59 protein-coding genes, 1 tRNA gene and 1 pseudogene (1 of these 61 cut by a window edge) are annotated in these 56,626 nt (G+C 45.4%); 32 read left to right on the forward strand and 29 right to left on the reverse strand.

Annotated features, from left to right (window positions below):
• The first annotated feature begins 367 nt into the window (after window positions 1-367).
• Genes NFR61_RS05150 through NFR61_RS05165 form a run of 4 tightly spaced genes read left to right on the forward strand, consistent with a single transcriptional unit; the run spans window position 368 to window position 3,033 of the window.
• Window positions 368-595 carry a 4Fe-4S dicluster domain-containing protein gene (locus NFR61_RS05150; protein ID WP_251621308.1) on the forward strand — a complete coding sequence of 76 codons (228 nt, stop codon included), beginning with the start codon at window positions 368-370 and terminating at the stop codon, window positions 593-595.
• A 16-nt stretch (window positions 596-611) separates the two neighbouring features.
• Window positions 612-1,700, forward strand: a complete 1,089-nt coding sequence (locus tag NFR61_RS05155) for a 3-methyl-2-oxobutanoate dehydrogenase subunit VorB (RefSeq protein WP_251621311.1) — start codon at window positions 612-614, stop codon at window positions 1,698-1,700.
• Between the two features lie 4 nt (window positions 1,701-1,704).
• Window positions 1,705-2,469: a thiamine pyrophosphate-dependent enzyme gene (locus tag NFR61_RS05160; protein ID WP_420910105.1), complete on the forward strand. Its 765-nt coding sequence runs from the start codon at window positions 1,705-1,707 to the stop codon at window positions 2,467-2,469.
• Window positions 2,470-2,481: 12 nt separating this feature from the next.
• Window positions 2,482-3,033 (forward strand): 2-oxoacid:acceptor oxidoreductase family protein, encoded by a 552-nt coding sequence (locus NFR61_RS05165; protein ID WP_251621313.1) that lies wholly within the window; start codon window positions 2,482-2,484, stop codon window positions 3,031-3,033.
• Window positions 3,034-3,091: 58 nt separating this feature from the next.
• Here the strand turns inward: NFR61_RS05165 and NFR61_RS05170 are convergent, their stop codons facing one another.
• Window positions 3,092-3,556 carry a DUF4268 domain-containing protein gene (locus tag NFR61_RS05170; protein ID WP_251621314.1) on the reverse strand — a complete coding sequence of 155 codons (465 nt, stop codon included), beginning with the start codon at window positions 3,554-3,556 and terminating at the stop codon, window positions 3,092-3,094.
• A gap of 75 nt (window positions 3,557-3,631) precedes the next feature.
• On the opposite strand from NFR61_RS05170, the gene NFR61_RS05175 reads away from it, so the two are divergent.
• The 4 genes from NFR61_RS05175 to NFR61_RS05190 all read left to right on the forward strand — a co-directional run bounded on the left by NFR61_RS05175 (window position 3,632) and on the right by NFR61_RS05190 (window position 7,119).
• The gene (locus tag NFR61_RS05175) at window positions 3,632-4,234 is read left to right on the forward strand and encodes a ribonuclease HII (RefSeq protein WP_251621315.1); all 603 of its coding nucleotides are present in this window, start codon (window positions 3,632-3,634) and stop codon (window positions 4,232-4,234) included.
• Window position 4,235: 1 nt separating this feature from the next.
• Window positions 4,236-5,747 carry a GH3 auxin-responsive promoter family protein gene (locus NFR61_RS05180; protein ID WP_251621319.1) on the forward strand — a complete coding sequence of 504 codons (1,512 nt, stop codon included), beginning with the start codon at window positions 4,236-4,238 and terminating at the stop codon, window positions 5,745-5,747.
• On the forward strand, window positions 5,744-6,625 hold the full coding sequence (locus NFR61_RS05185; RefSeq protein WP_251621329.1) for a class I SAM-dependent methyltransferase: 882 nt from the start codon (window positions 5,744-5,746) through the stop codon (window positions 6,623-6,625). The genes NFR61_RS05180 and NFR61_RS05185 overlap by 4 nt, the downstream gene beginning before the upstream one ends.
• A gap of 68 nt (window positions 6,626-6,693) precedes the next feature.
• Complete coding sequence (locus NFR61_RS05190; protein WP_251621332.1) at window positions 6,694-7,119, forward strand: DUF4890 domain-containing protein; 426 nt, start codon at window positions 6,694-6,696, stop codon at window positions 7,117-7,119.
• A 57-nt stretch (window positions 7,120-7,176) separates the two neighbouring features.
• Here the strand turns inward: NFR61_RS05190 and NFR61_RS05195 are convergent, their stop codons facing one another.
• Complete coding sequence (locus NFR61_RS05195) at window positions 7,177-9,363, reverse strand: glutamine synthetase III family protein (RefSeq protein ID WP_251621334.1); 2,187 nt, start codon at window positions 9,361-9,363, stop codon at window positions 7,177-7,179.
• A gap of 214 nt (window positions 9,364-9,577) precedes the next feature.
• Between NFR61_RS05195 and NFR61_RS05200 the strand changes: the two genes are divergently transcribed.
• Both NFR61_RS05200 and NFR61_RS05205 read left to right on the forward strand, forming a co-directional pair.
• Window positions 9,578-10,438, forward strand: a complete 861-nt coding sequence (locus tag NFR61_RS05200; protein WP_251621336.1) for a pyridoxamine kinase — start codon at window positions 9,578-9,580, stop codon at window positions 10,436-10,438.
• 12 nt (window positions 10,439-10,450) lie between these two features.
• Window positions 10,451-11,275 carry an HAD-IIB family hydrolase gene (locus tag NFR61_RS05205; protein WP_251621338.1) on the forward strand — a complete coding sequence of 275 codons (825 nt, stop codon included), beginning with the start codon at window positions 10,451-10,453 and terminating at the stop codon, window positions 11,273-11,275.
• On the opposite strand, the gene pyrF is transcribed toward NFR61_RS05205, so the two are convergent.
• Genes pyrF through NFR61_RS05225 form a run of 4 tightly spaced genes read right to left on the reverse strand, consistent with a single transcriptional unit; the run spans window position 11,270 to window position 14,076 of the window.
• Window positions 11,270-12,097: an orotidine-5'-phosphate decarboxylase gene (pyrF, locus tag NFR61_RS05210; protein ID WP_251621340.1), complete on the reverse strand. Its 828-nt coding sequence runs from the start codon at window positions 12,095-12,097 to the stop codon at window positions 11,270-11,272. The genes NFR61_RS05205 and pyrF overlap by 6 nt on opposite strands.
• A gap of 11 nt (window positions 12,098-12,108) precedes the next feature.
• On the reverse strand, window positions 12,109-13,215 hold the full coding sequence (prfA, locus tag NFR61_RS05215; protein ID WP_251621343.1) for a peptide chain release factor 1: 1,107 nt from the start codon (window positions 13,213-13,215) through the stop codon (window positions 12,109-12,111).
• Between the two features lie 59 nt (window positions 13,216-13,274).
• On the reverse strand, window positions 13,275-13,688 hold the full coding sequence (locus tag NFR61_RS05220) for an OsmC family protein (RefSeq protein WP_251621346.1): 414 nt from the start codon (window positions 13,686-13,688) through the stop codon (window positions 13,275-13,277).
• A 34-nt stretch (window positions 13,689-13,722) separates the two neighbouring features.
• The gene (locus tag NFR61_RS05225; protein WP_251621348.1) at window positions 13,723-14,076 is read right to left on the reverse strand and encodes a YraN family protein; all 354 of its coding nucleotides are present in this window, start codon (window positions 14,074-14,076) and stop codon (window positions 13,723-13,725) included.
• Window positions 14,077-14,213: 137 nt separating this feature from the next.
• On the opposite strand from NFR61_RS05225, the gene NFR61_RS05230 reads away from it, so the two are divergent.
• Window positions 14,214-15,029, forward strand: coding sequence for a glycogen/starch synthase (locus NFR61_RS05230; RefSeq protein WP_251621350.1), 816 nt, complete (start codon window positions 14,214-14,216; stop codon window positions 15,027-15,029).
• Window positions 15,030-15,117: 88 nt separating this feature from the next.
• Here the strand turns inward: NFR61_RS05230 and galE are convergent, their stop codons facing one another.
• Window positions 15,118-16,137: a UDP-glucose 4-epimerase GalE gene (gene galE / locus NFR61_RS05235; protein ID WP_251621353.1), complete on the reverse strand. Its 1,020-nt coding sequence runs from the start codon at window positions 16,135-16,137 to the stop codon at window positions 15,118-15,120.
• Window positions 16,138-16,261: 124 nt separating this feature from the next.
• Here galE and NFR61_RS05240 point away from each other — a divergent pair, with 124 nt between their 5' ends.
• Complete coding sequence (locus tag NFR61_RS05240; protein ID WP_251621355.1) at window positions 16,262-17,011, forward strand: HU domain-containing protein; 750 nt, start codon at window positions 16,262-16,264, stop codon at window positions 17,009-17,011.
• Window positions 17,012-17,017: 6 nt separating this feature from the next.
• On the opposite strand, the gene pssA is transcribed toward NFR61_RS05240, so the two are convergent.
• On the reverse strand, window positions 17,018-17,755 hold the full coding sequence (gene pssA / locus NFR61_RS05245) for a CDP-diacylglycerol--serine O-phosphatidyltransferase (protein WP_251621357.1): 738 nt from the start codon (window positions 17,753-17,755) through the stop codon (window positions 17,018-17,020).
• A 580-nt stretch (window positions 17,756-18,335) separates the two neighbouring features.
• On the opposite strand from pssA, the gene NFR61_RS05250 reads away from it, so the two are divergent.
• From NFR61_RS05250 to NFR61_RS05285, 8 genes are all read left to right on the forward strand, one after another.
• Complete coding sequence (locus NFR61_RS05250; protein ID WP_251621358.1) at window positions 18,336-19,334, forward strand: energy transducer TonB; 999 nt, start codon at window positions 18,336-18,338, stop codon at window positions 19,332-19,334.
• 27 nt (window positions 19,335-19,361) lie between these two features.
• Window positions 19,362-19,670 (forward strand): hypothetical protein, encoded by a 309-nt coding sequence (locus tag NFR61_RS05255; protein ID WP_251621359.1) that lies wholly within the window; start codon window positions 19,362-19,364, stop codon window positions 19,668-19,670.
• A 22-nt stretch (window positions 19,671-19,692) separates the two neighbouring features.
• Window positions 19,693-20,661, forward strand: coding sequence for a hypothetical protein (locus tag NFR61_RS05260; protein ID WP_251621360.1), 969 nt, complete (start codon window positions 19,693-19,695; stop codon window positions 20,659-20,661).
• 27 nt (window positions 20,662-20,688) lie between these two features.
• A complete protein-coding gene (locus tag NFR61_RS05265) occupies window positions 20,689-21,390 on the forward strand; it encodes a hypothetical protein (RefSeq protein WP_251621361.1) in 702 nt (233 codons plus the stop codon).
• A 1-nt stretch (window position 21,391) separates the two neighbouring features.
• The gene (locus NFR61_RS05270; protein ID WP_251621362.1) at window positions 21,392-22,009 is read left to right on the forward strand and encodes a hypothetical protein; all 618 of its coding nucleotides are present in this window, start codon (window positions 21,392-21,394) and stop codon (window positions 22,007-22,009) included.
• Window positions 22,010-22,113: 104 nt separating this feature from the next.
• Window positions 22,114-23,295, forward strand: a complete 1,182-nt coding sequence (locus tag NFR61_RS05275) for an ATP-binding protein (protein ID WP_251621363.1) — start codon at window positions 22,114-22,116, stop codon at window positions 23,293-23,295.
• Window positions 23,296-23,549: 254 nt separating this feature from the next.
• Entirely contained in the window at window positions 23,550-24,191 is a 642-nt protein-coding gene (locus tag NFR61_RS05280) for a DUF6266 family protein (RefSeq protein WP_251621365.1), read from the forward strand.
• 2 nt (window positions 24,192-24,193) lie between these two features.
• Window positions 24,194-24,829, forward strand: coding sequence for a DUF6266 family protein (locus tag NFR61_RS05285; protein ID WP_251621366.1), 636 nt, complete (start codon window positions 24,194-24,196; stop codon window positions 24,827-24,829).
• A gap of 56 nt (window positions 24,830-24,885) precedes the next feature.
• Here NFR61_RS05285 and NFR61_RS05290 read toward each other — a convergent pair whose 3' ends face one another.
• Window positions 24,886-25,935 (reverse strand): DUF1573 domain-containing protein, encoded by a 1,050-nt coding sequence (locus NFR61_RS05290; protein WP_251621369.1) that lies wholly within the window; start codon window positions 25,933-25,935, stop codon window positions 24,886-24,888.
• Window positions 25,936-26,039: 104 nt separating this feature from the next.
• Here NFR61_RS05290 and NFR61_RS05295 point away from each other — a divergent pair, with 104 nt between their 5' ends.
• Window positions 26,040-27,044 (forward strand): glycosyltransferase family 9 protein, encoded by a 1,005-nt coding sequence (locus NFR61_RS05295; RefSeq protein ID WP_251621370.1) that lies wholly within the window; start codon window positions 26,040-26,042, stop codon window positions 27,042-27,044.
• Here the strand turns inward: NFR61_RS05295 and NFR61_RS05300 are convergent.
• Genes NFR61_RS05300 through rlmH form a run of 3 tightly spaced genes read right to left on the reverse strand, consistent with a single transcriptional unit; the run spans window position 26,995 to window position 31,650 of the window.
• A complete protein-coding gene (locus NFR61_RS05300; RefSeq protein ID WP_251621373.1) occupies window positions 26,995-27,561 on the reverse strand; it encodes an RNA polymerase sigma factor in 567 nt (188 codons plus the stop codon). The two genes, NFR61_RS05295 and NFR61_RS05300, sit on opposite strands and share 50 nt — an antisense overlap.
• A gap of 11 nt (window positions 27,562-27,572) precedes the next feature.
• Entirely contained in the window at window positions 27,573-31,166 is a 3,594-nt protein-coding gene (locus tag NFR61_RS05305; protein WP_251621374.1) for a sensor histidine kinase, read from the reverse strand.
• A 10-nt stretch (window positions 31,167-31,176) separates the two neighbouring features.
• The gene (gene rlmH / locus NFR61_RS05310) at window positions 31,177-31,650 is read right to left on the reverse strand and encodes a 23S rRNA (pseudouridine(1915)-N(3))-methyltransferase RlmH (protein WP_251621377.1); all 474 of its coding nucleotides are present in this window, start codon (window positions 31,648-31,650) and stop codon (window positions 31,177-31,179) included.
• A gap of 166 nt (window positions 31,651-31,816) precedes the next feature.
• On the opposite strand from rlmH, the gene NFR61_RS05315 reads away from it, so the two are divergent.
• A tRNA-Ile gene (locus NFR61_RS05315) sits at window positions 31,817-31,890 on the forward strand.
• A gap of 457 nt (window positions 31,891-32,347) precedes the next feature.
• Here NFR61_RS05315 and NFR61_RS05320 read toward each other — a convergent pair.
• The 6 genes from NFR61_RS05320 to NFR61_RS05345 all read right to left on the reverse strand — a co-directional run bounded on the left by NFR61_RS05320 (window position 32,348) and on the right by NFR61_RS05345 (window position 37,359).
• Window positions 32,348-32,533 carry a hypothetical protein gene (locus tag NFR61_RS05320; RefSeq protein ID WP_251621380.1) on the reverse strand — a complete coding sequence of 62 codons (186 nt, stop codon included), beginning with the start codon at window positions 32,531-32,533 and terminating at the stop codon, window positions 32,348-32,350.
• Window positions 32,534-32,555: 22 nt separating this feature from the next.
• Entirely contained in the window at window positions 32,556-32,876 is a 321-nt protein-coding gene (locus tag NFR61_RS05325) for a hypothetical protein (RefSeq protein ID WP_251621382.1), read from the reverse strand.
• Between the two features lie 82 nt (window positions 32,877-32,958).
• The gene (locus NFR61_RS05330; protein ID WP_251621384.1) at window positions 32,959-33,657 is read right to left on the reverse strand and encodes a metallophosphoesterase; all 699 of its coding nucleotides are present in this window, start codon (window positions 33,655-33,657) and stop codon (window positions 32,959-32,961) included.
• 180 nt (window positions 33,658-33,837) lie between these two features.
• Entirely contained in the window at window positions 33,838-35,079 is a 1,242-nt protein-coding gene (locus NFR61_RS05335) for a hypothetical protein (RefSeq protein WP_251621387.1), read from the reverse strand.
• Between the two features lie 11 nt (window positions 35,080-35,090).
• The gene (locus NFR61_RS05340) at window positions 35,091-36,743 is read right to left on the reverse strand and encodes a PL29 family lyase N-terminal domain-containing protein (RefSeq protein WP_251621389.1); all 1,653 of its coding nucleotides are present in this window, start codon (window positions 36,741-36,743) and stop codon (window positions 35,091-35,093) included.
• Between the two features lies 1 nt (window position 36,744).
• A complete protein-coding gene (locus tag NFR61_RS05345) occupies window positions 36,745-37,359 on the reverse strand; it encodes a DUF1643 domain-containing protein (protein WP_251621391.1) in 615 nt (204 codons plus the stop codon).
• Between the two features lie 80 nt (window positions 37,360-37,439).
• On the opposite strand from NFR61_RS05345, the gene NFR61_RS05350 reads away from it, so the two are divergent.
• The gene (locus NFR61_RS05350) at window positions 37,440-37,691 is read left to right on the forward strand and encodes a helix-turn-helix domain-containing protein (protein ID WP_251621393.1); all 252 of its coding nucleotides are present in this window, start codon (window positions 37,440-37,442) and stop codon (window positions 37,689-37,691) included.
• A 155-nt stretch (window positions 37,692-37,846) separates the two neighbouring features.
• Here the strand turns inward: NFR61_RS05350 and NFR61_RS05355 are convergent, their stop codons facing one another.
• The 3 genes from NFR61_RS05355 to NFR61_RS05365 form a co-directional block, all read right to left on the reverse strand.
• Window positions 37,847-38,638: a helix-turn-helix transcriptional regulator gene (locus NFR61_RS05355; protein WP_251621396.1), complete on the reverse strand. Its 792-nt coding sequence runs from the start codon at window positions 38,636-38,638 to the stop codon at window positions 37,847-37,849.
• 323 nt (window positions 38,639-38,961) lie between these two features.
• Window positions 38,962-39,210, reverse strand: a complete 249-nt coding sequence (locus tag NFR61_RS11235) for a hypothetical protein (RefSeq protein ID WP_420910106.1) — start codon at window positions 39,208-39,210, stop codon at window positions 38,962-38,964.
• A 270-nt stretch (window positions 39,211-39,480) separates the two neighbouring features.
• Window positions 39,481-40,425, reverse strand: coding sequence for a DUF3987 domain-containing protein (locus NFR61_RS05365; RefSeq protein WP_251621399.1), 945 nt, complete (start codon window positions 40,423-40,425; stop codon window positions 39,481-39,483).
• A gap of 29 nt (window positions 40,426-40,454) precedes the next feature.
• Between NFR61_RS05365 and NFR61_RS05370 the strand changes: the two genes are divergently transcribed.
• Window positions 40,455-40,697: a SymE family type I addiction module toxin gene (locus tag NFR61_RS05370; protein WP_251621400.1), complete on the forward strand. Its 243-nt coding sequence runs from the start codon at window positions 40,455-40,457 to the stop codon at window positions 40,695-40,697.
• Between the two features lie 141 nt (window positions 40,698-40,838).
• Here NFR61_RS05370 and NFR61_RS05375 read toward each other — a convergent pair whose 3' ends face one another.
• Window positions 40,839-41,519: an RloB family protein gene (locus NFR61_RS05375; protein WP_251621401.1), complete on the reverse strand. Its 681-nt coding sequence runs from the start codon at window positions 41,517-41,519 to the stop codon at window positions 40,839-40,841.
• Window positions 41,504-42,880 carry an AAA family ATPase gene (locus tag NFR61_RS05380; RefSeq protein WP_251621402.1) on the reverse strand — a complete coding sequence of 459 codons (1,377 nt, stop codon included), beginning with the start codon at window positions 42,878-42,880 and terminating at the stop codon, window positions 41,504-41,506. The genes NFR61_RS05375 and NFR61_RS05380 overlap by 16 nt, the downstream gene beginning before the upstream one ends.
• A gap of 271 nt (window positions 42,881-43,151) precedes the next feature.
• Here NFR61_RS05380 and NFR61_RS11180 point away from each other — a divergent pair, with 271 nt between their 5' ends.
• Together NFR61_RS11180 and NFR61_RS05385 are read left to right on the forward strand one after the other, a co-directional pair.
• Entirely contained in the window at window positions 43,152-43,214 is a 63-nt protein-coding gene (locus NFR61_RS11180) for a hypothetical protein (RefSeq protein ID WP_338150536.1), read from the forward strand.
• Window positions 43,215-43,239: 25 nt separating this feature from the next.
• Window positions 43,240-43,611: a very short patch repair endonuclease gene (locus NFR61_RS05385; protein WP_338150535.1), complete on the forward strand. Its 372-nt coding sequence runs from the start codon at window positions 43,240-43,242 to the stop codon at window positions 43,609-43,611.
• A gap of 191 nt (window positions 43,612-43,802) precedes the next feature.
• Here the strand turns inward: NFR61_RS05385 and dcm are convergent, their stop codons facing one another.
• The 3 genes and pseudogenes from dcm to NFR61_RS05395 form a co-directional block, all read right to left on the reverse strand.
• Window positions 43,803-44,498 (reverse strand): DNA (cytosine-5-)-methyltransferase, encoded by a 696-nt coding sequence (gene dcm / locus NFR61_RS05390; RefSeq protein WP_277613057.1) that lies wholly within the window; start codon window positions 44,496-44,498, stop codon window positions 43,803-43,805.
• Between the two features lie 140 nt (window positions 44,499-44,638).
• A pseudogene (locus NFR61_RS11240) lies at window positions 44,639-45,087 on the reverse strand (PD-(D/E)XK nuclease domain-containing protein).
• Between the two features lie 45 nt (window positions 45,088-45,132).
• On the reverse strand, window positions 45,133-45,357 hold the full coding sequence (locus tag NFR61_RS05395; RefSeq protein WP_251621410.1) for a hypothetical protein: 225 nt from the start codon (window positions 45,355-45,357) through the stop codon (window positions 45,133-45,135).
• Window positions 45,358-45,688: 331 nt separating this feature from the next.
• On the opposite strand from NFR61_RS05395, the gene NFR61_RS05400 reads away from it, so the two are divergent.
• A complete protein-coding gene (locus NFR61_RS05400; RefSeq protein ID WP_251621412.1) occupies window positions 45,689-47,602 on the forward strand; it encodes an outer membrane protein assembly factor BamB family protein in 1,914 nt (637 codons plus the stop codon).
• A gap of 29 nt (window positions 47,603-47,631) precedes the next feature.
• Window positions 47,632-48,582: a tetratricopeptide repeat protein gene (locus tag NFR61_RS05405; protein ID WP_251621414.1), complete on the forward strand. Its 951-nt coding sequence runs from the start codon at window positions 47,632-47,634 to the stop codon at window positions 48,580-48,582.
• A 6-nt stretch (window positions 48,583-48,588) separates the two neighbouring features.
• On the opposite strand, the gene NFR61_RS05410 is transcribed toward NFR61_RS05405, so the two are convergent.
• Window positions 48,589-48,987, reverse strand: a complete 399-nt coding sequence (locus NFR61_RS05410) for a DUF2721 domain-containing protein (RefSeq protein WP_251621417.1) — start codon at window positions 48,985-48,987, stop codon at window positions 48,589-48,591.
• 135 nt (window positions 48,988-49,122) lie between these two features.
• Window positions 49,123-51,258, reverse strand: a complete 2,136-nt coding sequence (locus tag NFR61_RS05415; RefSeq protein WP_251621419.1) for a glycoside hydrolase family 97 protein — start codon at window positions 51,256-51,258, stop codon at window positions 49,123-49,125.
• A 181-nt stretch (window positions 51,259-51,439) separates the two neighbouring features.
• Here NFR61_RS05415 and NFR61_RS05420 point away from each other — a divergent pair, with 181 nt between their 5' ends.
• On the forward strand, window positions 51,440-52,789 hold the full coding sequence (locus NFR61_RS05420; protein ID WP_251621421.1) for an MATE family efflux transporter: 1,350 nt from the start codon (window positions 51,440-51,442) through the stop codon (window positions 52,787-52,789).
• Between the two features lie 214 nt (window positions 52,790-53,003).
• On the opposite strand, the gene NFR61_RS05425 is transcribed toward NFR61_RS05420, so the two are convergent.
• Entirely contained in the window at window positions 53,004-54,023 is a 1,020-nt protein-coding gene (locus NFR61_RS05425; RefSeq protein WP_251621423.1) for an MBL fold metallo-hydrolase, read from the reverse strand.
• A gap of 168 nt (window positions 54,024-54,191) precedes the next feature.
• On the opposite strand from NFR61_RS05425, the gene NFR61_RS05430 reads away from it, so the two are divergent.
• The 3 genes from NFR61_RS05430 to NFR61_RS05440 form a co-directional block, all read left to right on the forward strand.
• Window positions 54,192-55,835 carry an ABC-F family ATP-binding cassette domain-containing protein gene (locus NFR61_RS05430; RefSeq protein WP_251621426.1) on the forward strand — a complete coding sequence of 548 codons (1,644 nt, stop codon included), beginning with the start codon at window positions 54,192-54,194 and terminating at the stop codon, window positions 55,833-55,835.
• A 131-nt stretch (window positions 55,836-55,966) separates the two neighbouring features.
• Window positions 55,967-56,374, forward strand: coding sequence for an RNA polymerase sigma factor (locus NFR61_RS05435; RefSeq protein WP_420910107.1), 408 nt, complete (start codon window positions 55,967-55,969; stop codon window positions 56,372-56,374).
• A gap of 13 nt (window positions 56,375-56,387) precedes the next feature.
• Window positions 56,388-56,626 carry the beginning of a hypothetical protein gene (locus NFR61_RS05440; RefSeq protein ID WP_251621432.1) on the forward strand. It continues 358 nt past the right edge of the window, so only the first 239 of its 597 coding nucleotides appear in the window; the start codon lies at window positions 56,388-56,390; its stop codon lies off the right edge, out of view.

Raw genomic sequence — 56,626 nt, forward strand, 5'->3', positions numbered from 1 at the left:
TTTACAAAATTTACAATTATAGGTTTTGGATGCTTATTATTACCTGAAACTCCGCCATTTTAAACCTACGTTTTTTTTGGTGGAGTTCCATCTTCCACCTTTTTCACGAAAACATGTTATTCCTCTAATAAACAATCGTTTCCAAAAGCGATTTCACGTCATTTTTTTCACCGTTTTGCCCATAAAAACCTGTTTTGGCAACCATTTTTTTGGTCAAAATTCACCCCTTAACAAAATATCGGGCTGATGTAAAAAAAATGCCATTTCCTTTGTGCCATCCATTTTAAAATATAATTTTATAGCCGCAAAAGATTACAATACAGAATCTACAAACACAACTAATTAAATAATCTATAATTTTTTAGATATGGCTAAATTCAGAGGAGCAATCGTTGTAGACAACGAAAAATGCAAAGGTTGCGGTCTGTGCGTCGCCGCATGCCCGACCAAGGTAATCGACCTCCACCCCGACGTCAATGGAAAAGGTTACCACTATGCTTATATGAAAGAACCGGAAGCCTGCATCGGATGCGCAAGCTGCGCGATGGTGTGCCCGGATTCCGTCATCAGTGTTTACAAAATCAATGTACAATAAAATAAAACGACCGAACATGTCTGAAATAAAATTAATGAAGGGTAATGAAGTCATCGCTGAAGCCGCCATCCGCTGCGGATGTGACGGTTATTTCGGCTATCCCATTACCCCGCAATCGGAAGTTATGGAAACTCTCATGCTGAGAAAGCCGTGGGAGGAAACCGGAATGGTGGTGTTGCAGGCAGAGAGCGAAATCGCCTCTATCAACATGGTATACGGAGGAGCAGCCTGCGGTAAGAAAGTCATGACCTCTTCGTCCAGCCCCGGCGTCAGCCTGATGCAGGAAGGCCTCACTTATATCGCCGGCGCGGAATTGCCGTGCTTGGTTGTCGATGTGGTCAGAGGAGGCCCCGGACTGGGAACCATCCAGCCGGCACAGAGCGACTATTTCCAGGCCACCAAAGGCGGCGGACACGGGGACTATCATCTGATTGTCCTGGCTCCCGCGTCGGTGCAGGAAATGAACGACTTCGTATCGCTGGGCTTTGACCTGGCATTCAAATATCGTAACCCGGCGATGATTTTAGCTGACGGCGTCATCGGACAGATGATGGAAAAAGTGGAATTGTCCCCCTACAAACCCCGCTGGACGGAAGAAGAAATCGAAAAGATAAGCGGCGACTGGGCTTTGACGGGCAAGAAAAAAGCCCGCGGACACCACATCGTCACGTCGTTGGAACTGGACGCCCACCGACAGGAAGTGTTCAACGAAAAACTACAGCGCAAATACCGGGAAATCGAAGAAAAAGAAGTGCGGTTTGAAAAAATACACTGCGACGACGCGGAATATCTTTTCATCGCCTACGGCTCCAGCGCCCGTATATGCCAAAAATCCATCGAGCTGGCAAGACAGGAAGGTATAAAAGTCGGCTTGCTCCGTCCCATTACCCTCTATCCTTTCCCGACCCGTGCCATTGCGGAAATGGCCGAACGGACCAAAGGCATGCTCACCGTCGAGATGAGCGCCGGACAAATGGTGGAAGACGTGCGACTCGCCGTAAACGGAAAGACCCGCGTGGAACACTACGGACGTATGGGCGGTGTCGTTCCTACGCCGGAAGAGATAGTAGACGCGCTGAAAGCTAACTTTAACCTAAAACCCTAATGCAATGATTGACATTAACGATATAGTAAAACCGGAGAATCTGGTCTACGGAAAGACCTCTCTGCTTACCGATAACATCATGCACTATTGTCCGGGATGTACTCACGGAGTCGTTCACAAATTAGTGGCAGAAGTCATCGAAGAATTAGACATACAGGACAAGACCATCGGAGTTTCTCCCGTCGGATGCAGCGTATTTGCCTACAACTACATCGACATCGACTGGGCGGAAGCCGCTCACGGGCGGGCACCGGCCGTTGCCACCGCCATCAGCCGCCTGCACCCTGAAAAATATGTATTCACCTACCAGGGCGACGGCGATTTGGCCTCCATCGGATGCGGGGAAATCATGCACGCCTGCAACAGAGGAGAAAACATCGTCATCATCTTTATCAACAACGCCATCTACGGTATGACGGGAGGACAAATGGCCCCCACCACCCTTTTGGGACAGGTGACCGCCACGACTCCTTACGGACGGGATGCCAAATTAAACGGTTTCCCCCTGAAGATTACGGAACTGCTCGCACAGCTTGACGGCACCTGCTATGTCACCCGCCAGAGCGCCGATACGCCGGGAGCCGTGAGAAAAGCCAAAAGCGCCATCAAGAAAGCATTCCAAAACACCCGCCTCAACAAAGGGACTTCTTTTGTCGAAGTCGTGGGTACCTGCAACTCCGGTTGGAAATTATCCCCCGTGGAAGCCAACAAATGGATGCGCGAAAATATGTTTGAAAAATATCCGTTAGGAGACATGAAAGATATTTAAATTCGTAAAACTATGACTGAAGAAATTATTATAGCAGGCTTCGGAGGACAGGGAGTGCTTTCCATGGGTAAAATCCTCGCTTACTCCGGAATTATGCAGGACCAGGAAGTATCCTGGATGCCCTCTTACGGCCCGGAAATGCGCGGAGGTACCGCCAATGTGACCGTCATCATCAGCGACGAGCGCATCAGCTCTCCCGTTTTGACACGTTTTGACACAGCCATTATCCTGAACCAGCAATCCATGGATAAATTTGAAGCACAGGTAAAACCGGGCGGGACATTGCTTTATGACCCGAACGGCATCACCCACCATCCTACCCGCAAAGACATCAACATCTACCGGGTGGAAGCCGCCCGCCTCGCTGCGGAAAGCGGAAATCCCAAGATATTCAACATGATTATCCTCGGGGCTTTTCTGAAAGTGAAACCGGTTGTCAAACTGGAGAACATCGAAAAAGGACTGAAAAAATCCCTGCCGCCAAGACACCACAACATGATTCCGATGAACATCGAAGCGGTACAAATGGGCATGGGACACATTGAGACCGTCAATCAGCTATAAGCCTTTTTATCCATGTATAAAGAGAGGGTGTCCGTTGCTGCGGACACCCTCTTTACTTTCAACTCCTTTCGGTTTTCAGCCGCTCATTTATCAAATCCCTGTACTCCCAGTACGCCTCCTCCAGCAATATCATCTTTTCCACAAAGAAAGCATATATCCTCTCCCAATCCTCCGGACGCTGAATGCTCACATCAGGCAATTCAAAATAAATGGCACTGACCGTCCGGTCGTCAATGCCCGTATAATCCTCCTCCCACTTCAAATCCGCTCCGCAAGACTCCGACATGAGTTTCCGGTAACTCAAAAAGCACTCATACACTTCGTAACGGCGCAAACTGTTCTTATGGTCTATCTGAAACAGCACCAGCGCCTTTCGCACATCCGCAAAAAACTTCAACTGAACGGACTTTATTTTCACTCCCGTCAAAACCCAGCGCCTGCCAATCCGGTGTTTGGCACAATAGCGCTTAAAACCGCTCCAGAAACTCATCCGTAACTCTTTCGCTTCCTCCTTACTCAACATAACTCACTCAAAATAGAATATTGAAAACTGAAAATATTACCTTTGCAAAGGTACAATTTTAACAATCTATTGCCTATGTTAGATTTAAAATTCAATCCGACATACATCGAAGCGGGATGTGACGAAGCCGGAAGAGGCTGTCTGGCAGGCCCCGTTTTTGCCGCCGCCGTCATTCTTCCGGACGATTTCAGCAATGAATTGCTAAACGACTCCAAACAACTGTCCGCCCGGCAACGGGACAAATTGCGCTACATCATCGAAAGCGAAGCCGCAGCATGGGCCGTAGCTTCCCTCGATAACCACAAGATTGATGAAATAAACATCCTCAACGCTTCCATCGCAAGCATGCACCTTGCGTTAGACCAACTGACCCTCCGCCCCCAATACATCATCGTAGACGGAAACAGATTCAAGCCTTACCGAAACATTCCCCACTCCTGCATTGTAAAAGGAGACGGGAAATATATGTCAATCGCCGCCGCTTCCATCCTTGCCAAAACCCACAGGGATGAATACATGGAGAAGTTGGACAAAGAGTTTCCCATGTACAACTGGAAACAAAACAAAGGCTACCCGACGCAAGAACATCGGGACAAAATCAAGGAATTCGGCATAACCGATTTCCACCGGAGGAGTTTTAATCTAACCGATCCGCAATTGAAACTTAATTTTGATTGATATGGCATTTATAAATTCACTCATTTCGCTGCTCACCTACAAACGGTTGTCCCAGATTGATTATTTCCAGGCCAATCCGCACAAAGTACAGCGGGACGTTCTGCTGGAACTGCTGACCGCGGCAGCAAACACGGAATATGGGAAAAAATACCGCTTCCATACGATTTATACGCCGGAACAATACCGGGAACGCTTGCCTGTCATCCAATACGAAGATATCCGAGAGCAAATTAATGCCACCATGAACGGACAGCAAAACCTGCTCTGGCATGAAGAAATCAAATGGTTTGCCAAATCCTCCGGGACAACCGACGCCAAAAGCAAATTCATTCCGGTTTCGCCGGCATCCCTTGACAACTGCCATTTCCGGGGCGGAAAAGACGTCGTCGCCCTCTTTAACCGTCAGCACCCCGATGCCCAGGTATTCAACGGCAAAACGCTCGCACTCGGCGGAAGCAGCGAAATCAGCGCCACCAATACCCATTGCCAATACGGAGACCTTTCCGCCATCCTAATTTCCAACACACCTTTCTGGGCCAACTTTATGAAAACGCCCGACGCCTCCATTATGCTCATGAGCAATTGGGAGGAGAAAATCGAAAAGATATGCGAAACGACCATCAAAGAGGACGTACGCTGTTTGGCCGGCGTTCCTTCCTGGTTCCTCACGCTAATCAATAAAATCCTGGAGAAGACTGGGAAAAACAATCTACACGAAGTATGGCCCAATCTGGAACTATTCATCCACGGAGGCATCAGTTTCGGGCCTTATAAAGAGCAGTACAAGCGCCTGCTTCCCGACCCGAAAATGAAATACCTCGAGACCTACAACGCTTCGGAAGGCTTTTTCGGCATACAGGACAACCCGGACGATCCCGCCATGCTCCTGATGCTGGATTACGGGATATATTACGAATTTATGCCCATGAGCGAAGTGGGGAAAACCGCCCCCAAGACCTTGCTACTGGAAGAAATAAAAACCGGTGTCAATTATGCCCTTGTCATCACGACCAACGGCGGACTGTGGCGATACATGATTGGCGATACCATCATGTTTACCTCCACATCGCCCTACAAGTTTAAAATCACCGGACGCACCAAACTATTCATCAACGCTTTCGGCGAAGAACTCATCATCGACAACGCGCTCCGGGCTTTGCAGGAAACCTGCCAGAAAACAGGAAGCAGCATGTACGAATTTACCGCCGCCCCCATTTTCATGGAAGAAGGGAAAAAAGGCGCCCACGAATGGTTAATCGAATTTGCAACCCCGCCTGCCAATCCGGAACAATTTGCCGACCTATTGGATGCGGAACTCCAAAAGCTCAATTCCGACTACGAAGCCAAACGCTTATTGTCGCTCGAACGGCTCAAACTACACATCGCCCGCCCCCATCTCTTCAACGACTGGCTGAAAGAAAAAGGCAAACTGGGCGGTCAGCATAAAGTCCCCCGACTGTGGAACGACCGGACCCATATCGAAGAATTATTGAAAATGAACGAACAAGCATGAACATACAACTCCTGACGCCACAAGACTGGAAAGACTACGAATTAATAGACAGCGGTAACTTTGAAAAACTAGAACGCTTCGGCCGGTATATCACAGCCCGCCCGGAGCCTCAGGCCATTTGGAACAAATCCCTGTCCGACGACGAATGGAACAGGCAGGCAACCGCTTACTTCCGCAAGGACAAACGCAATGAAGAACGGGGAGAATGGATAACCCGCCCTTCCATGCCCCAGCAATGGTTCATTAATTACAATTACAAAGAGATGCACCTCCGCATGCGCCTCGGCCTCACGTCATTCAAGCACGTCGGTTTATTTCCTGAACAAGCCGAAAACTGGAACTTCATTTACGACCAAGTCAAAAAAATCGGTACCTCCGCCCGCGTACTAAACCTTTTCGCCTACACCGGCGGCGCCTCGCTGGCAGCCCGGAGCGCCGGAGCGGATGTCACCCATGTGGATTCCGTCAAACCGGTCATCACCTGGGCGCGGGAAAACATGGAGGCTTCCGGCATCGACGGCATCCGCTGGATTGTGGACGATGCGCTGAAATTCGCCCGACGGGAAGTGAAACGGGGTAAAAAATACAACGGTATCATCCTTGACCCTCCCGCCTACGGACGCGGCCCCGAAGGGGAGAAATGGATTCTCGAAGAAAACCTGAACGAACTGCTCGGCCTATGCCGCCAATTACTGGAACCCCGAAACAGCTTTTTGGTACTGAACCTGTATTCCATGGGATTATCCGCCATGCTGGCACGCACCACCGTACACCAATTGGTGGGAGAATGTACGGGAGAGAACTTCGGCGAACTGTTTTTTACCGATTCATATGGCAAATCCCTTCCGTTAGGCGTATATTACCGCTTTTGGCGTTAAAATAAACTTTCATCCCCGTTTGTTGTCATATTGGTATGTGAAACAAAAACATATAAATAAAACAACACATGATGAAAAAGATTTTATTTCTATCCGCCCTCTTTTTGACATTATTGGCAACAGGGGGATGTTCTCAACAAAAAGGCCCCCGCGACCAACACTCTCCCGAACAACAGGCAGAGAACATGATTGAACGTCTGAACAACGAACTTCAATTGACAGAGCAACAACAAAGCGAACTGAAAACTTATTTTACCGACTCGTTCAAAAAAAGAAACGAAAGTTTCAAAAAGGAGAAAGAGAACCGCGAACAGATGCGCGAACAGATGAAGAAGGAACGGGAAGCAATGGATGCCCAATTGAAAAAAGTGCTTACGGAAGAACAGTACAACACGTACAAGGAAAATGAAAAGAAGCGTCGGGAAGAATGGGGCAGGAAACGCAGGCCGGAAGGTCCCGACCAAGCTCCTATGGAAAGAAGACGCCGCCGGTAACGAAATACGTTCTATAAAAAATTCCCAGAATAACCTTCTGGGAATTTTTATAACCTGTCATTTAGAGAAAAGAAGCTCTCTGTACTTCGGCAAAGGCCACATCTCATCACTCACCATCAATTCCAGCTTATCGATATGATAGCGAATCTTCTCCATATACGGTTTCACCGTGTCAGAATAAACCTCCGCCCTCTCCACTTCATTGGCATAAGTATTATTGGCAAACTTCCGGGCTTCCGTCATCTCCACGACCATTGTTTGAATTTCATGGATATGGCGGGATATTTCCTGAATACTTTCCAACTGCACATGCCCTACCTCGGCATACATATCCGGCAATATCTCTTTCAATCCCCTGACATTCTCAATCAGCGTATTCTGATAGGCTATAGCCGTCGGGATTATATGATTCAGTGCCAAATCCCCCAACACCCGGGACTCTATCTGTAACTTCTTTAAATAAGTCTCGTTCCTGATTTCAAAACGGGCCTGCAACTCTCTCTCCGTAAAAATCCCATGCCCCACAAGCAAAGATTTAGCCTTTGGAGACAAATAAGCCTTCAACGCCCCTACACAACCACTCTCCACCGACAATCCCCGGCGGGCAGCCTCCTCTTTCCACTCTTTACTGTAACCGTTTCCTTCAAAACGGATTTTCTTACAGCCGATAATATACTTGCGTAGCGTTTGAAATATAGCCTCGTCTTTCTTCACTCCCTTATCTATCAGGGCATCTGTCTCCTTCTTGAATGCCATCAACTGCTCCGCTACGGCTGTATTCAGCACAATCATCGGTGCCCCGCAGTTTGCCGAAGAACCGACAGCCCGGAACTCAAAGCGGTTGCCGGTAAAAGCAAACGGTGACGTCCGGTTACGGTCCGTATTATCCCGCATAATCTCCGGAATCTTACCCACATTCAACTTCAACTCCGTCTTCTCGTCCGGACTCATCTTCTTGCTGCTGACCTTCGTTTCTATCTCGTCCAAAATAGAATCCAACTGTTGTCCCAAAAATACGGACATAATCACGGGAGGTGCCTCATCCCCGCCCAAACGATGCTCATTCCCTAACGAAACAATACACGCCTTGAGCAAAGCCTCGTGCTCCAATACAGCTTTCGTCGTAGCAACCAGGAAAACAAGAAACTGCATATTGGATTTCGGATTCTTTCCCGGAGACAACAGATTCACCCCCGTATCCGTCAATAGCGACCAGTTATTATGCTTTCCGGAACCATTGATACCTTTAAACGGTTTTTCATGCAAAAGCACCCGGAAATGATGATGCCGTGCCACACGCTTCATCGTAGACATCAGCAACTGGTTATGGTCTACCGCCAGATTCGCCTCCTCAAAAACCGGTGCCAGCTCAAACTGGTTGGGGGCACACTCATTATGGCGGGTTTTCACCGGAATCCCCAAACGGTGGCATTCGTATTCCAACTCATCCATGAAAGCATTCACCCGTTCGGGTATCGCCCCGAAATAATGGTCCTCCAGCTGCTGGTCCTTCGCTGCCGAATGCCCCATCAGCGTCCGTCCGCACAACTTCAAATCCGGACGGGCATCAAACAACGCCTCATCTACCAGAAAATACTCCTGCTCCCACCCCAGCGTCGCAACCACTTTCCGTACGTCCTTGTCAAAATACTGGCACACCTCCACGGCCGCCTTATCCACCAACGACAAAGCCTTCAGCATCGGCGTCTTATAATCCAGCGCTTCTCCCGTATAGGCCACAAAAACAGTAGGTATACACAACGTATTGTTATTTATAAAAGCAGGCGAGCCGGGATCCCAGGCAGTATATCCGCGGGCCTCAAACGTATTCCGGATACCCCCGTTCGGAAAACTCGAAGCATCGGGCTCCTGCTGCACCAGCAACTTCCCGTCAAACGCCTCTATCACGCTCCCGTCTTTCAATATATCGATAAAACTATCGTGTTTCTCCGCCGTAGCACCATTCAACGGATGAAACCAATGGGTATAATGCGTCGCCCCCTTCTCCACGGCCCATGTCTTCATCGCCGCTGCCACCTGGTCCGCCAATGTCCGGTTGATAGCTCCCCCCTCCTGCATGATTTTTTCCAATTCACGGAAAGCCTCCACGGAAAGATAATGCCTCATCTTATCCATAGTAAGCACATCCGCACCATACACCACAGAAATGCGTTGTCTTTTTAACTTCTCCCCCGGCACATGTCCGGACAATTCTTTCAACGCCGAAAATCTGATTTTTGCCATAACTATTAATATTAAAATTATTCACCACACCCCTCTTTCTTGAATACAAATTTATAAATAATATTATTTTTCAAACAAATCACCCCTATAAAATTCACGTTAATGTGAAAAATACTTCATTTTATACAACATACCCCTATCAATAACATTATTTCAATCATCTATATTTCATCTCATTTCTTTATTATACTTTTGTAGCGGAAAAACGAATCGTATGAAAAAAGTCGCGGCAATTCATGACTTATCGGGTTACGGAAGAGCATCACTGACAGTAGCCATTCCTATCTTATCAAACATGGGATATCAGGTATGCCCCTTACCCACGGCCATACTATCGGCACACAGCGAATACAAAAACTTTCGATGCCTGGATTTAACCGACCACATGACCTCAATTATAGAACATTGGAAAGAACTTCATCTCTCTTTCCATGCCCTCTATTCCGGCTATCTGGCCTCCGTAAAACAAATGGACATCGTTTCCCGCTTCTTCGACGACTTTAAGACACCCGATAATTTCATTTTAGTAGATCCGGTCTTGGGTGACCATCACCAGCTCTACCCGGGGATGGACCCCCTCATGGTAGAGGGTATGCGCCGCCTCTGCCGCAAAGCCGGCATCATCACGCCCAACTTGACGGAAGCCGCTTTTCTTTTAGGCAAAAACGACAACCGGCACGTTTCTTTGCGGGAAGCCGCCGACTGGTGCAAGCAACTCAGCCACGAAGGGCCCGAATACGTCATCATCACCTCCGCTCCTTCCGAAAATGAGAAAAACACCAACACCATCGCCTACAGCCGGACGGACAACCGCACATGGCAGGTCATCGGCGACTACATACCCGCGTCTTATCCCGGAACGGGCGACGCTTTTGCCAGTGTCATCACCGGCTGCCTGCTGAACGGTGACAGCCTGCCCGAAGCCGTAGACCGTGCCGTCTACTTCGTCAATATGGGCATCAAAACCACGTTCAACTACAACTGTCCCCCGTTGGACGGCATCTGTCAGGAAAAAGTATTGCATTATCTGAATGAGCCGTTACCGCACTCCCGGTATGAATTACTCCCCTTTTAAGCCCTTGCCCGAATGAAAGCCATTATTACGGATTTGGACGGAACCATTCTGCCGCAGGGCGAAAACATCAGCACCGCCACGATCAATACACTCAAACAATTGGGCAACCATCATGTCTTCCGAATCATCGCAACCGGCAGAACACTGTTTGCCGCCCGAAAATTCCTGCCGGATGATTTCCCTATCGACTACCTCATATTCTCCTCCGGCACGGGCATCATGCGCTGGCAGGACAAGAAAATCCTCGTAAGTCATCACATCAGCCGGAAAGAAACGCAAGACATCGCCGATTACCTGTGGAATTACAACATCAATTTCACCATTCAGCAGGAAATACCGGACAACCATTACTTTTATTATACCGACATCTATCCCAAACACACCGACTTTCAAAGAAGGGTGGAAAAATTTCAGGAATTCGGGACCATTATTCAAAACAGCGCGGAAATAAAAACCGCCGCCTCTCAAATAATCCTTATCCTGCATCCCGAACAAATAAAATTAATCGAAAAAATCAAAAAGGAACTGCCCGGCTACTCCGTCCTCCGTTCCACCTCCCCTTTCGACTACAAAGCCATCTGGCTGGAAATATATCCCCGCGGCATCAACAAAGGCTACACCTGTCGTGAATTACTGCGGATGCTTCACCTCTCCGGAGAAGAATGCGCCGGTATTGGCAACGACTACAACGATACGGACTTTCTTGACATCTGTGCCCAAAGCTACGTTGTCGCCAACGCGCCGGAGCAACTCAAAGCATGCTATAAATCCGTTGCTTCCGACAGAAACAACGGATTTACGGAATGTGTATCCAAAATATGGAAACTGGAATTATAACACGTGATACTCCTTCAGTAAAGCCTCCATCTCCCGTTGGAGCTTGCAGGCTTCTTCCCCTGCCCGAACGGCAAAATTCTCGGTCTTGTCGGCAAAAATAATACCTCTGGAAGAATTTACGATAAGCCCGCAATGAGCATTCATACCGTATTTGGCAACCTCTTCCAGACTTCCGCCCTGCGCACCCACACCCGGCACCAACAGAAAATGGTCCGGAATAATCCGGCGGATACCTCCCAGCATCTCCGCTTTCGTCGCACCGACCACATACATCATATTCTCTTTATTTCCCCACTCCTGGGATTTCGTCAGCACCTTCTCATACAACTTCTCACCCCCATTTTCAAAAAACTGGAAATCAAACGCCCCCTTGTTGGACGTCAATGCCAGCAATATCACCCATTTATTCTTATACTCCAGAAAAGGCGTAACCGAATCCTCTCCCATATAAGGAGCAACGGTAATCGCGTCAAAATCGAACGTCTCCAGAAACGCCTTGGCATACATGCGGGAAGTATTTCCGATATCTCCCCTTTTGGCATCGGCAATAATCAATATTTCCGGATAATGCTCCTTAATATAACGCACCGTCTTTTGCAGGCTAATCCAACCCTCTACACTGCGGCTCTCGTAAAAAGCGATATTCGGCTTGTAAGCCACCGTCACGGCCGCCGTAGCATCCACAATCCGTTTATTAAACTCAAAAACAGGATCCTCCTCTCCCGACAAATGAGGCGGGAGTTTATCTATATCGGAGTCAAGCCCCACACACAAAAACGACTTTTTCTTCTTTATCTGTTCAAAAAGTTCCGTATAATTCATAATAATCTATTTTAAAGACCGCTTGCTTTCAAGCGCTCGGTATTCTCCTCTATCTGCAATTTCTCGATAATCTCATCAATCTCCCCGTCCATCACGGCCGCCAGATTATACAGGGTAAAATTAATGCGGTGGTCCGTCACCCGTCCCTGGGGATAATTATAAGTCCGGATTTTGGCCGACCTGTCGCCGGTAGACACCATCGTCCGTCTCTTGGCAGATATATCGTCGAGATACTTCTGATGCTCCTTATCGTAAATAAAAGAACGCAACCGGGTCAGCGCCCGCTCTTTATTTTTCGGTTGGTCGCGCGTCTCCGTACACTCAATCAATATCTCCTCCGCCACCCCTGTATTCGGATTCTTCCACATATACCGCAAACGCACACCCGATTCCACCTTGTTCACATTCTGTCCTCCCGCCCCGCTCGAACGGAAAGTATCCCATTTAATCTCCCCCTCATTGATTTGTACGTCAAACTCCTCCGCCTCCGGCAACACGGCAACCGTCGCCGCCGAAGTATGCACCCGTCCCTGCGTCTCCGTCTCCGGCACCCGCTGCACCCGATGCACACCCGACTCATACTTTAAAATCCCGTACACCCCGCTTCCGGACACGCTGGCCACAATCTCCTTGTATCCGCCGGCCGTCCCCTCATTCGCATTCGTCACCTCCAGTTTCCATCCCTGCTTTTCACAAAACCTCACATACATCCGAAACAAATCCCCCGCAAAAAGACACGCCTCATCACCGCCCGTACCTCCCCGGATTTCCAGGATGGCATTCTTACTGTCCTCCGGCTCTGCCGGAATCAACAACATCTTTATCTGCTGCTCCATCTCCGGCAACTTCTCTGTCAGTTCATCCAGCTCCATCTGCGCCATTTCCCGCAACTCCTTATCACTCTCCGACGCCAGAATCTCCCGCGACTCCTCCACGGTCCGGCAAGCCGCCGCATAACGGTCCGCCACCGCCGTAATCTCCTCCAACTCCTTATACTCTTTCGTCAAACGCACATAACGCTTCATATCCTGAATCACATCAGGGTCTGTGATCAATTGTCCGATTTCCCGGAAACGGATATAATACGTCTCCAATTTCTCTAACAGCGGATTCTCCATGTACTCGGTTTTCTATAATTTCACGACAAAAATAATATTTTTTACACGAAATAAATCCCCTACTTCTTCCACTCCAGCCGGACATTCTGTATCAGCTGCTCGCTCAGGCTGAAATGAACCGCACAGCTCTTCGTCGTCCTTTCCAAAGCTGTCTTGTGCTTATCGGAAAACTCCCGGTCGGGCATGTGAAACACAATCTCCACCTCCCCAATTCTCCGGTGGGGCTCCTGCGCCATTTTCTTGGTAATTTCAATCTCCGTCCCCGTCAGGTCAATCCCCGCATTATCCGCATAAATCCCCATCGTCGTCATCATACACGCCGCCAAAGACGTTGCACATAAATCCGTCGGGGAAAAAGCCTCCCCCTTCCCGTGATTGTCCACGGGAGCGTCCGTCACAATCTTCGTGCCGCTCTGAAGATGTTCACACTCTACTCTTAATCCTCCTAAATACCTTGCTTTTACTGTTGCCATTTCTTTCAATTATTAATTAATACATCATTTATCTCTAATCAAACACCTGTATCGCCTCCGGGAAATGCTCCACCGCCCCGCTCTCCGCATCCACAAGTACCAAATCAAACCGCAACTCCCTGACCAACCGACGCCGTTCCAGATAGGCCGCACCCGCCGCCAGCAAATTACGCTTCTTTTTCCTGTCCATCAACTCGGCGGGATATTCCGTCCCGTTCCGGCGGGTCTTCACTTCTACAATAATGACACACTTTCCGTCCGTACATATTATATCCACCTCCTTATGCCCTATCCGCCAATTGCGCTCCAATATAACATATCCCCCGGCTTCCAGATACTCCGCAGCCCTTTTCTCTCCGTCACAACCTATATCCGCCTTCGTCATCATGCAAAAGTTTTAACCAAAAATAAATAAAAAAACGGGAACAACAATACCTGCCCTCACAGAAAGATTTCGGCAATTTTACTTTTGAATTTCTAAACTTTATTGTATATCTTTGTATGGTTTTTAGAAAACTACCGTCTATGTCTAAAAAAAGAGTCTTATTTATATCCTCGGAAATAATGCCTTATTTACCCGAAACGGAAATGTCTCACATCGGAAGATATTTACCTCAAGGCATACAGGAAAAAGGAAAAGAAATCCGCACATTCATGCCGCGTTTCGGTTGCATTAACGAAAGACGCAACCAGTTGCACGAAGTCATTCGTTTATCGGGGATGAACCTCATCATCAACGACACGGACCACCCTTTGATTATCAAAGTTGCCTCCATACAAGCCGCCCGCATGCAAGTATACTTCATCGACAATGAAGACTACTTCCACCATAGGCAAATTGTCCGGGACGATCAAGGCGTCTTCTACGAAGACAACGACGAAAGAGCCATTTTCTTTGCAAGAGGAGTCTTAGAGACCGTCAAGAAGCTCAGATGGGATCCGGATTTAATCTATTGCCAGGGATGGTTTACGGCTTTAATTCCCCTTTATCTGAAAAAAGAATACTTCGACGACCCCATGTTCGCCCGCTCGCAGGTAGTATATTCCACCTCTGACGATTATTTTGAAGGAAGCCTGAAGAAAAGTTTTCACAAAAAAATACTGACGGGCAGCGTCGTTGCCAAAGACGTGGCGCAGGTGAAAGAACCGACGTATGACAACATCAACAAATTGGCATTTTCCTACGCAGACGGCATCATCCTGAACACGCCCGACCTCTCTCCGGAATTAAAAGACTACGCGGTCAATACCCAAAAACCGGTGCTCGAATACCCGAACAAAGAAGAATACATCGACGTCTACTCCGATTTCTTCGATAAAATCATGGATGCCCAGAAATAAAAAAAACTGTTTATATAAAAAACGTTCCCGAAAAGTCTTGATGTATCTTTTTCGGGAACGTTTTATTTTACACCTGTCCGGCGGAGTACTATCCTTTACCCAACTTCTCCTGCCATCTCCACGTATTCGCCAACGTCTCCACCAAAGGCACTCCGGCTTTCCAGCCCAGTTCCGTATTCGCCACCGTGGTATCCGCCCACACTTTCTCGATATCTCCCGCACGACGGCCGACAATCTTATAATTCACCTTCTTACCCGTTGCCTTCTCAAAAGCCTGAATCAATTCCAGCACGGAAACACCGTTACCCGTACCGATATTAAAATACTCGTAATTAGCCTTATTCTTGCCGTCCAGCAAACGACGAATCGCCACCACGTGAGCCTTGGCCAAATCGATAACATCTATATAATCCCGCACCGGCGTACCGTCAGGCGTATTGTAATCATTCCCGAACACACTCAACTGTTCACGGATACCGGCAACCGTCTGTGTCAGATAAGGAATCAGATTATTGGGCACCCCGTTCGGCAACTCCCCGATACAAGCGGAAGGATGGGCACCAATCGGATTGAAATAACGCAAGGCGATCAGATTCATATCCTTCTCCACTTTCGCCAAATCGCGCAAAATATCCTCACACATCGCCTTTGTATTGCCGTAAGGCGACTCGGCCTGCTTGCGCGGTGTCTGCTCCGTCACCGGCAAAACATCGGCTTGCCCGTACACCGTACAGGAAGAAGAAAATACCAGATTCTTTACACCGAACTCCCGCATGGAAAGCAGTACATTCATCAAAGAATTCAAATTATTCTTATAATACTCCAGCGGCATGCTCACCGACTCGCCCACCGCCTTCAGCGCTGCAAAATGAATCACCGCCTTGATATCCCGATGGCGGGCAAAAAAATCACGGGTAGCCTTCTCGTCCGTCAAATCGAACTGTTCAAACTCCGGACGCACACCTGTAATCTTTTCAATACCGTCCAATACCTGAATATTGGAATTACACAAATTATCCACGATGACCACTTCAAAACCGCTCTGCTGAAGTTCCACCACCGTATGCGAACCGATATAGCCGGTTCCTCCCGTAACAAATACTTTCATTTTATTCTATTTAAAAAATTATTTCTGACCTTTCGGACATACAAAGTAAGCAATAAAATATCAATTTTTGCAAAAAGATTCCGTTTTGTATTGCAATATCAAATATTTTTTCTACTTTTGTAGTATGCATAGATTTATAGAATATATATCCGATCTTCTTTTCCTGCATGATTGCGTAATCATTCCTGAATTCGGGGGATTTATATGCAATTACCAAAGTGCAGCCATTGATGAAGAAAGCGGCATCATTTGCCCTCCGGCAAAAATGATTGTATTCAACCGGAATCTGAAGCACAACGACGGTTTATTGGTCAACTGGGTGGCATCCAAAGAAAACATCCCTTACCAGAAAGCCGCCAAACAAGTGGAACTCTTTACCGAAGAACTGAAAGTAAAACTCAACCAACGGCAAAGAATCGCATTCGGCGACCTCGGCACATTTTATACCGATCGCAGGTTCAATATCATTTTTGAAAGCGACGACTATAACTTTTTGGCCGACACCTACGGAATGGAGAAAATCGAGGTGCAAAAGCTAACATCGGAAGCACCCAAAAACACTTCTTCACAAATTCACATCCCTTCCGGTTCCGAACTGCCTCCGTATACCTATCTCAACATGGAGTCCCGGAATTGGGTACACCGTCTGTTAAAATACGGAATGGCGGCTGCCATACTTGCCGGTATCATCTTCCTGTCCCATCTTGCTTATATTTATTGGGACACCGACTACACGCAAGGAGGAGTTGCCACAGCCACCGTACAGCCTATCCTTCCGCAAATGCAAACAAATGCGAATGCACAGGCTAAAAACTTCCAGTTGGTCATATCACCTGACTATGACTACGTCAATTATGACCCGTTAGCAGATTAAATCCTCTCAATCAGGCAAATTACACAATGCATTCACGGCACAGAACAGAATGTAAAGGGGTATAATAAAAGGTAATATCATCCACCCGCAACACATGGCGAGCACAACAAGCGTGCCGAAATACATATAGACCGATTTGTTCTCCTGCCAGCCGAATCCGGAAATCTTCAAAGAAAACATCGGAAGTTCCGACACCAGTAAGAGGGACAGAATAACCGTACAAATCGCCAGTTCCCATACATTTCCGAAAAACGCACTGTAAAACTCAGGCGCTTTCAACCGGGTGAAAACCAACGTCACCCAAAACAAAGCATGCGCAGGCACCGGCAGACCGATAAAAGAAACAGACTGCCGCGTATCCAGATTAAATTTGGCCAGTCTGAAAGCAGAAAAAACAGGTATCAACAAAGGAACAAACAACAACACCCGCTCGTAAACCGCCAACAGTTCCCAACTCTCCACCCCTTCCGGCAACAACAGTTCCCGAATCAGCAAATGCGCCAACAGCGCCGGAGCGACACCGAAACTAATCACATCCGCCAGGGAATCCAACTCCTTCCCCATATCCGACTTCACGTGCAAAAGGCGCGCCACCATCCCGTCAAAAAAATCAAACACCATTCCGATCAAAATAAAACAGGCCGCCCAAACCAGCTCTCCATACAAAGCCATAAACACGGACATCGCTCCCGAAGCCGCATTCAATCCCGTTATCAGATTAGGAATATATTTTTTCTTATTCATAGGTCGCAACCCTTTAGATTTAGCGAACGAAAATACAACAAAAAAACGATTCACCCAAATTCCGCCTTCCCCACCGCCAGTCTACGAAGAAACAAGCTACTATCCGGGTAGAGACCGGGTCCTTTCTCTACCCCCTCCCTACCCCCTCTCTACCCTTTCCCTACTCACGGGCAGAAAAAAAGTAGGCCGATACCGGCGACGAATCCCGCGAAACCTCCGGTTACCATACGGACAATAGCCGGAATCCTTACGTTATAAGAGCGTTTGTAAAAGAAACTAAATTTAACTACATTTGACGCGTTCGCGTGACTTTGCTTACACGAACGTACGTATTTGATTAAAAGCGTTTCGGCTTTATCCTTGTATAGAAATCTGGACAATTTCAACGCCAAGGGATAGCGATACAAACGCTCATGCTTGTCCTATATACCTACCAAGTTATATTCGGTCTGGCGTGGGGTGTCGTTTTATTTTGGCGTTAGGAAGTCCAGATCCTCTATACAGATAAAACGGAAAAATTCCCACGCTTTTTGTGTGCTATAAACCTGTCTCTTGGGGAATGGAGACCCAAAAACATTACATGATGAAAATTATTTTTTTACTCGCATTGCTTGCGACGATATGTACTGCATTCGGACAAGGGCAAACTCCACATTCAGAGAGCTTCGATGTGGTGAAATATGTTGAGGATTATATTAAAGAAAACATGAAAAAGCCTACTCCCCAAGGAGAGTTCGAGACGAAGAGTGAATGGGAAGAACGGGTTCGCAAAGAAAAGTATGAGCAAAGAAAAGAGCTTATGCACGAAGCATTATACAAATTGTACGGTTCCCCTTTTGAAAAAAAGGTTAATCTCAGATTAGGACAATATGATATTGAACACGAATGTTTCCCCATGGAAACAAACGGCCTGGGAAGCTACGCATTGCCTTCAAGCAAAGATGATGGTCCCAAATGGAGAGCATTATGGAATTCCGGAAAATTCTCTATCAGAAATACATACAAATACGGGGTGGTAAATGGAAAACCTCGATTGGTATTCCTTCCCGCCATAAAAGATTTTGGATCCAAATACACAAATACAGACCAAGGGATTTATTTTTTTGATAAAGAAACGGGAAAATTCATTGAGTTTGTGTGGAGTTATGGCAGTTGGGGGGAATGGAAGAAATTCAAGAATTTTGTATGGGATTATAACAAATGGATACCGGGTGAAATGTTGAAGAGAGAAGAAGCAAAGAAGAAAGAGGAAGAAAAATATGGAAATGAAATTTTTGACGAAGTCGACCAAATGCCTCAATTCAACGGAAACATAAACCGATGGTTAAAAGACAATTTGAAATATCCGGTAAAGGCACATGAGAACGGTATTATGGGACGTGTGCTTGTGGCCTTTGTCATTGAAAAAGATGGGAGCATCACAGATGTAGAAGTTGTCGAGTCGGTAGACCCGTCACTGGATGAAGAAGCCGTACGTGTCGTGAAAACTATGTCCGGGAAATGGACGCCGGGGAAAATAGACGGGATTCCTGTTCGGGTTGCATGCGCCATTCCTATCAATTTCACCTTAAGTAATTAATTCAATTAACCTATAAATTTAAAAGACATGAAAATTAATGAAGCATTAGATTTAAAAGAAGTAAAGAAAGTAATCGAAGCATTGAAAAACGAAAAGAAAACAGAATTCTCATCACATGATTTCATCAAAAAATATGCATGGCATCATGAAGAAAAATATGTAGAAATGTTATACGAGCACAAAACAAATGAACCCTTCCGAACTGTACATGCTAAAATTGCACTTTTCTTAGCACAACATACAGAAGAGTTAAAAATTAAAAAGATAACACGAAAAGAAAGTATGAACATTTTCGGACATGAAACTGAAGTACAATTCTGGATTCATTCGCTCTAAAAACACTTTAAACTGAAAAAAGATGAAAAAATACATTTTACTCTCCTTGTCGGCGTTCATACTGGCATGCCTGATAGGCGGCGGCATCGTATGGAGACTGGAAACAAAAGGAAAAATCAAATTTAAATGGAATTCCGAAGCCAATAACCAAGCCCTGACCCTTGACCGGTTGATTCGGGAACTGATACCAGATTCAGGGCAAATATACGGGAAATGGGATGTGCTTGCCCAACAGGAAGACCCCGTAGATTGGGAATATGAAAATAGTCAGGGTGCCCAAATTTGGCCACGGATTGGAACGGTTAAATTAGTCGGAAACGACAACAAACCGATTCCCGGTTATTGGGATATTTTACTAAAAGAAAAAGATACATGGTATCCTGAAGGATATAAATTATTTGGCATATCCCACGACTCTATTTTCGATATAGCCCCCCAAGTTTTCCCCATAAAATTGCAAGAGGGTGAACAAGCGGAATTATTACCCTTAAAAAAGGGGAAGCGATTACCATTCGTCAATAAGAAAGCACTCTACGAACTTTATTCGGTACAACTGAAAGGCAAAGCCCCTGCACAGCTTCTGATTGAATGGCCCGGTGAAAACAACGGGCATACCTTCAATATTTACGGAGAAACATCCGCTATTGAGAAACTATGGGATCCTAGTGATGACGTCTTTGAATTCAAAGACTTAAAAAATCAAAACAAACAAATACAAGCACCTTCATGTTCAAGTTTCGATAAGGATGATTTGGAATATACTACAAGAGGAGGTTTTACAATTGAAAAAAACGGTTCCATCACAAATATAGAATGCGAGGCTAAATATTTATACGGCAATAGAACTTATAGTGAGGAGGAAACACAAGAAATAGAACAAGAAATGGAACAAGCAAAGAGAGACGCTTTACGAATCTTAAAAAGTATGCCCAAATGGAAGCCTGGAAAAATCAAGGGAAAATCTGTACGAGTTCGATACAACTTTGACTAATTCTAAATATTTAATAAATCATAACTCATGAAAAAGTATATTTTATTTTTTATCTCGGCTTTTCTGGTTTCAGCTCTAATTATCGGGGGAGTTATTGGGGGATTTGCAAAAACAGAAAAAATCCAAGCAAATACAGAAGAAATATCAAAACAAAAAATCATTGACATTGAAGAACTGGTTCGCCAATTGATTCCTGATAAGGGGCAAGAAGTGGAACGATGGGACATCTATGCAAGTTTGACTGATTATATAAAATGGGACTCTCTTTCCCTAAAATACAATATTTGGAAAGGTGTATGCGCTCTTTCATGGGGTGGTGAAGTCTCCATGATGTTAAGAAAAAAATGGGAACCCCGCGAATGGGCTGTTTATCTTATTGGAGATGGTCCCGAATACAATGGTTTTTTCATAGCAGTCTCTCCAAGCATGCCCCAACGTGTTTATCCTGATTTTGAGTTTCGCGATCCATTTACACTAAAACAAGGTGACTACGTTAATGATGTTAATAATAGTTATAATTATGGAAGCGATAATGATATTTATGAAGATGAGGATGTTATAACGAGTGACACCGATTTAAAATATCAATTCAAAGGTAAAATCCCGACATGGATTTATGTAAATAAAGACGACCCAGCATCTATTTTTTGTTATTTTAATCCTGAAAAGCGAAGAGCTGTTACAAAGGAAGTCATTGAAAATCTAAGCTACTTAGAAAATTATTATTAAGATGTTCAGATTAATATTTCTATTTTTGATTTGCAGTCTCGTTGGCTATGGACAATTAACCGAACGGGAAAGCAAAGTCGTGGAGGAGGTTAAAAACGTTTGTTGTTATATCACTTATACCGAAAACAAGGATATCCTCAAAGGCGATGATTACAAAGAAGCGCATTTATACCCCACGATGTTGGGTGCCGCTATCACAAGAGCATTTCAAAGTATCGCCTACGAATCCGAGGAACTTGCACTAACACTCGGGCTTTTGGAGCAATCGGATTTGGAAAAAATAGCGGTCGGTTTTTTCATAGCATATACCTCGTCAGAAGGGAATAAGGCAAAGGTGACACCTTTCAGGGCTGCAAGATCTTTTGCCGAACTGAACAGCTACGGTCAGACCAAAACAGAGAATGGTGAAGTCTATACGGAACTGGAAGCTCTCGCTGAATATTGGCAGAGGAAATATACTATTGAAATAAAAGGGGATTTTTCTATATACCTTGGTCTTAAACTGCTCGAAATCGGAGCTTATGGTGGTGGAATCAGTATCAGTAAAGAGATTCAGGAGTATCTGAATTCCGACATGCACCGGTTGGCCATACAAAAAGGAATTGCCACCGTGAGGTAATAAACACGGGCTCATTTAAATGAGTCCGTGTTTTTAATTGTTTAAATAAATAAATGACTATTTTTACAATGTGTAAATATACCCGTCACATTGTGTAAAATGTTATGTACCAAAGACACGAATATCTAGTCATTAAAAGCAGGCTTGAAGAGCCTCGCAAGTTTATTCAGGTCGTTACGGGTCCCCGGCAGGTGGGTAAAACGACTGTCGTAAAACAGGTGTTGCAGGAGCTAAACGCTCCCTATCAATTCTTTTCCGCCGATACTGTTCCGGAAACGGATGGTGCGTGGGTGTCGGAGTGTTGGGCTGTCGTGCGCAACCTAAAGGAGAGCAAGGGATGGGATTGTATGCTTCTCGTTATCGATGAGATTCAAAAAGTCCCGAACTGGTGGGAGGTTGTCAAAAAAGAATGGGAGGACGACACTTTCCACAACCGCAATATAAAAGTGCTCGTGGTCGGCAACGGCCGTGTGCTGCCGGAAAAAGATTTTTCAGAATCACCGGGCGAGTGCTTTGAGGAAATCCGCATGACACACTGGAATTATTTAGAAATGCGGGATAATTTCGGATTCAATCTTGACCAGTATCTTTTTTACGGAGGCTATCCGGGTGCCGCTTCTATCGTCTGCGACGAAACATGGTATCAACAATATATCCGGTCGACCGTTGTGGAAGCGACTATCGCCAACGATGTCCCGACAGATGGACCCCTCTGCAATCCGGCACAGCTGCGTCAGACTTTTGAACTGGGTGCCACCTGTTCGGGACAGTTGCTCTCGCCGGCAAAGATACAAGGAGCTTTGCAGGATGCCAGCATGACCACTTTGGCAGGATATATTCAGCTGCTGGACGCCGCAGGCATGTTAAGCGGAGTGCAAAAGTACAGCATCAGCCCTACCAGCGGCAAGTCGGGTATTCCGAAATTTCAAGTCTACAACAATGCGCTGAAAATGATATACAGCCCATGTACATTTGAGCAGACAATACGCGACCGCAAGGTTTGGTGTCATTTCTTAGAGTCGGGTATCGGAGCTTACATCATCTGTCAGGCATTTGTACACCGATTTGAAGTCTTCTATTGGCGCGAACGCAATGAAGAGGTGGATTTTGTACTGCGCAAGAAAGGTACGGTTGTCGCCATCGTGGTCAAGAGCGATGCCACGAAAGCTACCACAGGGTTGGAAACATTCAAAAGGATATTTAATCCCCAAACGATGTTGATTATTGGTGACGGCGGTATCAGTGCCAAAGAATTTTTGTCTATGGATATGGAAAAACTGTTTTAATTTTTTACATCGAAATCTTCTTAAAAACGGACCCATAAAATGGGTCCGTTTTTCATTGTATTACCCACCCAAAAATTCATCCTTTTTCCCAAAAGATGAAAAAAATTGACGTTTTTTTTATCTTTTTAAAAATGCCATCATTGATTATCAGATAGTTGGATTAAATTTCTCAATCGTACTATATAGTATAAAAAATGAAGAAAGAAACGAGGGGAAAAAGGTGTGGTGTAAATAACCTATAAATTAACTTTTATATGGCTGTCATTAAAAACAATTTCATGACTATTAGTGGAAAAATGGGAGACCATGTCTACTATGAGTACAAAGGGCTACCCTGTGTGCGTAGCAACCCTCAAAAAGTGCAACCTCCTTCTTCGCCGGGGCAATTAGCCCAGCAGGAGAAGATGGCCGCCGTTGCCATTTTCTACCAGGCGTTGAAGGAGGTGGGCATATACGCTTATTGGAAGAAGGCGGCAGAAGGCCTTTTGCTGACAGGCCACAATCTGTTGGTAAAAGCGAATCTTCCGGCATTCGACGGCGAAGGGAATATTTGCGATTTTGCCAAACTCCGGCTAACTCCCGATACCCTCGCTGCTCCGGACAATCTTTCCCTGCAGGCAGGGGAAGACGGCAAACTCATTGCCCGATGGAGCAACGCCGTCCCACATCCCCGTACTCAACCGGAGGACCGCCTCGTTGTCGCCCTGATGAAAGGGGATGTAGAAAACTATAATGTTAAACTTCCGGATATTGGAGATTTTCACCGCCAAGATGAAGAGGCGATTTTCCAAATTCCGGATAAACTAAAAAGGTATGAGAAAATATTTATGTTTTTTATTAACGAGCAGGCATGCCAATGCAGCTCTGCTCAATTGTTTCATTTTAAAAATTTATAACTATGGCCACATTTGATGAGACCTCAGTAAATCGCAATGTGCGTAAATCGATTGGGAATATTACTTATTCCCAACAAGGCGGTCAAAATATCGCCAAAAGCAAAATAACCCGTAATTCGTCCAATTCCGAAAAACAGCGGATACAACGCCTACGGTGGTGTAAGAAGGATGATATCGTGAGTATATTTGCCGACGCGATAGAAATCGGTTTTCCGGAGCGCCCACGTTCACACAGCAGCTACAATGCTTTCGTAAAAGCAAACATGGCTACCATTACCGTGGACGAGGAGCTGAATACCAACGTGAAGTTTGAAGAAATCCTTTGTACAAAAGGGAAACTCCGAACTCCGGAGGTCGCAGTAGCTCTGGATAAAACCGACCGCAAGCTGACGTTTACCCCGGAAACGCTGGAACGTTTCAGCAAACGAAGCGCCGCGACGGATAAACTGTATGCGATGATTGTCGAAAAATCACTGCAAACGGGTATCCTTACCGAGCTTGGTTGTCGGGAAGAGGCGAAAGCAACGGATGTGTCTGTTTCCTTGCGGTGGAACCTAGAGGAAATAGCCGTTTATGTGTTTGCGGTGAGCGCCGACGGCCGAAAAGCCTCAAATTCTCTCCATGTCGTTGTTGCGTAAGCGGCAATGAAGAAAGGGCTGTCAAAAGACAGCCCTTTCATATTTTATTAAAGCATTTATTTTATTTCACCGTAGAACCGGAGATTAGTTTCCGGAGAGTCAGGACAATCAGTGATAACACTGATTACCCCGGAAAGTTTGCCTTCTTCCGCCCCCTTGACGGTTTCGACTTTTAATTGCAATACACCGCCCGGTTGCAGTTCTTTCGGATAGTCTCCGAGACGCAAACGCGGGTCGTTGGTATAAATCCGATGTATTTTCATGGCCGATTTGCCGGTGTTGGTCAGTTTATAAACAAACGAGGCCGGTTGGTCGGAAGATGCCGAACCGAAGTTGTAATATTTCTTCTCCACCTGCATCTGCGGAGCGGTTGCCCGATCGGTTTTATCAAAGTCTTCTTCCACAAAAACAGACAAACGGGTCGGATATTTTTTCCCGTCCGCCACCAGTGTCACCGTTTCTTCGTTTAAACCGTATTCCCCATGAAGGTCGGAGTTGTAAACCACCTGCAAGGATGCCAGTCCTTTGACATCTATCACCGACGGTTCCATTTCCAATTTCAGGTAAGCGGGCAAGCCCTGAAAGGCTACGTTCAATTTCTTGCCGGAATTGTTATATACACCGATGGACATTTTTTTCACCTCCCCTTTTTTCACTTTCATCAGGGAGATGTGATCCACGGGCAAACGCAAGCCGGAGGACAGTTCATAAGGATAATCGTCCAGAACGGTCCGCGTACGGGCTTCCACGTTTCCTTTGATTTTCAATTCAACCACAGCGGGCTTGGCATTGGAATAAACCGTAATGGTTTTATCAAAATGACTCGGCCTGTCTTTGGGGTCAAAGGTTGCCCTTATAAATCCTTTCTGTCCCGGGAGAACGGGTTGCTTCGTCCATTCCGGAGAGGTACAACCGCAGGATGATTCCACATTCTTTATTAGAATCGGGGCTTTTCCGTCATTGACAAAAACGAAGTCGTAAGCCACCGGCCCGTCGGCTTCTTTGATATTTCCGAAATCGTGTACTTTCTGTTCAAAACGAATCAGTGCCTGAGAACTGGCCGCAAGCGACCACAAAAAACATACGATAAATAATAATCCTCTCATATTCCACTTTTTAAAAGATTCACCACACGAAAATAATTCTTTTAGGCAGTATTTTCAAGTATCAGGAATATATTTTAATTTCGTTACCGCAAAATAAATAACAGATGGCTCCCAAATTCCTTATTATACGTTTCAGTTCCATTGGAGATATTATCCAGTGTATGGATGTCATTAACGGTATCAAAAACCGCTTTCCGGATGCCGAAATCCACTGGATAGCGCGTAAAGATATGTCCTCTTTTCTGGCCATGGACAAGCGCATCGACCACATCTGGGCTTTTGATAAAAAGGAGGGATTGCAGGGATTGTTGCGCATGGCGGAAGAGCTGAAAAAGGAGCATTTCGATTATATCTACGATGCCCACAGCAATATCCGTTCCAATATCCTGAAGTATAAATTAAGGTCATTTTTCGGGAAAAAGCCCCACATTGTTTTACGTAGAAAAGAGAGAGGCAAACGCTTTCTGTTGTTCAAATTAGGCATAAACAGATTTCCCTGGCCTTTCCGGGGCAGGATTTCGTACCGGAAACCTTTAGCCCGGTGGAGTATTACGGATTTTACCTCCATTTATGAAGACTGGCATTTCCCGGAGGAGTTCGGCACGAAATTCTCCGGCCTGATTACTCCGCAGACGGTAACCCTCGTCCCTTCTGCCAACTGGCCTAAGAAGCGCTGGCCGGTCGGGCACTGGCAAAAGTTAATCGAATTATTGCCGGAGTACCGTTTCGTCCTGCTGGCCGGTCCTGCGGACAGCTTTTGCGATGAGATACGGAATGCCGCACCGGAAAGAGTCCTGAATCTGGCGGGACAGACCTCTCTGCTGGAATCCTGTTATTTAGTATTGCATTCCCGGCTTGTTATCAGTGCCGATACGGGCTTTATGCATGCCGCCGATTTGTTTAAAACGCCGACACTGGCATTGATAGGGCCTACGGCTTTCGGTTTTCCCAGCGGGGAGAATTCAACGGTTCTGGAGCTTCCGCTACCCTGCCGTCCCTGTACGAAAGACGGAAGCGGCAAGTGCAAACGGGAAACGTACCAGCAATGTATGGCAGACATTACTCCCCGGCAAGTGGCTCTGGAAGTCCGTCGGCATTTGCCCGTTTAAATTCAAACGGGATATTCAGGCTTTTGCATTTGGCTTTCAGACGGCTCTTTCTTTTCTTGAATGTTTCGTAGTTAATCCACAACAGCCGTGCTATGGATTTGTTGTTGTATCCGGCTTCCACCATCAACATCATTAAAATATCCTGCGGGTTTATCTCCGTATATTCTTTCATTAATCTATCCGTCCATTCTTTTCTATCCCGCGTGAATAAAGAGAATAAGATATCCAAGTATTTCTCCCTGCATGATTTACGCAAGTCAAGGCATTGGTTGTAAAACCACGGTAACTTTTGCTCTACCTTGGATTGTTCCATCAATACCTCCAGATGATCCCAAAAGATAATTTGTGTCAATCTTTCCACATCGTCGGGCGTAACCCGCAAAAGAGGTTCAAACATCATCGGCCAAACCGGTTCCCGGACATCTTCCTCCTTCTCGGAGCGTATTTTCAAGAATACATATACACTGACACCTCCCAATATACAGGAGAGCACAACAACCATTCCTGCTATAAGCATATATTTTAGATTTAATGTTCCGAAAAAGATTCACACCCAAGTATAATATAAAATTCCGTCCCTTCCTCCGATGTCGTAAAACCGATTTTGCCCCCCATGCTCTCTACGATACGGCGAGAGATTGCCAATCCCAGACCCATACCGCTGTTTTTAGTCGTAAAATTAGGCTCAAATATCTTATCCCATATCGCTTCCGGTATTCCCGAACCGTTGTCCCTGATACGCACAACGACTTTTTCTCCTTCGCGTTTCACGCTTACTTTTATTTTCCCTTCACGCCCTTCAACAAAACTCTGTTCCGCATTTTTCAAGATGTTCACAAAAACCCGACGAATCTGTTCCTTGTCGGCAAAGACCTGTATGCCGGGCTCTATATCACACTCCCAATACTTCACATTGTTTTCAAATAATTTTACGCAATTAACCACTACTTCACTAATATCAAACGTTTCACTTTGAGAAACCGGTATCTTGGCGAAATCGGAGAAGGCGGAAGCAATAGATGCCATATTATCTATCTGCTCCATCAAGACACCGGAGATTTCCTTAAAGCGCTTCTTAAATTCCGCAGAGTCTTCTATCTGAAGGGAACGAAGCATAAACTGAATGTTCAGTTTCATCGGTGTTAAAGGATTTTTCACATCATGGGCTATCTGCCGTGCCATTTCCCGCCATGCACTCTCACGTTCAAATCTGGCAAGCTGACCGGCACTTTCCTCCAGTTTTACCACCATATTGTTGTACTCCCTGACCAATCCGCCCATCTCGTCTTTGCGGTTATAGTCTATTTTTTCATTCTTCCCTCCCAATCTTATCTCTTTCAATTGATTATGCAGCAATTGCAGAGGTTTCATCACCTGGTCGGCAATAATACCGGACAAAGCAAATGCCAATACTATCACCATAACTGCGATATTTATCGCAATAATCACCATGATGACAATATCCATGTTCAATTCGTCGTTCTGAGTGAAATAAGGAACATTGAGTATATAAGTCTCCCCGTTCTCCAATAGCAACGGCATGTATGCGGATATGTATTCCAATTCTCCCACACGCTTTTGGTTCACATAACTCATTAATCCCCGACGTGCAATCTGCTCCAATGCTTCGGCATCAATCAGATAGCCGTCAAATCCCAGTTGAAATATTTCCGGCCGGGAAGTTGCCACCAACATTCCCTGAGCGGTATAGATGTTGATATCGACCTCCAATATCTGAGACATTCCGGTCAGCAATTCCCTTATTTCGGAACATTTCTGATAATCGACACAGTCCAGCCGTTCAATCTCTTTGTTGATATATTTCAACAGTTCCAGCGCTTTTTCGTTATGTCTATCTTCAAAACTTCTCATATTCAAATAAATAGACAAGGCTGTAAATGTGACAAAAAGAAAGAATATCAAGAACAGAATGCTGTACTTTATCCGTGCTTTCAAGGTACCTTTCTTAAAGTCTATGTTCTGATTTAATGTGAAACAGACCCCGTAAGAGGACAGTAACATACAGACAAAGAAAGCATACAGGATGTTCAGATTATAGAACGAAAATACCCTGTCACGCAAACTCATAACCAATACTTTCTCTTCCTCTACGGGTATCAACATGTGGGAATAACCGTCTTTTCTGACAACTCTGACATTCTTATTAAAAGCGCTCAACCGCTCCAAAGATTTATAGTAATTAAAATCTCCCGAAGAATAAATCAACTGTCCGTCTTTATATTTCGCATAGGAATACAGATAGAACATCCCTCCTTTTTCGACCAATTTTCTTGATAATATCTGGGGATATCCCCTTCCCTCCGTATCGGGGGTAGAGTTAAAACTAAGATACAATGTGACGTCACCGAACACAAATACCCCGATATAGGAAATAATCCCGTCAAAATTATTTATCGCATAAAAGGCGGTTCCCTGAATCTTCACTCCTTTTTCCCGGAGATATTGCTCAAAATATTCATGACAGCCCTGTATATTTCCAGCATCAATTTGCAAACTGTCTTCAGCACGGCAGAGCGTAATTTCAGAGACATAGTTGTATCCGTTCAACTCAAGCAAGTCATTTGTCAGACACATTTCCAGAAATTCCTCATTATAATTTGCCACCAAATCGGCAAGTACCTCCGAATCATTAATCTGTTCTGTTACTTCCCGTAATTTATTCTCAAAATTACTGTCCCGCTCTTCTATCAATTCGGTTGAAAAACTTAAACGCTGTGTCAGCTCCCGGTATTGCTCATATTTTTTACATACCAATACGACGTAAACGGAAAGGAGAAGCATTGTCAGCATATAGCCGCTCCGCTGCACATCCTTTCTCATCTTATACCTGTTGAATGTCGTCCAGACGAATATACCCAAAACAAAAACACATCCCCACATATTTATATATTCATCCAAGCAGAACATCAATATAATAAAAACGGCAAAAACAAGAGTTTCCGACAACAGAAGCCGACCAAAAGAAAACAGATTCTTTAAAATACCCACCGTACCGTCTATAATAACGACCAAGCCCAGCCCCATCATAACAATTATCACAAAAGCAATAACCGATGATGTGTCAAGATAAACAATCTGAGCCATATTCAAATGTACCCCGGCATTCGCAATCAAAGAACGTATGGCATAATTCAGGAAAAGAAGATAAAAAAACGAAAGTACCCATAAAAATACCGCTACCATATAACGCGCTTTTCTAACCTGCAAGCTCTGATAGTTGATTTTTAGATTGACAAATGAAAGATAGATAAGCTGAATAACGGAAAAAACGAACAGCAGCAAATCCCCGATGGACATTCCCCCTCCCACGAAAGACACGCTATTGTCAAATATGTACAACCTATACAAAGAAGCCGGGAAGCGGCAATATATCGCCACACACCCCACTCCCGCCAAAAACAAAACAAAACAGACAATGACAAGAAGCTGCCGCTTCAGTGAACGCGCATGCTTCAACAACCGGTTGAATACATAGAAAAAACTGAAGAATACCAGCAGATAAAATCCAAGAAACAGATAATTAACCGACCGGTCTTTGTAATTTTCATTGTACTTGATGTAACACAATATCCGACCGTCCTTGTCCCGTATTGACTGACTACCGTCTGACAGAAAGCGGCTCACCTGAATATTATCGGTATTTTCCCTCCCGATATTCAAGAATTTCCCGAACCGGTTCTTTATGTACTTATTGGTATAAGGATAGCTGTCCTTGATGTGCAATAAGGCAAAATATTCCACCTCCCCGTCACGTACTCGCCTGACTTCATAAAAGGCATTATTAATCTTAATAAAATTTTCATGCGCAATCAGCCGGTCATACAATCCGTCCATCCCCACCACCTCATTTGTCCAAAAAAAGATTTCCCCTTTCCTGAAACCAAGAAATACGACATCCGCCAAATCACATTTATCTATTCCTGTACTGTCATCCGCCAAACCCGCCAGGATTTGATCCGCTTCCCTTTCCTTCTCGTGCAATCTTTTTTCCAAACGCTCTATCCTGCCCTCAACCGCCTGCCTGTCCATCCGATACTCTCCCCACAACAATCCCCCCAATAACAACACGCCCCCGATAAAAACAATCAATGCTTTTTTCATAATCTAACTTCTAAACGTGATGATAAGGTTCCCCTTTCATTATAGTCATCGCCCGATATAGCTGCTCTACAAAAATCATTCTCACCATCTGATGCGAGAAAGTCATCTTCGACAAAGAAATTTTGTCATGACACCTTTTATACACCGCATCCGCAAATCCGTAAGGCCCTCCTATCACAAAAACCAGATTCTTGATACCTCCCAGCATCTTTTGTGCCACAAACTCAGAAAATCCCACCGAATTATACTCCTGCCCTTTTTCATCCAGCAATACGACATAATCCGAAGGGGCTATCTGCCCCAGCAGCAGTTCACCCTCTTTTTCTTTCTGCACCCCTTCGCTCATGCTTTTACTATTCTTTATATCGGGCAATACCTTCATTTCATAAGGCACATAGCGCCCCAGGCGTTTCTCATACTCCTCTATTCCCGCCCGGATATAAGCAGCATCCGTTTTTCCAATAACCAGTAAGCTAATTTTCATCCTTTCATCGGTTTATTTTTCACACCCTCACCAACTCTCGCTTCTGTTCCTTCTTCTCTTTCTCAACGAAAGTAACATTTTTTTCATACATCCTTTGCAAAAAAACGGATTTTATCCCTATATTTGCACCCGTCAAGGACTGAAATCCTCGACACACGCGAGTGTAGGTCCTATAGCTCAGCTGGTTAGAGCACCTGACTCATAATCAGGGGGTCCTTGGTTCAAACCCAAGTGGGACCACAACCTACACACGAAAGTCCTTAGAAGTCAATAATTTCTAAGGGCTTTTTCTTTTCGAGAGCCCAAATCGGAGCCCGCTCGAATAACTCGCTATGACACGTCGTGAGATGCCAAAAGGTGTTGATAATCTGCTTGTTGCTACTTCTTAATATTGTTTTCCGAACCTCACTCCTATCATACGGTTGTATGCGCGGCACTTTGGCTCTGGCGGCTCTTCCGTATAAAATTATTTGATTTACAATATCTTCCGTATATCTTACAGCGCCAACAAAGCGCCAGAAAGAGCTCGCAGATGTATTTTCTTTTGTAATATTCGGCTTATCTTAAATTCCGGGCTCAACGACGGGCCCGCTGGAGACCAAATTGGAGACCGCAAGGGAGGGGGGAATATATCTATATCATTGTCTCCGCCGGGCAGATACCACAGCGGAGATCAAAATAAACAAACGTAGAGTTGTTATTTCCGCTCTATACACATTTGTAATACAATTTCCTCTTTATCCTGTTCGGCCGAGAAAACTATCACGTCGCGCGTGCCGATACGGAGTACAAATTCTTCAATCATTTTTTCGCTTGCCGGACGCTTGGGGTCGGCAGGAGCGGACTCTGCGTTTGCTTGTTCAAACATTGATAATTTCTTCATAATAATTATTATTATAATTTTATTATTTACCGTTAAGAAGCAAATAACCGTCTATGTCCTGCGGGTCTTCGGGGAAAGGAGAGGCGGAAGTAATGTCCCAAACCAGTGAGTCACCGAAAACCGCCTGAATCGCGCCGCAAATACGGTAAATGTCTTTCAATTCGAGATTGCTGCTCTTATTTCCCACGAGCCACAGACGCATATGTGTGGCAGGGACAGAGATAAATTCTTTTGTATGGTTGTGCAACGCTTCGGCATAGGACTGATTGTCGTCGAGTGTGACAAAAAGTGATTGCCCAGAGATCGCATCCGTGATTTTGAGTTTCATGGTCAAGTTATTCATATTGTTTTAGTGGCAAAGTTCGTATGCGGACTATGACAGATTACGTCGTCGCAGCCCGATATAAAAAGAAAAAAAACGCCAGTCAATGCAGCGGTTTTATTTGTTCCGTTTCGGAGACGGTGTCGATGATGACGTATTGTCGTCCGTCCGTGTCGGTAAATATCAATTTTCGGTTCTCTTTGGGGAATTGGGTGATTTCTGCGATTTGCGTGTGTCCGACGACCTGATGCCACTGAGGAGGCAACGCCTTATACAACGCTTCGGGACGAATCCACACGGGCGACTGATAGGTGTTGTTTCCGTCAAAGGCGGCACCGGGGCGATCCACGAAATCAAGCGCAAGCGGTGCAACGGCAAACTGACGGTTAATAGCCTCAGGGGTAAAAAGCCCCCGTACCCGCATCCACTCGGCACTCACCCCTGCATGGGAAAAAAGGTAGCGTCCATAAAGGGCGACGGCTTGCAATACCCCCGTGCGTATCTGTTCGGTCAGGTAATCGTGCGCCATAGCAAACAACGCACCACTGTAATCGTCACATCGTGCCCCACCGCAATATTGCAGGTCGTGATTGCCGACAAGCAGGTCAATGTCGCCCCGTTCCCCGCACAATTCGACAATCTTACAAAAGTTGTCGAACTGAGCAGTGGCAGATATTTCCTCCCGGTGATCATCAAAATAATCACCTAAAAAGAGGAACCTGTCCACCTGTTCCTCCTCTTGACTGATAATCTGCCGCCAACGGTCAGAGCCGTGCAGGTCTGCAATGACACAAATACGCATAACGCCCTATCGGTTGATTTTAAGAAATACTCGGTAAAAATCCTCTAATTGATTAAGTTGCTTTTTCATCTGTTCCATTGTTTTGTACGACAAAAATAAGATGCCGTCTGCGACAAATCACGTCATAGAAACAAAAAACGCCGCACAGGCAAGGTGCGGCGTTCTGATAAATCAGAGATATTATTGCGTGATGACGAACAATGTTTCCAGCTCCACATCATACTCGGCCGTATAGAGCGTAGCGCCTATTTCCCCGGTCTTGGGGTCGAGCGTGCGAATATGTTCCGTATCCTCTGTGTCGTTAAAGACAACTTTTTTGCCAAAATATACCGGCCACCAAACGCGGTAGTTGATCGTCCCAATCTGCTTGGTGTCTTGCAATGTTAGCGGATCAACTTCGCTTACAGTAGTTCCCTTAAATTGCTCGTATTCCTCATGCTGCGCAACGAAACGCAACAGAGTTTCACCTGCCATTACATAAGCTATTTCTTCCCCATAAATTCCCTCTTTGAACAGATAAGAAACGGATTTTCTTTTTTCTATATTAAGGGCAATGCTAACAGCAAGCTCGCCAGGCTCGTTAGGCTTCTCGAACCAACCGGACAATATAACGGTTCGCGTTGCTGCATCATACTCGAAAATATTATCAACCTCCCAAAACTCTTCCTCCGCAGGGAGCACTTCGGAGAACTCTGCAACCAAAGTTTCCGTACCGTCGTCTGCAATCGTCACGAGTAAAAGTGTTCCCGCATCGCCAGCCTTAGCCTTAACGCCGTGCAGTTTGCCGTCGATAATACCGATAGCGATTCCCTCGTCGAACCACTGCTTTGCAATTTCCGTTTCAACACCTTGAGAAAAATCGTAGTATTTCAAGGCGTTCTGTTCTTCTGTTTCAAGATCTTCTGTATTGTAATAAACCTTCGTCCCTAATGTAACAGCTCCCCACATAAACATACCCGGTGCAAGCGTGTACACTTTTTCAAGTTCCCCGTCAATAACAGCGTACACAATATCTGCCCCCTCTTCTTCTGAGGTCATTGCCACGTACAGCTGTTCTTTCGCATCCGGAGTCTGGGTAGCGGCTTCAAATGTAAGCGTACCCAAGTCACGTTCTTTCCCGTCTTGTTTCAATACGATGGTCTGTTTTCCTGCCACCGAATCGGGCGCGACGAACTTGATGTAGGTGGATGCCACCTCTACGATTTCCGTCTTGATTTCCTCGGCTGCTGCCCGGGTAACGGCTCGTAACCAGATTTCACTCTGCTCTGTAAATCCTTCGCCTTTAATTGTAACCGGCTCTCCTGCCTTTACGGGTGTTTCGACCTCAGGAAATTCCAAACCTTTGATAGAAAGTTCGTCATCGTTTTTTGAGCAGGAAGCAAAAGCAAGAATTGCGCCTGCCAGTAAAAGTAATTTTCTCATTTTCATAGTGTTTATTCTTTAATCGATTGTTCCAACTCTTCAACAGAAACAGGGTCTAATTCGCGAACGCAACGAACGGGGTAACCTCTATTTCGCCAAGCCATTACATTTACGGCTGGATACATTTCCTCATCTTCCCAACGATTGAAAGTATGCAGAGCTGATCCCCAATTACCCGTCTCACTTACCCCAGGAGAACTTGACCAATAAGAAAAAGAGGATATCGGATGACTTTCGAAATCTTTGTAACCCGCCGCCGGTAAAAATATCGCATTACCGATATGTGATGATGTTGCTATCTGGGCTTCCGGTCCAAACCAAATTCCGCGCACACCCCAATTGTCATCGGAAGCATCCACCTTTCGCCAGCCGGAAGCTATCAATGACTCCAATTCATTTGCCGTCGGGAGCCTCCATCCCGCAGGACACGGGTCATTTTCTTTGCTCCATTCAACGTTTCCATCACTCGTATATTCAGGTACAACACCATTAGGAGCAATTGCCGTTATCCTATTGAATTGATAGTATTTACCAAAAGCTCCGGGAGAAGCGGCAAAAGTATGGCAATCGTCCACATTGGTAGCTGCCCAAACCACATCGTTGATGACGACACTCCCCTCCAGTGGCACTACAACAAGTGGCAAAGGATATACCCCAACCGGACGCTCGTCGTAGACAAGTATGACGGCATCCACGCGACTACTTTCTGTTGCCGTCGGCGGTGCCGTAATGATAAATCGGCTGTTCTCCCGGTCAACCTCGACCTTCCAACCAGACGTCACACCCATTGTGGAAATATTAACAGATTCTGGATGAGACGCTGTCAATGAATACGGAATGGAGCGCACCTCTTTTGGGAAAAAACTGCGAGGACACTTAAAACTAATGACTACTGCAATGTTTTTGGGGAGAACGATTGTTTCTCCACTAGTTAGTGTGAACGTCACCGCATCGTCCGTTTCCGAGATGTCGGTGAAAATGTCACCTCCAGATGTCGAACTTCCGGTAGCCTTTACTCCTGTCGAAACAAATCCCGACTCGCTCCCGTCTGCGGAAATCTCCCATTCATTGGTCGCAGGATTGATACGGATTCTCGGAGTCTTGCCGTCTTCTCCGTTTTTTCCGTCAGCACCATCCTTTCCATTGGCACCGTCCTTGCCGTCTTCTCCGTCTTTTCCATCAGCACCATCCTTTCCGTCAGTACCATCTTTCCCATTGGCCCGCACCATATTGCCATAAATATCGCGCAACCACTCTTCCGGCTCTTCACCGATTTGAATCGTCCAATAATAATTGCCATCATCATACAACTTGATGCGAATAATTGGGGTGACGATATTCTTGCCTTCTTCACCATTCCCGTCTCCAATCCTGTTATAAATGGTGATTGATGGATTATACTTAAAAGCAATCGTGTATCCCACCTCCTCCCCGTCGTTCCAAATGGGAATAACCTCCGTAATGCAGTCGTTGTCCTGAAGTGCATCTACGAGCGACTGCAACGACGATATGTTCGTGTTCATCTGCCGGCATAACTCTTCGAGCATGACAATACGAAACTCAAGCTCATCCACCTTCCCCCACAATGCGCTGTCATCGTACTTTTTGCTGCACGACGACAATATGCCCGCAACACACAAGACTAAAAACAAATACTTCCTCATATCATTTTAAACTAAATGGTTTCAGTTTCTCAAACTTGGCGACCGGTTCTAACTTATCCGTCCGCTTCATGACAAGCGGGTGTGAGGGGTGTCCCTCTTTTGTCTGACCATAGGCCATAAGAGTATAGCCGTTCCCGCTAAAGAGCTTCAAAATACTGTCGCACATCCCGGACAGATAAGAACGCTTTTTTATGGTCGCTCCCCATGCACACCAGACATCGGCTTGCGGAACCTTTTCAAGCAACTTGCGAATGGCCGCGACATTACGGTTGTGAAGCGTCATGTCCGCCTCCTCGTGCATCTCGTCCGGGTCGGTTGCCCGTTGCGGGTAGAGATTCAGCATATACCATGCGCCGTACCCATGTTCTGAAGCATATTCTTCTACCTGTCTCAATGTAGGGTCAAGGATTCCCGGAATTGCCGTACTAGGATTAACCCCGATACAAATTAACACCTTGGCGTTTTGCCCGCCCTCGAAAATTTCGCCTAACACATAGCGCACACTGCTCACATCCATTGAACTGACTTCTCCGGCTTCATTTGTATATGTCCGACGATATTTTTTGTCTTCCTCGTACTCATACACCCACCTGTTCGATTTTTTCTCTGTTTTCATAATAACCTCTTTGTTTGCTTAGTAATACTAAGCGCAAAGATAAACATTTTCCGTTGCTTTGCAATACTTAGCAAATTCTTATGAAATCGGCAATCGACAGATACGTAATCGACAAGGTGCGTGAGAAACGCAAAGAGCATGGGGTTTCCCAACGCGACATCGCGTTTACTATCGGTTGCTCTGCGAGTTTCGTCGGGCAGGTCGAGAGTGCAAACTACGACACCAAATACACCATTCATCAACTCTATCTGATCGCGCAGGACTTGGGGTGTTCGCCCTCCGAGTTTTTCCCGGCTTTGGACGATCCTCGCTTCCAATCGCACGACGAATAGCCGATTTTCGTGTGCAAACATAGAGAGGTTACTACGACAAAACTCGTCGGGGCTCTCGTTTTTTGAAGACTTTCTTTCATTTTCATCGTTACCATAAGGCGTAAAAAAAACCGCTCACCTTGCGGTGGCGGTCTGTCGTTTGTTTTTTGTCTGCGTCAGTATCGGGTCAAAGCCTCACGCAGTCGTCCGGCAATCCGTTGCCGGAGCGATTCGGGTGTGAGCACTTCGGCGCATTCTCCGTAACTCAGCAGCTTGTTCTCCAGTTCGGGATTGACAATCAACTGCCACTCCGCCGTGTCCCCCTCGATGCGTTGCGAAGCATGGAGCGGCAAGGCGGCAAGGTGGCGGAGCATTGAGGCATCATAAAACTTTACACGCACACTTTCGACAGGTGCATCCTTTCGTTGTCCGGGTTCATAGACCAAGCCATATACACGGTCGAATCTACGCGCCGTTTCCTCTCGCTCGGGCTTTCGCGTAAAGAGCCTGCCCGGCAAAGAATAAAAGCCAATCCGGTCAAGGCCGAACGTACGGAACGCCTCCTTGTCCGGCACGTAGGCAAAGAGATACCACCGCCCGGCAAACTCTTTGAGCAGATAAGGGTGAACCTCGTAACAGGTAGACGCTCCCGTAGCATAGTTGGTATGCTCAAACGCCACGACCTCCGACCCTCTGATTGCCCGCAGCAGGTGAGGAAGCAACTCTACCCCCTTGAAACGTGTCGTCGGACTGATTGACAGATAGCGGAGCAAACCGCGCTGTTCACGCAACCCCGAAAGCACCATATCCGAGCTTTCGGCAAGCTCCATAAAATAGAGCATTTTCTCGAAATCCCCCGCCGTCTCCGGATTGATGCCCCAGCCCCCGCGTTGCGGATCGTAGAGAATATCTATGTCGAAATTGCTGCGGATGTCTGCCAAATCACGCTGCAAGGTGCGATTGGTCACGGCGCAGTCGTGCCGTTCAAGATAGACCAACAGCGTGGCGGAACTGGGATAATCGCCACGCAAAATACGACTTACAATCAGGTAGTCGCGCCGGATATTGTTCTTTGTTGCCATAGTATTATCTGTTTGTTTTTTCAAAAATCACTCCGTTTTGCACGATATGACGAAGCGTCATACGGAAAGCGAAAACGGGCACATTCTTTCGTATGTCCTGCAAAAATAAGCAAATAGGCATGACACCATACGTCATATTAGAAAATATATGCCGGAGAAATAATGAATATCTCTCCGGCAGGAAGTGATAATCGGCATATGACGAAGCGTCAAAAAGGCATATTGTCCATGTCAGGATTTTCGACTGTGTTTTCTTGCGTCGCCATACGGCTGCTGCAATCTGCAAAATAATCGCGCGGTCGATAATGATACCTGCAATCGTTCGAGTAATTGCAACGTCCGACGTAACGATTGATCTTCTTGTTACTTCTATCCACATAAAAAACGAAAGACCGTCTGCCGCACTGTGGACAAATGCCGTAGTTCCCACGGCCATAGCGTAAATGATACTTTTTCATAATCTATTGTTATTAAATGTATTAATCGTATTATTCTGTATTCCTCGGACGATATAATCGCATAAGTCCAGTCCGTTGGTCCACTCCCCGTCAGAAGCGTTCAATCCCAAAATATTGTCCACCCGACAAGAAACGAAAGCAACTGTTCGTGCGATCTGTTCGACCTTTCCGGAATCGGCTCTCTACGGCTCTTCGCGGCACTGCCCGGAAAGCAAAAAGCCTTGTTCCTCTTTGCGTCCAAGACAAAGTGCCGATAGAGCCATTAGTGCCTTATTCAATCAGTTTTTTAGCATACATGCCTCGGTCTTCCCGCACAAACAAGAGCTTGTTGTTCGCTAAAAATTTCTTGAATACGTTTCTGTTCATTCCCAACTCCTCCGCTTTGGACGCATACCTGTCTATGGTAATCAATCTATTCGGAAGCGCATCATAAACCCGCCGCTGCTTTTCGGTCAGTTTGTCAAGGGGATTCCCACTATACAGATACCGATGCAATTCAATGGCTTGACGCTTGAAATAGTCAGTCAGTATAATGGCATTCTGCACAGCCCGCACGCTTACAGCCTCGTTGTCTGCCTCGCCGTACCCCCAATAGATGCACTGGATAATCAGTGCGCAACGCAACATGATAATATCCATTTTACCCAACGCACCCGCATAGGTTTCGTCTGAAGCAGCCTCCAATTCGCTTGCATGGTCGTTGTTGTGCCACTCCATAACCAATTGCCTGGCCTCGGGAGTTAATTCTATCTCCCGGGGAGTGGATCCGTCTTTCAGACCGGCAGACGTCAAAGCATACAGGCGCTTGACTGCATCGGAGTACCGCGCGACCAAGTGAGCATCAATGTCTTCTTCATACCATAGCGTAACGGGCTCCTCCCGCATAATCCAGATGATACGATCCATAAAGCCATTATCCTGTTTGTCCTTAAACACCGAGGGCAGGATTTTGGGTTGAATCGTACCTATGAGCGAAAGTACGGGGGCTCCAATGACAAGCGGGTCCGATGTCTTACGCATGACCGACGACGGACTTCCGCTCCAAAGACTCAACAGGGACTCCATGTCCGAACCGGAATTGTAGCGTCCCATATTCTTAATCAGTCCGGCCAACTCGTCCACGTAGTACAATACGCCCCTATTCGTACGGGAAAGCAAGGAATACAATTCCTCAATGGTAATATCTCCGGCAATTATCGGGGTGTACCGGGGCATTTCCGCCCTTATTTTAAGTTTCAAAAGTTATGAGTACCGTTGAGATGACACCCAAAAGGCAAAAAGATGAAGTAAGTATCCGTAAAATCAGGTGTCTGCGTTCTCCCCATTCTACGTTTCAACGGAAGCTGCCGTCTATTTCTCTTGCCGGAGTTTGGCTGCAGAAGGCGGGGTTTGAGGTCGGAGATTTTGCCAGAGTCGTGGTGTTTGACGGCGTGCTGGTGATTAGTTGCGAGAGGTTGCCGGATAATGAGAACAGGAGAGGTGAGTGATTAGTTGGTCAGGCAGAAGATTCGGACTGATTCTGAATAAAATTGAATTTCTGCGACACTGCCACAAGAATTGGTTTTAATTGGTTCACAATGACATTCACTCTTTATGAGCCAATTACAGGGAGTGACGGGTGCTTATATTCAGTTTCTCAATATATGTTCTACTAATATACATACATTAGTACCAAGTTTCTCTATTAACTCTGTGTTATCTATTTCGAGTTTTTTTGCCCTCTCAATTGCCTGTTTAATTTTTTCAGAATCAATTTTAAAAGGTATATTGGGCTTACGGTACCCTTTACACAATTTTGTAATTTCCTTTTCTAAAAACCTTTTTTTCCCTGTTTTTTTATTTTCCAATAATTCATTCAGATTATATGAATCAGTATCTGTTATATGCAACAACAACCATAATTCAAACGTAGGATTAGAAAGTGCCAGATTATATCCTTCTTGTTCACATATTTTTATTATTTCTTCAAGTTGTTCTCTTTTTACATTTTGCCGGTCACGATCAACAACCATCCATATTTCATGAGGATCGTAACCAAAATTAGGATTGCCCTTTCGCTCTTGAAGTAACTTGATTACATGTTTAGGGTGACTTTTTGTATCATTCTCATCCTCTGCCTCTAAAGGTTCTATTTTGACAAATTTTGATATTCCCAACTCTTCTGCTCTATCGATGATTTTATCAAAATACTCATATTCCGTTTTTCCTTCTCCAGCAAAAGCTATACAATACAAAGTATTAGGTTCAATGCTTTCAGAGGGAACTGTACGTTTACCAAATGGATGACTGATTCTTAATCTATTTGACATGTATCTATGTTTTTAAAACTTTTAAAAATAGGAATTGCCCCATATCTTCCCAAAAGATAATCTTTTCGGATAGCCTTATCATTCCTAACCTTAAATTCATCAAGCGAATATATTCTGGAAGAATTGTTTTCTTTTTCAACAAACCATATTTCGTCTTTTCTAAATAGGTCTAAATCCAGTAATAAGGATTCGTGAGTTGTAGCTATTAATTGGCTTTCACAATTAGTTGATAATTGAAGAAATATTTCAAATAAAGAATAAGTTAATTTAGAGTGTAAACTTCTGTCTATCTCATCAATTACATAAACACGATCATTTTTTACAATTTGTGAAAGAGCTGGAATAAGGTCTAATAATCTTTGTGTACCGTCTGATTCTTCGTCCATATCAAAAACAACCGACTTCCCACAATCGGATTCATGCTCCAATCCTAATTTTTTTATTATATATTCTCCTTCCTTGTTTTGAAATAAAGTAAATGATTTGCCATTCACGCTAAAAAGAAGAGTGGAGTTGTCTTTTATGTTATCTTTTTCAAATTCTTTTTTTACATCTTTTCTGATTTGCTGTTTGATAGCATCAGGTATCCTGATATTATCAAAATTTTCTGTTTTAGAAGCAACTTTCTTAATTCCTGTCTGGAAAATATGAAGGTATTCATTAAATGTATCAGACATTTGAGTATTGTCTCCAACAAAACTTAAACCCTGAAATCTTGAACAAGGGAAAATAACAGTCAATTTTTTGTCAAACCAAGCATAAACTTCAATCAGAGGCAAAATCTGTTGTTGAATGTCATTTAAACTCTTTCTATTAATCTCGCTAAGGAACAAGAGATTGTCAGAAGATTTAAAATCATCTTTATATACATCAAATCTTTTTTTTGCATCTCCTAGTAATTTTAACCCAAAATTTATTTGATGAACATCTTCCTCATCTTTAATTCTTTCAAATATAAGTTTTTCCCCAGCTTCCGAAATTTCGTATAACCATTCCTCCAATATTTGATTTTTTGACAGGATTACTCCAAAACCATATGAGTAGTATCGTGTTCCAGCCTTAATTTCAAAATTAAAAATTGTCGGTTTATTAATATTATTTTCATTTAATCGATAATGGCTGTTCAAAACATTTACTTTTTCTAATCCCTCTACTATGATGTCTTTTGCAAAGTTAATTGCACGGACAAGATTAGATTTACCTGAAGCGTTTGCACCATACAGGACTGCTGTTTTTAATATTTTAATGTTCCGGTCTTCTATCAAATGTTTCTTTTTAGTTCTAACATCTCCGGCTATTAATGAAAATTCTACTTTTTTATCAAAGGAAAGAAAATTTTCTACTTCAAATCTCGCTAACATATCATTATTTTTAGATGGCACCAAATTAAGCAAAAAAAACTCATATTAAAAGCGCTTCCCCTCCAAAAAACAGAAATATTACCCGTTTTTAACGTTTTTATCTCACAATTCGCCATTCAAACTATAAAACATATGAAGTTACAAAGGACGGAGAAGGAATGGAATGAGAGGGGAGAAGATTTTTTTAACGTGATTTTAGATGTAGTTTTGCCAGATCGAAGTATTGAGATGGATGACTGATGTTCATTCAAAGGAGGTGCGCAGCCATAATATGGCAAGCATCAAAAGCAGGAACACGAAACCGGAGATGATTGTAAGAAGGTTCCTTTTTTAGCAAAGGTTTCCACTTCCGGATAAATGTGAAATCTCTGCCGGGGAAACCGGATATTGTCCTGAAGAAATACCGGACTGTCATTTTTGTTAACGGCTGTTTCTGGCACGGACATGAGAGGTGCAAATATTTTGTAATTCCACAAACCCGTACGGTATGGTGGACGGAGAAAATCAGAAAAAACAAGGAACGGGATTCGGAAGAACGGGAGAAGTTAAGAGGTGCCGAATGGAATATTATTGTGGTCTGGGAGTGTCAGTTGAAACCGAAACAACGCATGAGCAGCCTGTCTGTGATAGAATCATTGCTTCAACAGTCTTTCCTGAATATGAACAGGAGGACGACTGCGCCAGCGTATTCTCCCGCTATGATTGCTAAAACGGGAGAAGTGTATAAATAGTGTGGGTATAAAGGAGGTCAGTACAGGATGACCAGTTCTGTTTTTTTATAAAGACCATTTATATTCTGAACTGACTGCGTTTTTTATTTTGGGTTGTGCAGAACAATGTTCCATTTTTATACCGAGATCGTAGTAAACATGACCTGTTGCCATTTGTTTGAGGAATAGCTGGAAGTCTGTATTTTCACCCATTATGACTTTGTTACATTTTCAAGAAAGAATGCTTTGGGTCGCTTGCGTCTGATTATCTCTGCCACATCAAAGAAAAGGGTTCCCTGGGTCTTGTCAAGGAATCCGGTAGCCCTTCCAAGACTATTTTTTTTGGATACTCCCGCAATGGAGAATGGCTGACAAGGGAATCCAGCACAGAGTATGTCAAAATTATCGGGGATGTATTTTTTTGTTTCTTCTTTGGTTATATCACCGAATGGCATTTCTCCAAAGTTTGTCAGGTATGTCTGCTGTGCGTATTTGTTCCATTCAGAGGAAAATACGCAACGTCCTCCCTGCTCCTGCATGGCTATGCGGAAGCCTCCCATTCCGGCAAAGAGGTCGATGAATGTGAAATCAGGATTTGCAGGAGCAGGAAAGGGTATGTCCTGTGTTTCACTGAATAATTTGTACTGAAGCGGGGCTTCCGCCACTTTCCATATATCCTCGTTTTGAGGGTAAGTTGCCTGTAAGAGGTTCCGGATTTCCGTTATTGCATCTTTTCGGTAGATTTCACCCTCCGGATCCGCGTGGTGATGGAGATAGTGGGTGATTAGCGCCAACTGGTCTTCCAATGATTTCTGTCCGTATATTTTTATTCTGACTTTTTTCCCCGCAATATCCCTTATATGAATTTCTTCAGGAGATTGCATTATTCCGGAAGTTTTTTTCTTCATGACCCTTTGCACAAGATTAGGTATTGATTGACAAAGATAGGGTTTTCAGGACAATTTTTCTCCCTCTCTTTTATTGATTTCCATCTAAAGGGTGTTAAAGTTTTTCTAATAATATCTGACAACGTATCGGGTTTGGCGGATTACAATGGTCGTATATATACTTTTACTTTTATGCTATCATTTCCTTTCTCCAAATCATTTTCAAGTCCATGGGGATTACTTATATGACAATCTGTATCATAGATAAAGCATAAAAGTGTCTGGCAATCGGGATGGTTCTGATAATTTGCAATGTCAATAATTAATTGTTCTCCAATTTCTTTATCCTTCAAATTTTCCCGTGTTTTTTTACTTCAATAACGACAGATTCTTTTTTGAGCAAGAAATCCATACGTTTAGAACCTCCAGCATAGGAAGGCGCCCATTCTTCCGGCCGGACATCATCAAAATGAAGTTTTAAAAGAGAATGCAATAAATCCTGCACATCGTATTCATCCTGTATTTTTAATGTGTCCCTATTATTATAACGGCGGCGAAGTTGTTGTTCTACCTTTTGAAAATTTTCGAATATGTTTTCAAGGATGAGCAGTCCGTCTTTATTTTCTGCCGAAGATGGCTCGCATACACTAAAGGCTTAGAGTATACCTACAAGAGAATTTCGTTTGTTTTCTGCTTTTCGGTTTCCATTTAATATTTCCAAAAATCTTTTTGTTTGCGGATGACCTGGGAAATTATTCTGAAGGAACATTAAAGCTGTCTCTTGCCATTTTGCATATTCCAAAGGTTTTGTAACGGCATGAACTATATCTCCTCTCCATATGAATTGTTCTCCTTTATGTATCAGTTCTTCTAAAGTCATAAATATATTGCTTTTAGTTACTACAAAAATAATATTTTATTGAAACAGGTAATTATAATTTATGATATCGATTTTTATAATATAAGACTATTGACAAAGTTTCCAAAGGCACTGCAGAAGTGAAATGAGAGGGGAATGTATTCGGGAAGGCGACCATCTGTTATGATACACTATGCAAAGAAAGCAAGCAACTTCTAACAAGACACCTCCATGCCCTTTTGAAGAAAGCCGGATTTGGCCGTGCCAGTCTCTTATATTTTCACTGCGCGTCCTTTGGCTGCCGAACAAAATTTTCCTATTTTTGCAATGTTTTATAAAAATTAATGAAGAAATGAAACATATCGTATTATTTTTCAGTTTATTGCTGTCCCTTCCGGGTTTCGCACAGGATAAGGAAGCGTGGAGTGCGCAGGTGAAAGGAAATGCAAAAATGATCTTTTTTCACCAATTTACGCAAACTCCCCTGATCGAGACTACAGACGCGTTCTACGGCGTAGATCCGAGCCAAAGGAAACTCCTGTGGACAATCGACAGATCGTCCCTCGGCAAAACATTAAAAACACTTCAAACGGTGAATGCCATTACCGGCTCTTCATCAAATACGGATTTATCCGAGTATGAGGAAATCAATTATACACCTTTCGCTATCGTCTGCAACAATCTGATCGATGTCGCAAACGGACAAATCATTTTAGGCAATGAAAAGACGGCTTTCCAGGAATGGCTCGGTCACGATCTCATACCTCAACTGAATTTGTTGCTGGCCAAAGTGATGGATACGGAAGGGAATGTGAAATTATACGCCGTCAATTTTCTCTCCGACGAAATCGAGTGGGAAACACTGCTGGTCGATAAAGACAAGTCCAAAGGATTCTCAAAACTCGCGAACAAATTCTCGGAAGGCCTGTCGTTAAATGTATTTGTCCCCAATACAAATGCGGAAGGAAACATCATATACAACAACGGTAATAAATTGACTCTGATCGACGGGAAAAGCGGCAAAATTCTTTGGGAAAATGAATGCAACCCCAACGCTTTTCTCATGACTGAAGATCAGAAAATCTTGTTGGTCGCGGAAAAACGTTCCGGTTTGGGTAACGCCCTGAGTCTTTTCGGTCCTAAAGCTTTTGGGAAAAAAGTACATTGCATCGATGCCCGGACCGGGAAAAATATATGGTCTGCGCCCGTAAAGCTGGATGCGACCTATGTCGCTGCGGATTTCGTCGGCCAGGACCGAATCTTATTGGCACACAGCGACGGATTCAATCTCTATGACATCAAAAACGGAAAGAAAATCTGGAAAAAGGATTACAGCGCCAAAAATACCAAAAACATCAGTCTGACGCCCCAGGGTATAGAAGTACAGTATGGTAACAAATTGATGCTCGTCAATGCCGAAAACGGGAAAAAAGCCTGGAAGAAACCGATCGAATTCAAAGACGTGGATGAAAACTCCAAATTCGATTTTATCAGAAAAGAGTATAAAAATGCGACTTTGATGGTAGTGGAAGACGGTATCTTCGCTTTCGATAAAAAATCAGGCAAGCGCCTCTGGAAGCGTTCTTTGTCAAAGCATTCCAAGATCGCCTTCGATGATGCCAACAATAAAGTCCTGGCACTCGACGGAAAAAATATCTATCTGTTTGATCCGGACAACCAAACCAAAAAAGTGAAAGCTATCGATATCAAAATCGAGGAACCGGAAGATATATGCGGATATGAGATTCATGAAGGCAAATATTTCATTTTCGGGAATAAAGAATATCTGTTATTGGACAAAGATGGCAATCTGGAGGCTCACAACCAGTATAAACACCTGGCAGGCAAACGACTGGCAAAAGCTGGCTTATTGCTCGGAAAAATCGCGACACGCATACTGGGCACCCGCATTCAGTTCAGCAGTAATGACGGAACCACCCATGAATCGGGAGTATTCGTTGATTTGGAGTATGCGAAGATGGCGGAAGAATCATTCAAGCAACAAACGATATTACTGCAGCAACTGAAGGCAAACGAACGATACCGGAAAGCCGTACGGACAGACAATCGGAATGCTTATTTCCTTAAAGGAGCAAAAGAAGCTTCGGAAGACAAACTAAGCATCGTCGTTGTTGAAAAAACGACCGGAAAAGAATTGCGCACCATTGATTTCAGCAACGACCGGAATGTCGTTTATGAAATAGATGCACACAACAATCAACTCTATTTCATCGATAAAAACCAATTCAAGGCTTTGGAGCTATAATCCTCCAAATTTATTTTCTACAGAGCAAGATGGGCAGTTTTTTTAAAGCTCTTTTCGGAGGTCATGCGGGTAACGGAGAAAAGACAGAAGAAAAAGAGAAAGAACGAAAATTCGATATTCTCAAATACGACGGGGTAAAAGCCCTGAAAATGGGGAAAACGGGATATGCCGTCCGGTGTTTCAAAGAGGCGTTGAATTTCCGGGAAGAGGCTGAAACGCTGGAGTATCTGGCGACGGCTTGCATACAACAGGGGGAATATGCCGAGGCGATTGAAGCTTACAATCGTCTGACGGCTTTATTCCCGGAAGACACCGATACGTTCCTCAAGCGGGCACAGCTTTACCTGCAGGAAGAGCAGTTCGAAGCCGCTATCGGGGATTGCCAATCCGTATTACAGCACACGCCGGACTACCGGGCATTTCTGCTTATGGCTAACGCCCGGTATAAGCTCGGCAATATGGAAGAGGTTATCAGCGATCTGACGCAAGCCGCCGGATTGAAAGACGATGCTATGGACATCTTTCTGCTGCGGTCCACTGCCTATTATAACATCGGTCAATACGACAAAGCGCTCGATGACATCGACAGGGCTATCGACCTCGCCCCCGAGGAAGAAGCCGCCTATATGCAGCGGGCAAAAATCCGGGAAGCCTTTCAGGATTACGAAGCCGCCCTGCAAGATTACGCCACGGTAACGGAGCTCAACCCTTTTCATGAACAGGCCTACCTCGAAAGCGGGCGCATCCTGCTGGCAAACCAGCGGATCGACGAAACGATACGATATTTCGACGAAGCCCTGGAAATCAATCCGGATTTCGGAAAAGCCTATCTTGCCCGGGCGGAGGCGAAGAAATTGAAAGGAGACGACGAGGGTGCCCAAAAAGATTTGGAAACAGGCCATGCCCTTTGCTCTGAAACAGAAGAGAAGGTGAAAGGTCCTGTAAATTTCGACGACCTGTATGCCAATCGTCCCCTTTAACCCCTGTCATTTATCATTTTCGACCCGGTCCAAATGGTATTCCAGGGCTTTTACTGAAATCAGCAGTTCTTTCACCGACAACGCCAAAGAAATAACCAGCAGCAACAAAGAGGCGGTAAACATATAGACGGCCGCCAGTTGCCAGCCGACATAAATAAAAAGAGTGCATACCACACAGAGCAAAAGGCTCAGCACACCGAATATCTGCATGGTGCGCGTGATATACAACCGTCGTCTTAAATTCTCAATCTGCCGTGCCGTTACTGCCGTCGGATTGTTCACGTGTTCGGCATTCAGGCTCCGTATGACTGTCGCATAGGCAAGAAAACGGTTCGTATAGGCCAGCATTATCAACGAAATAGCTGAAAACAAAATAGAAGGGGTGGTCAGTGTCAGTTCTTCCATAAATCTGTCTTCCGTATCCGGTTTCAAGCATTTACGCAATCCGCCCTCAAAAAGATTTAGTGTTTCCCGTCAACCGGCAGGCACAAAAAAAGCTGCCCGGTAAATACCGGACAGCTTTTATATCTGATTTCCAGCTTACAGCCTCTTCAATCCTTTCAATGCCTGCGGATCGGTAACCTCCATAATGCTTATGGCATACCCGCCGCCGGGAGCGGCTTTCAGCTTCAATTTCGAAGTATGGGTCAAAATTCCCTTGCGAATCGTATAAGCCTGCGGATTGTGTTCATAATGGGCATCTTTGGCATCCGTGTACAACGTGGCGATATATTTTTTCCCCGGTTCCAGAAAATCGAACGACAAGTCGGAAACGTGCCCGTTTTCATCGGCCGTACAGCCCACGAACCAGTTTCCCGTCCCTTTGGCTTTCCTCGCCACCGTGATATAATCGCCCGGTTCTGCTTCGAGGTAGCGGCTGTCATCCCAATCCACCGCAACATCTTTGATAAACTGGAATGCGTCCATATAAGGCTCATAGTTTTCAATCATGTCCGCCGCCATCTGCAAGGGACTGTACATCGTTACATACAAAGCCAGCTGGCGGGCCAGCGTGGAGTGAACAAAAGAATGGTTGTCCGGATTCGCTTTGCTCACTTTCATCTCAAAAATACCCGGCGTATAATCCATCGGACCGCCCATCAAACGGGTGAACGGCAAAATGGTGGTGTGGTCGGGATTGCTGCCGCCGAATGCCTCATACTCCGTTCCCCGCGCAGATTCATTACCGATCAGATTGGGATACGTACGGCACAAACCCGTGGGACGTACAGCCTCATGGGCATTGACCATGATTTTATACTCGGCGGCCTTTTTCACGGCATACATGTAGTGGTTCACCAGCCACTGCCCGTAATGGTATTCTCCCCTCGGGATGATGTTTCCGACGTAACCGCTCTTCACTGCATTGTACCCGTTGTCTACCATAAACTGATAAGCTTTTTCCATGTGCCGCTCATAATTGCGTACAGAAGAAGAGGTCTCATGGTGCATCATCAGTTTCACGCCCTTGGAAGCGGCATACCGGCGCAACTCATCCACATTGAAATCGGGATAAGGGGTAACAAAGTCGAACACGTAGTCTTTGGTCTTTCCTGCCCAGTCTTCCCAGCCTTCATTCCAACCTTCCACCAATACCTGGTCAAAGCCGTGTTCGGCTGCAAAATCTATGTATTTTTTCACATGTGCGGTATTCGCCGCATGTTTTCCGTTGGGCGTTACTTTGGAATAATCCGTCTCTCCCAGTTTCACTGCGGGCAGGTCGGAGTACGACCAAGTACTTTTTCCCGTAATCATTTCCCACCATACCCCTACGTACTTTACAGGTTTAATCCACGATACATCCTCATAGGCACAGGGATCGTTCAGATTCAGTATCAGTTTGGAAGCCAGGATTTCACGGGCGTCATCGCTCACCATCACGGTTCTCCACGGCGACTTGCAGGGGGCCTGCATATAGCCTTTGTCACCGATGGCATCCGGCGTCAGCCACGATTCGAACACCATATTTTTATCGTCCAGATTCAAGTGCATACAGGCATAATCCACCAAAGCAGCCTCGTGGATATTGATATACAATCCGTCATCGCTCTTCATCATCAACGAAGTCTGCACTCCCGTCGGCGAAAACGGAGTCTGTGAGGAATTGGGCGTGATCGCTCCCTTCATCAATCCCCGGATTTCCGACAATTTGGAAGTCACCGTGCTGTACTCCTGCGTATCGTAATCGCCCGGTATCCAGAAAGCCTTATGATCGCCTGCCATGGCAAACTGGGAATGTTCCTCCTTGATAACGAAATAATTCAGTTCCGGTTGCTGGGGAAATTCATAGCGGAATCCGAGACCGTCATTGAACAAACGGAAACGAATAATCATCGTCCGGCCGGTTTCCTCCTGCTTGAGTGTCAGAGCCAACTCATTGTAGCGGTTACGGATATTTTTCACTTCCCCCCACACCGGCTGCCAGGTTTCGTCAAAAGCAGAGATCTGTTCTCCGGCAACACTGAAGCCACTCATCAGGTCCTTGTCATTTTTTAATTCCAAACCCAGATAGCTCGGCTTTATCACCGGACGTTGTTTATAATCCAGGCTATACACCGGACGCCCGTTTTTCACGTCCGCCTGCAAGACCAAATTTCCGTCAGGAGATTTCAGTTCCACGGCTTTCAGTCCTAAAACAGCCAGCAGACACACAAATAAAATCTGTAATTTTTTCATCGTTCTGTTACTTTAATTTATTTCCATTGCTCAACGGCAACGTTTCACGCTTCATTATCTTTTGCACAAAGATAATGCAAAATGAATGTTTCCCCGCCTGCCTTTGCACAAAGAGAAAGAAAATTTAATTTTGTCCGAAGAAATCAGCCCCTCCGAACCGGAAGCTGTTTAACTGCAATCTATGACGACTTCAAAAGAAATGACAACAGGGCGGGCTTTGCCGCTTCTTGTAAATTTCACTTTACCCTTACTGTTAGGCAACATTCTTCAACAGACGTATTCCCTGGTGGATGCCGCCATTGTCGGAAAATACCTGGGCATCCATTCACTGGCATCGGTAGGGGCAAGCAGTTCCGTCATATTCCTCATTTTAGGATTTTGCAACGGCTGCGGGTGCGGTTTCGGAATTCCCGTAGCCCAGAAATTCGGAGCCAGGGATTACAGCCTGATGCGCCGCTACATTTTTGTCAGCCTGAAACTATCGATTGCCCTGTCGATTGCCATCGCTATCCTGACGAGCCTGTATTGTGCCGATATACTGCGTATCATGCAGACACCCGAAAATATTTTCGACGGAGCGTATGCCTACCTGTTAGTCACGTTTATAGGGGTTCCCTGCACTTTTCTATACAACCTGCTGTCCAGCATCATCCGGGCATTGGGCGACAGCAAAACTCCTTTCTGGTTCCTGCTTTTCGCTACGATTCTCAACGTCCTGCTGGACCTTGTCTGCATATTGGTGCTCAAATGGGGCGTCGCAGGCGCCGGCATCGCCACTGTCGTTTCACAGGGGGTATCCGCCCTTTTATGCTATTTCTACATGTTCCGGCACTTTCAGATATTGAAACCCGTGGCGGAAGAACGCAGATTCCAGGGGGCACTGGCCCGGAAACTGCTGAAAATCGGTATCCCGATGGGCCTTCAGTTTTCCATCACGGCCATCGGAAGCATCATGCTGCAAAGTGCCAACAACGCTCTGGGCACCGCCTGTGTCGCCGCCTTTACTTCTGCCGTGCGCATCAAAATGTTCTTCCTCTGTCCGCTGGAAAGCCTGGGCATCACCATGGCCACATACAGCGGCCAGAACTACGGTGCCGGAAAGCCGCAACGCATTCTGGAAGGCATCAAAGCCAGCGTAGGGATCATGCTTCTCTACACCGCACTCACATTCATTATCCTGATGAGCTCTTCCCGCCTGCTGGCCTTATTGTTCGTCGACGCCGCGGAAACGGAAATTCTGAAAAATACGGAATTGTTTCTGCATGTCGCCGCCTGCTTCTTCCCTGCCCTGGGATTGCTTTGCATCCTCCGTTACACGATACAGGGTGTAGGATTTACGAATTTAGCCATGCTCTCCGGCGTATCGGAGATGATCGCCCGGGCGCTGGTCAGTGTATTCGCCGTGCCGGCATTCGGCTACCTTGCCGTTTGTTTCGGGGACCCGATGGCCTGGCTTGCCGCCGATTTATTTCTTATTCCGGCATTTGTCTGCGTTTACCGGAAAATACGGCATTATACTATATTATACTAATTTTCAGTTTATTATCCAACTTTCAGCGGCATCTTCACGTTTAGCACAGTAACTAACTATTAAATTAAGTGCCATGAACAGTACAAGTAAAAATTCGGAGAAAGGTCAGATCAGAAAGAGTACTGACAAAAAAACGCAACGTGAAAATCAGGAGCACCACAGAGAGGCTACTAAAAAAAGTACCAAGACTTTGCGTTAAGCTGCTGCTGCAATGTCACGACAATACGGGACCCTGCGTCCCGTATTTTTTTATTTCAATCACCTCGCCCAAACCGGGAATAATCACCGGAATATTGTGTTTGCGGGCTTCTTCCTCAAAAACTTTCGGAGGGTCGCTCAAAGGCTCATCCGACAAATCGAAGGTTCCGTAATGCATCGGAATGGTCATTTTCGCCTTCATTTCCACCGAAGCCTTCAAAGAATCATAGGGCGAAATGTGATTGGGGCGCATAAACCAGCGGGGCTTATAGGCACCGATTCCCAGTAAGGCATAATCGGGAGCGCCGAACAGTTCGGGAATTTCCGCAAAATGCCCGGAATAGCCCGTATCTCCGCTGTAATAAACGGAAATGCCATTCGCCTGGAGCATAAAAGCCCCCCACAGCCTTTGTCCGCCATCATGCACGGAGCGCTTGCTCCAATGCTGGGCCGGCAAAAAGGTCAGTTTCAGCTCCCCGCTCTCGATCTGCTGGTACCACCCGGCTTCTATCACCTGCATGTCAGGAAACCATCCTTTCAGCAATGTCCCGACTCCCAATCCGCAAAATGCCTTCATTTGCGGATTGTTACCATACAATCGGGCGATGCTCCGCTTGTCCAGATGGTCAAAATGGTCGTGGCTCAGCAGAAGATAGTCGATATTCCGGAAAATATCGGGATTTACAGGCAACTCGCTGCGCCGGCGCACAAAAGGGATATTGCCGAATACGGGATCAAACATCAGGCGCTTGCCTCCGAACTGCATAAAAAAAGAATTGTGGCCCAACCACACCAAAGCATCCCCCCGGACAACATCGAGGGAGTGCAGATATTCCAGCCGGGGAGTCCACTTTTCCCGTCTTTTTTCTTTCCGCTGGGGATTCATGGAAAACCGCCATTTCAGGATATTCCCCATGCCGTGCCTCATCCGGTGCTGCCGGTTGACAAAACGTCCCTTTACTACCGGATTCCCCTTCCAGTAAGGTTTTACGGTAATCAATCCTTCGTTTCTACGAAAAGAAATATGTTCGCCCATTCTTCACACCCTTTTGTTCCACAAAAATATATTTTCAGGCAAAGGATACCTATGATTATAATCATAAAAAAAATTAATAAATACGTATATGACCCTCCCTTGCGATTTCCGGATGCAGGTGCTTATTTTTTTCTAACTTTGACGGAGTTTTTATTTCAAACCGACATTATGATTTCAGCAGACGGACTTACAGTAGATTTCGGCGACCGCATTCTTTTTAAAGATGTTTCCTTTCAGATTAATGAAAAAGACCGCATCGCCCTCATGGGGAAAAACGGAGCCGGCAAATCCACCCTGCTCAAGATACTGGCAGGCGTACGCAAACCGACCAAAGGAAGTGTAACGGCACCGAAAGACACGATTATCGCCTACCTGCCGCAACACCTGATGACGGAAGACGGACGCACCGTATTCGAAGAGGCGTCGCAGGCATTCTCCCATTTGTTCGACATGGAGAAACGGATCGAGGACCTGAACCGCCAGCTGACGGAACGGACGGACTACGATTCTCCGGAATACTATAAACTTATCGAAGAGGTATCCACGCTCAGCGAAAAATTTTACAGCATCGATATGACCCATTTCGAGGCGGACGTCGAAAAAACATTGCTCGGTCTGGGATTCAAACGCGAAGATCTTCACCGCCCCACTGCCGACTTCAGCGGCGGCTGGCGCATGCGCATCGAACTGGCCAAAATGCTGTTGAAGAATCCGGACGTGCTTCTACTGGACGAGCCGACGAACCACCTGGACATCGATTCCATCCAATGGCTGGAGAATTTTCTGATTGAAAACGGGAAAGCGGTGGTGCTGATTTCCCACGACCGGACTTTCGTGGACAATATCACGACCCGCACCATCGAAGTCACCATGGGGCGCATCTATGACTATAAAGTCAATTATTCCCAATACCTGGTGCTGAGAGAAGAACGCCGGCAGCAACAGCAAAAAGCCTATGACGAACAGCAGAAAATGATTGCCGAAACCAAAGAGTTCATCGAACGCTTCAAAGGCACCTATTCGAAAACCCTGCAAGTGCAATCCCGGGTGAAGATGCTGGAAAAACTGGAACTTATCGAAGTGGACGAAGAGGACACCTCCGCCCTGCGGCTGAAATTCCCGCCCTCTCCCCGTTCCGGAAACTATCCGCTCATCATACAGGACTTATCCAAACATTACGGCACGCATGAAGTCTTCAACAACGCCCACTTTACCCTCGAACGGGGTGAAAAGGTCGCTTTCGTCGGAAGAAATGGAGAGGGTAAATCCACCCTCGTCAAATGTATCATGGGCGAGATAACAGACTACACGGGAACGCTGACATTGGGACACAACGTACAAATCGGTTACTTCGCGCAAAACCAGGCATCCCTGCTGGATGAAGAACTGACCGTCTTCCAGACGGTAGACGACGTCACGCCCCTCGAACTGAAAAGCAATACCAAAAACCTGCTAGGAGCCTTCATGTTCAGCGGCGACGACATCGATAAAAAAGTAAAAGTCCTTTCCGGGGGCGAGCGCACCCGCCTGGCCATGATAAAACTGCTGTTGCAGCCCGTTAATTTCCTGATACTGGACGAGCCGACAAACCACCTGGACTTAAAAACGAAAGACATCCTCAAAAACGCCCTGATAAACTTTGACGGCACCTTAATCGTCGTCTCCCACGACCGCGACTTCCTCAACGGTCTGGTAAAGAAAGTCTATGAATTCGGCAACGGGAAAGTAACCGAACACTTAGAAGACATCAACGGCTTTTTGCGGAAGAAAAAAATGGAAAACCTCCGGGAAATTGAAAAAAAACAGAAATAATATGTAGTTTTTCCGAAAAGAATAACGTCTAACGGGCAAAAATTAATCAGAAAAACAACGTGGACACATCGGAAACAGAATTTGCGCAAATAGTAAAAGAACATAAAAACACGATTTACACCGTATGCTTTATGTTCTCGAAAGACTCCGACGAGATAAACGATCTCTTTCAGGAATCCCTCCTTAATCTTTGGAAAGGCCTGCCGAACTTTCAAGGCAAAAGCGACATCTCCACCTGGATATGGCGGGTATGCTTCAACACATGCGTTTCATCCGAACGCAAAAAGAAAAGAAACATCACCGTACCGCTGCCTACCGACCTAAACCTTTTCGAGGACAAAGACGAGGATTCCCGGCAAATCAGGATGCTGTACGACCGCATCCACCGTTTAAAACCTTTCGACAGGGCCATCGTCCTGTTGTGGCTGGAAAACATGAGCTACGAAGAAATCGCCTCCATCGTAGGAATCTCGGTAAAAAACGTATCTGTCCGCCTGTTTCGTATCAAAGAAGAATTAAAAAAGATGTCCAACAACTAAAAAACTTTCGGAAATGGAACAATATTCAAATCATACGGAATTACAGGAAATGCGGGAACAACTAACCCTTCTCCACCGCAAACTCGACCGGGAAATCATCGTAAACGAGAAAATGATACGCAAAATCGTCACCCAAAAGATCAGCACCCTCGACAACGTGGCCCGGAGAACAATCATCCTGCAACTCCTTGCCGCTTCATATTCATTGTCATTCTTCAGAATCGGCATCCCCGCCTGGTTCTGCTGCCTCAC

Source organism: Odoribacter lunatus (assembly GCF_943193135.1).
Lineage (GTDB): Bacteria > Bacteroidota > Bacteroidia > Bacteroidales > Marinifilaceae > Culturomica > Culturomica lunata.

Excerpts from the sequence above, each read along its gene's own strand:
- NFR61_RS05150 (WP_251621308.1), top strand. The coding sequence starts at position 368 with ATGGCTAAATTCAGAGGAGCAATCGTTGTAGACAACGAAAAATGCAAA.
- NFR61_RS05155 (WP_251621311.1), top strand. The coding sequence starts at position 612 with ATGTCTGAAATAAAATTAATGAAGGGTAATGAAGTCATCGCTGAAGCC.
- NFR61_RS05160 (WP_420910105.1), top strand. The coding sequence starts at position 1,705 with ATGATTGACATTAACGATATAGTAAAACCGGAGAATCTGGTCTACGGA.
- NFR61_RS05165 (WP_251621313.1), top strand. The coding sequence starts at position 2,482 with ATGACTGAAGAAATTATTATAGCAGGCTTCGGAGGACAGGGAGTGCTT.
- NFR61_RS05170 (WP_251621314.1), bottom strand. The coding sequence starts at position 3,556 with ATGTTGAGTAAGGAGGAAGCGAAAGAGTTACGGATGAGTTTCTGGAGC.
- NFR61_RS05175 (WP_251621315.1), top strand. The coding sequence starts at position 3,632 with ATGTTAGATTTAAAATTCAATCCGACATACATCGAAGCGGGATGTGAC.
- NFR61_RS05180 (WP_251621319.1), top strand. The coding sequence starts at position 4,236 with ATGGCATTTATAAATTCACTCATTTCGCTGCTCACCTACAAACGGTTG.
- NFR61_RS05185 (WP_251621329.1), top strand. The coding sequence starts at position 5,744 with ATGAACATACAACTCCTGACGCCACAAGACTGGAAAGACTACGAATTA.
- NFR61_RS05190 (WP_251621332.1), top strand. The coding sequence starts at position 6,694 with ATGATGAAAAAGATTTTATTTCTATCCGCCCTCTTTTTGACATTATTG.
- NFR61_RS05195 (WP_251621334.1), bottom strand. The coding sequence starts at position 9,363 with ATGGCAAAAATCAGATTTTCGGCGTTGAAAGAATTGTCCGGACATGTG.
- NFR61_RS05200 (WP_251621336.1), top strand. The coding sequence starts at position 9,578 with ATGAAAAAAGTCGCGGCAATTCATGACTTATCGGGTTACGGAAGAGCA.
- NFR61_RS05205 (WP_251621338.1), top strand. The coding sequence starts at position 10,451 with ATGAAAGCCATTATTACGGATTTGGACGGAACCATTCTGCCGCAGGGC.
- pyrF (WP_251621340.1), bottom strand. The coding sequence starts at position 12,097 with ATGAATTATACGGAACTTTTTGAACAGATAAAGAAGAAAAAGTCGTTT.
- prfA (WP_251621343.1), bottom strand. The coding sequence starts at position 13,215 with ATGGAGAATCCGCTGTTAGAGAAATTGGAGACGTATTATATCCGTTTC.
- NFR61_RS05220 (WP_251621346.1), bottom strand. The coding sequence starts at position 13,688 with ATGGCAACAGTAAAAGCAAGGTATTTAGGAGGATTAAGAGTAGAGTGT.
- NFR61_RS05225 (WP_251621348.1), bottom strand. The coding sequence starts at position 14,076 with ATGATGACGAAGGCGGATATAGGTTGTGACGGAGAGAAAAGGGCTGCG.
- NFR61_RS05230 (WP_251621350.1), top strand. The coding sequence starts at position 14,214 with ATGTCTAAAAAAAGAGTCTTATTTATATCCTCGGAAATAATGCCTTAT.
- galE (WP_251621353.1), bottom strand. The coding sequence starts at position 16,137 with ATGAAAGTATTTGTTACGGGAGGAACCGGCTATATCGGTTCGCATACG.
- NFR61_RS05240 (WP_251621355.1), top strand. The coding sequence starts at position 16,262 with ATGCATAGATTTATAGAATATATATCCGATCTTCTTTTCCTGCATGAT.
- pssA (WP_251621357.1), bottom strand. The coding sequence starts at position 17,755 with ATGAATAAGAAAAAATATATTCCTAATCTGATAACGGGATTGAATGCG.
- NFR61_RS05250 (WP_251621358.1), top strand. The coding sequence starts at position 18,336 with ATGATGAAAATTATTTTTTTACTCGCATTGCTTGCGACGATATGTACT.
- NFR61_RS05255 (WP_251621359.1), top strand. The coding sequence starts at position 19,362 with ATGAAAATTAATGAAGCATTAGATTTAAAAGAAGTAAAGAAAGTAATC.
- NFR61_RS05260 (WP_251621360.1), top strand. The coding sequence starts at position 19,693 with ATGAAAAAATACATTTTACTCTCCTTGTCGGCGTTCATACTGGCATGC.
- NFR61_RS05265 (WP_251621361.1), top strand. The coding sequence starts at position 20,689 with ATGAAAAAGTATATTTTATTTTTTATCTCGGCTTTTCTGGTTTCAGCT.
- NFR61_RS05270 (WP_251621362.1), top strand. The coding sequence starts at position 21,392 with ATGTTCAGATTAATATTTCTATTTTTGATTTGCAGTCTCGTTGGCTAT.
- NFR61_RS05275 (WP_251621363.1), top strand. The coding sequence starts at position 22,114 with ATGTACCAAAGACACGAATATCTAGTCATTAAAAGCAGGCTTGAAGAG.
- NFR61_RS05280 (WP_251621365.1), top strand. The coding sequence starts at position 23,550 with ATGGCTGTCATTAAAAACAATTTCATGACTATTAGTGGAAAAATGGGA.
- NFR61_RS05285 (WP_251621366.1), top strand. The coding sequence starts at position 24,194 with ATGGCCACATTTGATGAGACCTCAGTAAATCGCAATGTGCGTAAATCG.
- NFR61_RS05290 (WP_251621369.1), bottom strand. The coding sequence starts at position 25,935 with ATGAGAGGATTATTATTTATCGTATGTTTTTTGTGGTCGCTTGCGGCC.
- NFR61_RS05295 (WP_251621370.1), top strand. The coding sequence starts at position 26,040 with ATGGCTCCCAAATTCCTTATTATACGTTTCAGTTCCATTGGAGATATT.
- NFR61_RS05300 (WP_251621373.1), bottom strand. The coding sequence starts at position 27,561 with ATGCTTATAGCAGGAATGGTTGTTGTGCTCTCCTGTATATTGGGAGGT.
- NFR61_RS05305 (WP_251621374.1), bottom strand. The coding sequence starts at position 31,166 with ATGAAAAAAGCATTGATTGTTTTTATCGGGGGCGTGTTGTTATTGGGG.
- rlmH (WP_251621377.1), bottom strand. The coding sequence starts at position 31,650 with ATGAAAATTAGCTTACTGGTTATTGGAAAAACGGATGCTGCTTATATC.
- NFR61_RS05320 (WP_251621380.1), bottom strand. The coding sequence starts at position 32,533 with ATGAAGAAATTATCAATGTTTGAACAAGCAAACGCAGAGTCCGCTCCT.
- NFR61_RS05325 (WP_251621382.1), bottom strand. The coding sequence starts at position 32,876 with ATGAATAACTTGACCATGAAACTCAAAATCACGGATGCGATCTCTGGG.
- NFR61_RS05330 (WP_251621384.1), bottom strand. The coding sequence starts at position 33,657 with ATGCGTATTTGTGTCATTGCAGACCTGCACGGCTCTGACCGTTGGCGG.
- NFR61_RS05335 (WP_251621387.1), bottom strand. The coding sequence starts at position 35,079 with ATGAGAAAATTACTTTTACTGGCAGGCGCAATTCTTGCTTTTGCTTCC.
- NFR61_RS05340 (WP_251621389.1), bottom strand. The coding sequence starts at position 36,743 with ATGAGGAAGTATTTGTTTTTAGTCTTGTGTGTTGCGGGCATATTGTCG.
- NFR61_RS05345 (WP_251621391.1), bottom strand. The coding sequence starts at position 37,359 with ATGAAAACAGAGAAAAAATCGAACAGGTGGGTGTATGAGTACGAGGAA.
- NFR61_RS05350 (WP_251621393.1), top strand. The coding sequence starts at position 37,440 with ATGAAATCGGCAATCGACAGATACGTAATCGACAAGGTGCGTGAGAAA.
- NFR61_RS11235 (WP_420910106.1), bottom strand. The coding sequence starts at position 39,210 with ATGAAAAAGTATCATTTACGCTATGGCCGTGGGAACTACGGCATTTGT.
- NFR61_RS05365 (WP_251621399.1), bottom strand. The coding sequence starts at position 40,425 with ATGCCCCGGTACACCCCGATAATTGCCGGAGATATTACCATTGAGGAA.
- NFR61_RS05370 (WP_251621400.1), top strand. The coding sequence starts at position 40,455 with ATGAGTACCGTTGAGATGACACCCAAAAGGCAAAAAGATGAAGTAAGT.
- NFR61_RS05375 (WP_251621401.1), bottom strand. The coding sequence starts at position 41,519 with ATGTCAAATAGATTAAGAATCAGTCATCCATTTGGTAAACGTACAGTT.
- NFR61_RS05380 (WP_251621402.1), bottom strand. The coding sequence starts at position 42,880 with ATGTTAGCGAGATTTGAAGTAGAAAATTTTCTTTCCTTTGATAAAAAA.
- dcm (WP_277613057.1), bottom strand. The coding sequence starts at position 44,498 with ATGAAGAAAAAAACTTCCGGAATAATGCAATCTCCTGAAGAAATTCAT.
- NFR61_RS05395 (WP_251621410.1), bottom strand. The coding sequence starts at position 45,357 with ATGACTTTAGAAGAACTGATACATAAAGGAGAACAATTCATATGGAGA.
- NFR61_RS05400 (WP_251621412.1), top strand. The coding sequence starts at position 45,689 with ATGAAACATATCGTATTATTTTTCAGTTTATTGCTGTCCCTTCCGGGT.
- NFR61_RS05405 (WP_251621414.1), top strand. The coding sequence starts at position 47,632 with ATGGGCAGTTTTTTTAAAGCTCTTTTCGGAGGTCATGCGGGTAACGGA.
- NFR61_RS05410 (WP_251621417.1), bottom strand. The coding sequence starts at position 48,987 with ATGGAAGAACTGACACTGACCACCCCTTCTATTTTGTTTTCAGCTATT.
- NFR61_RS05415 (WP_251621419.1), bottom strand. The coding sequence starts at position 51,258 with ATGAAAAAATTACAGATTTTATTTGTGTGTCTGCTGGCTGTTTTAGGA.
- NFR61_RS05420 (WP_251621421.1), top strand. The coding sequence starts at position 51,440 with ATGACGACTTCAAAAGAAATGACAACAGGGCGGGCTTTGCCGCTTCTT.
- NFR61_RS05425 (WP_251621423.1), bottom strand. The coding sequence starts at position 54,023 with ATGGGCGAACATATTTCTTTTCGTAGAAACGAAGGATTGATTACCGTA.
- NFR61_RS05430 (WP_251621426.1), top strand. The coding sequence starts at position 54,192 with ATGATTTCAGCAGACGGACTTACAGTAGATTTCGGCGACCGCATTCTT.
- NFR61_RS05435 (WP_420910107.1), top strand. The coding sequence starts at position 55,967 with ATGTTCTCGAAAGACTCCGACGAGATAAACGATCTCTTTCAGGAATCC.